42 protein-coding genes and 1 riboswitch (2 of these 43 running past the window's edge) are annotated in these 57,671 nt (G+C 36.8%); of the genes, 25 read left to right on the top strand and 17 right to left on the bottom strand.

Annotated features, from left to right (window positions below):
• The 8 genes from agaV to DK858_RS08050 all read left to right on the top strand — a co-directional run.
• Positions 1-333, top strand: the 3' portion of a protein-coding gene (gene agaV, locus DK858_RS08085) for a PTS N-acetylgalactosamine transporter subunit IIB (RefSeq protein ID WP_069367636.1). Its footprint begins 162 nt before the window's first position; the window shows 333 of its 495 coding nt (coding positions 163-495); its start codon lies beyond the left edge, outside the window; its stop codon occupies positions 331-333.
• A gap of 47 nt (positions 334-380) precedes the next feature.
• The gene (gene agaW, locus DK858_RS08080) at positions 381-1,148 is read left to right on the top strand and encodes a PTS N-acetylgalactosamine transporter subunit IIC (RefSeq protein WP_109396963.1); all 768 of its coding nucleotides are present in this window, start codon (positions 381-383) and stop codon (positions 1,146-1,148) included.
• Positions 1,138-2,028, top strand: a complete 891-nt coding sequence (locus DK858_RS08075) for a PTS system mannose/fructose/sorbose family transporter subunit IID (protein ID WP_023581442.1) — start codon at positions 1,138-1,140, stop codon at positions 2,026-2,028. Before agaW ends, DK858_RS08075 begins: the two co-directional genes overlap by 11 nt.
• A 99-nt stretch (positions 2,029-2,127) precedes the next feature.
• Positions 2,128-2,562 (top strand): PTS galactosamine/N-acetylgalactosamine transporter subunit IIA, encoded by a 435-nt coding sequence (gene agaF, locus DK858_RS08070; RefSeq protein ID WP_109396962.1) that lies wholly within the window; start codon positions 2,128-2,130, stop codon positions 2,560-2,562.
• Complete coding sequence (gene nagA, locus DK858_RS08065) at positions 2,559-3,728, top strand: N-acetylglucosamine-6-phosphate deacetylase (protein ID WP_109396961.1); 1,170 nt, start codon at positions 2,559-2,561, stop codon at positions 3,726-3,728. The genes agaF and nagA overlap by 4 nt, the downstream gene beginning before the upstream one ends.
• Before the next feature lie 44 nt (positions 3,729-3,772).
• Positions 3,773-4,603 (top strand): 5-dehydro-4-deoxy-D-glucuronate isomerase, encoded by an 831-nt coding sequence (gene kduI, locus DK858_RS08060; protein ID WP_109396960.1) that lies wholly within the window; start codon positions 3,773-3,775, stop codon positions 4,601-4,603.
• Between the two features lie 78 nt (positions 4,604-4,681).
• Complete coding sequence (gene kduD, locus DK858_RS08055; protein WP_109396959.1) at positions 4,682-5,437, top strand: 2-dehydro-3-deoxy-D-gluconate 5-dehydrogenase KduD; 756 nt, start codon at positions 4,682-4,684, stop codon at positions 5,435-5,437.
• A 17-nt stretch (positions 5,438-5,454) separates the two neighbouring features.
• Positions 5,455-6,516, top strand: coding sequence for a glycoside hydrolase family 88/105 protein (locus tag DK858_RS08050; RefSeq protein WP_109396958.1), 1,062 nt, complete (start codon positions 5,455-5,457; stop codon positions 6,514-6,516).
• Between the two features lie 1,209 nt (positions 6,517-7,725).
• Here DK858_RS08050 and DK858_RS08045 read toward each other — a convergent pair.
• From DK858_RS08045 to DK858_RS08010, 8 genes are all read right to left on the bottom strand, one after another.
• A complete protein-coding gene (locus tag DK858_RS08045; RefSeq protein ID WP_109396957.1) occupies positions 7,726-10,767 on the bottom strand; it encodes a chondroitinase family polysaccharide lyase in 3,042 nt (1,013 codons plus the stop codon).
• Positions 10,768-10,821: 54 nt separating this feature from the next.
• The gene (locus DK858_RS08040; RefSeq protein ID WP_109396956.1) at positions 10,822-13,887 is read right to left on the bottom strand and encodes a chondroitinase family polysaccharide lyase; all 3,066 of its coding nucleotides are present in this window, start codon (positions 13,885-13,887) and stop codon (positions 10,822-10,824) included.
• Positions 13,888-13,898: 11 nt separating this feature from the next.
• Positions 13,899-16,064, bottom strand: a complete 2,166-nt coding sequence (locus DK858_RS08035; protein ID WP_109396955.1) for an autotransporter family protein — start codon at positions 16,062-16,064, stop codon at positions 13,899-13,901.
• A 36-nt stretch (positions 16,065-16,100) separates the two neighbouring features.
• Complete coding sequence (locus DK858_RS08030; RefSeq protein ID WP_109396954.1) at positions 16,101-16,985, bottom strand: OmpG porin family protein; 885 nt, start codon at positions 16,983-16,985, stop codon at positions 16,101-16,103.
• A 146-nt stretch (positions 16,986-17,131) separates the two neighbouring features.
• Entirely contained in the window at positions 17,132-18,691 is a 1,560-nt protein-coding gene (locus DK858_RS08025; RefSeq protein ID WP_109396953.1) for a sulfatase-like hydrolase/transferase, read from the bottom strand.
• 325 nt (positions 18,692-19,016) lie between these two features.
• Complete coding sequence (locus DK858_RS08020; RefSeq protein WP_109396952.1) at positions 19,017-19,508, bottom strand: N-acetyltransferase; 492 nt, start codon at positions 19,506-19,508, stop codon at positions 19,017-19,019.
• A 241-nt stretch (positions 19,509-19,749) separates the two neighbouring features.
• The gene (locus tag DK858_RS08015) at positions 19,750-20,499 is read right to left on the bottom strand and encodes a YadA-like family protein (RefSeq protein ID WP_109396951.1); all 750 of its coding nucleotides are present in this window, start codon (positions 20,497-20,499) and stop codon (positions 19,750-19,752) included.
• Between the two features lie 227 nt (positions 20,500-20,726).
• Positions 20,727-21,554 (bottom strand): MurR/RpiR family transcriptional regulator, encoded by an 828-nt coding sequence (locus tag DK858_RS08010; protein WP_072063411.1) that lies wholly within the window; start codon positions 21,552-21,554, stop codon positions 20,727-20,729.
• Between the two features lie 1,001 nt (positions 21,555-22,555).
• Between DK858_RS08010 and DK858_RS08000 the strand changes: the two genes are divergently transcribed.
• The 5 genes from DK858_RS08000 (at position 22,556) to tehB (ending at position 27,172) form a co-directional block, all read left to right on the top strand.
• Positions 22,556-23,110, top strand: a complete 555-nt coding sequence (locus DK858_RS08000) for a cytochrome b (RefSeq protein ID WP_109396949.1) — start codon at positions 22,556-22,558, stop codon at positions 23,108-23,110.
• Positions 23,111-23,146: 36 nt separating this feature from the next.
• The gene (locus DK858_RS07995) at positions 23,147-23,725 is read left to right on the top strand and encodes a YceI family protein (RefSeq protein WP_109396948.1); all 579 of its coding nucleotides are present in this window, start codon (positions 23,147-23,149) and stop codon (positions 23,723-23,725) included.
• Between the two features lie 233 nt (positions 23,726-23,958).
• The gene (locus DK858_RS07990; protein ID WP_109396947.1) at positions 23,959-25,044 is read left to right on the top strand and encodes a linear amide C-N hydrolase; all 1,086 of its coding nucleotides are present in this window, start codon (positions 23,959-23,961) and stop codon (positions 25,042-25,044) included.
• A 79-nt stretch (positions 25,045-25,123) separates the two neighbouring features.
• Entirely contained in the window at positions 25,124-26,239 is a 1,116-nt protein-coding gene (locus DK858_RS07985; protein WP_228407234.1) for an NAD-binding protein, read from the top strand.
• A 78-nt stretch (positions 26,240-26,317) separates the two neighbouring features.
• Positions 26,318-27,172 (top strand): SAM-dependent methyltransferase TehB, encoded by an 855-nt coding sequence (gene tehB / locus DK858_RS07980; RefSeq protein ID WP_109396945.1) that lies wholly within the window; start codon positions 26,318-26,320, stop codon positions 27,170-27,172.
• Between the two features lie 67 nt (positions 27,173-27,239).
• Here the strand turns inward: tehB and clcA are convergent, their stop codons facing one another.
• Positions 27,240-28,661 carry a H(+)/Cl(-) exchange transporter ClcA gene (gene clcA, locus DK858_RS07975; RefSeq protein WP_109396944.1) on the bottom strand — a complete coding sequence of 474 codons (1,422 nt, stop codon included), beginning with the start codon at positions 28,659-28,661 and terminating at the stop codon, positions 27,240-27,242.
• Between the two features lie 195 nt (positions 28,662-28,856).
• On the opposite strand from clcA, the gene DK858_RS07970 reads away from it, so the two are divergent.
• Positions 28,857-30,257 (top strand): alanine/glycine:cation symporter family protein, encoded by a 1,401-nt coding sequence (locus DK858_RS07970; protein ID WP_109396943.1) that lies wholly within the window; start codon positions 28,857-28,859, stop codon positions 30,255-30,257.
• A gap of 187 nt (positions 30,258-30,444) precedes the next feature.
• On the opposite strand, the gene DK858_RS07965 is transcribed toward DK858_RS07970, so the two are convergent.
• Positions 30,445-31,926: an aldehyde dehydrogenase family protein gene (locus DK858_RS07965; RefSeq protein ID WP_109396942.1), complete on the bottom strand. Its 1,482-nt coding sequence runs from the start codon at positions 31,924-31,926 to the stop codon at positions 30,445-30,447.
• Between the two features lie 493 nt (positions 31,927-32,419).
• Between DK858_RS07965 and hcp the strand changes: the two genes are divergently transcribed.
• From hcp to mgtE, 4 genes are all read left to right on the top strand, one after another.
• Entirely contained in the window at positions 32,420-34,072 is a 1,653-nt protein-coding gene (gene hcp / locus DK858_RS07960; protein WP_109396941.1) for a hydroxylamine reductase, read from the top strand.
• Between the two features lie 58 nt (positions 34,073-34,130).
• The gene (gene hcr / locus DK858_RS07955) at positions 34,131-35,135 is read left to right on the top strand and encodes an NADH oxidoreductase (protein ID WP_109396940.1); all 1,005 of its coding nucleotides are present in this window, start codon (positions 34,131-34,133) and stop codon (positions 35,133-35,135) included.
• Positions 35,136-35,407: 272 nt separating this feature from the next.
• The gene (locus DK858_RS07950) at positions 35,408-35,743 is read left to right on the top strand and encodes a DUF6694 family lipoprotein (RefSeq protein WP_109396939.1); all 336 of its coding nucleotides are present in this window, start codon (positions 35,408-35,410) and stop codon (positions 35,741-35,743) included.
• Positions 35,744-35,959: 216 nt separating this feature from the next.
• Positions 35,960-36,131: riboswitch (M-box (ykoK) riboswitch) on the top strand.
• A 75-nt stretch (positions 36,132-36,206) separates the two neighbouring features.
• A complete protein-coding gene (mgtE, locus tag DK858_RS07945) occupies positions 36,207-37,280 on the top strand; it encodes a magnesium transporter (protein WP_109396938.1) in 1,074 nt (357 codons plus the stop codon).
• A gap of 79 nt (positions 37,281-37,359) precedes the next feature.
• Here the strand turns inward: mgtE and DK858_RS07940 are convergent, their stop codons facing one another.
• Positions 37,360-37,866, bottom strand: coding sequence for a SprT family zinc-dependent metalloprotease (locus DK858_RS07940; RefSeq protein ID WP_162556665.1), 507 nt, complete (start codon positions 37,864-37,866; stop codon positions 37,360-37,362).
• Positions 37,867-37,971: 105 nt separating this feature from the next.
• Between DK858_RS07940 and DK858_RS07935 the strand changes: the two genes are divergently transcribed.
• Genes DK858_RS07935 through DK858_RS07925 form a run of 3 tightly spaced genes read left to right on the top strand, consistent with a single transcriptional unit; the run spans position 37,972 to position 39,148 of the window.
• On the top strand, positions 37,972-38,295 hold the full coding sequence (locus DK858_RS07935) for an ArsR/SmtB family transcription factor (protein WP_109396936.1): 324 nt from the start codon (positions 37,972-37,974) through the stop codon (positions 38,293-38,295).
• 3 nt (positions 38,296-38,298) lie between these two features.
• A complete protein-coding gene (locus DK858_RS07930) occupies positions 38,299-38,733 on the top strand; it encodes a YeeE/YedE family protein (RefSeq protein WP_109396935.1) in 435 nt (144 codons plus the stop codon).
• A 4-nt stretch (positions 38,734-38,737) separates the two neighbouring features.
• Complete coding sequence (locus tag DK858_RS07925; RefSeq protein ID WP_109396934.1) at positions 38,738-39,148, top strand: DUF6691 family protein; 411 nt, start codon at positions 38,738-38,740, stop codon at positions 39,146-39,148.
• An 85-nt stretch (positions 39,149-39,233) separates the two neighbouring features.
• Here the strand turns inward: DK858_RS07925 and bcsC are convergent, their stop codons facing one another.
• From bcsC to bcsR, 5 genes are read right to left on the bottom strand one after another with little or no spacing between them, the layout of a single operon-like run.
• Complete coding sequence (gene bcsC, locus DK858_RS07920) at positions 39,234-42,560, bottom strand: cellulose synthase complex outer membrane protein BcsC (RefSeq protein ID WP_109396933.1); 3,327 nt, start codon at positions 42,558-42,560, stop codon at positions 39,234-39,236.
• Between the two features lie 3 nt (positions 42,561-42,563).
• Positions 42,564-44,885: a cellulose biosynthesis cyclic di-GMP-binding regulatory protein BcsB gene (gene bcsB / locus DK858_RS07915; protein ID WP_109396932.1), complete on the bottom strand. Its 2,322-nt coding sequence runs from the start codon at positions 44,883-44,885 to the stop codon at positions 42,564-42,566.
• A 58-nt stretch (positions 44,886-44,943) separates the two neighbouring features.
• Entirely contained in the window at positions 44,944-47,529 is a 2,586-nt protein-coding gene (gene bcsA / locus DK858_RS07910) for a UDP-forming cellulose synthase catalytic subunit (protein ID WP_109396931.1), read from the bottom strand.
• Complete coding sequence (locus DK858_RS07905) at positions 47,529-48,266, bottom strand: cellulose synthase operon protein YhjQ/BcsQ (RefSeq protein ID WP_109396930.1); 738 nt, start codon at positions 48,264-48,266, stop codon at positions 47,529-47,531. The genes bcsA and DK858_RS07905 overlap by 1 nt, the downstream gene beginning before the upstream one ends.
• Positions 48,267-48,274: 8 nt before the next feature.
• Entirely contained in the window at positions 48,275-48,466 is a 192-nt protein-coding gene (gene bcsR / locus DK858_RS07900) for a cellulose biosynthesis protein BcsR (RefSeq protein ID WP_109396929.1), read from the bottom strand.
• A gap of 841 nt (positions 48,467-49,307) precedes the next feature.
• On the opposite strand from bcsR, the gene bcsG reads away from it, so the two are divergent.
• The gene (gene bcsG / locus DK858_RS07895) at positions 49,308-51,053 is read left to right on the top strand and encodes a cellulose biosynthesis protein BcsG (RefSeq protein WP_109396928.1); all 1,746 of its coding nucleotides are present in this window, start codon (positions 49,308-49,310) and stop codon (positions 51,051-51,053) included.
• Between the two features lie 174 nt (positions 51,054-51,227).
• On the opposite strand, the gene metK is transcribed toward bcsG, so the two are convergent.
• Positions 51,228-52,382 carry a methionine adenosyltransferase gene (gene metK, locus DK858_RS07890; protein WP_109396927.1) on the bottom strand — a complete coding sequence of 385 codons (1,155 nt, stop codon included), beginning with the start codon at positions 52,380-52,382 and terminating at the stop codon, positions 51,228-51,230.
• A gap of 689 nt (positions 52,383-53,071) precedes the next feature.
• Between metK and speA the strand changes: the two genes are divergently transcribed.
• The 3 genes from speA to DK858_RS07875 form a co-directional block, all read left to right on the top strand.
• Positions 53,072-54,979, top strand: coding sequence for a biosynthetic arginine decarboxylase (gene speA, locus DK858_RS07885; RefSeq protein ID WP_109396926.1), 1,908 nt, complete (start codon positions 53,072-53,074; stop codon positions 54,977-54,979).
• A gap of 101 nt (positions 54,980-55,080) precedes the next feature.
• Entirely contained in the window at positions 55,081-56,001 is a 921-nt protein-coding gene (gene speB, locus DK858_RS07880) for an agmatinase (RefSeq protein WP_109396925.1), read from the top strand.
• Between the two features lie 254 nt (positions 56,002-56,255).
• A protein-coding gene (locus tag DK858_RS07875; protein ID WP_109396924.1) for an anthrax toxin-like adenylyl cyclase domain-containing protein crosses the window boundary here: on the top strand, positions 56,256-57,671 show its 5' portion. The gene runs 5,682 nt beyond the window's last position; only the first 1,416 of its 7,098 coding nucleotides appear in the window; it begins with the start codon at positions 56,256-56,258; its stop codon lies off the right edge, out of view.

Here is a 57,671-nt window from a genome sequence, read left to right as displayed (position 1 = left end):
GCGTCAGCAGGTGGTGAATACGCTGTTCGCTTCTTCTCTATTCAAAAAACGATTGATGTTATTAGTAAAGCATCTCCTCGTCAGAAAATTTTTGTTTTGTGTAATAACCCGAAAGATGTTGCCCGTTTAGTGGAAGGTGGTGTGCCTATTACTCACTGTAATGTTGGCAATATGCACTTTCATGAAGGGAAACGCCAAATTGCGAAAACTGTATCAGTCAATGATGCTGATATTGATGCATTTAAAAGCCTTGTCGCAAATGGTGTGACTTGCACAATTCAAAACACTCCCGATCAGACACCTGTTGATGTGTTAGCGCTCGCATCAGCCTGATAAATTCCTGAACAAAAAACCTGCGTTAGCAGGTTTGAGGATTATTTATGATTTTTGAAGCTTCTTTAGTGGCTTTATGGGCCTTCTTTTGCGGTATAGATAAGTATGACGTTGCATTAAATATTCACAGACCATTAATTACAGGGCCTGTTGTTGGCCTGATTATGGGGGATATGCAAATTGGATTGATTGCAGGTGCAACATTAGAACTCGCTTGGTTAGGACTTGTACCTAATGCTGGCGCTCAGCCACCCGATGTAACACTTGGCACTATTGCTGCTGTTGCTTTTGCTGTAATGACAAATCAATCACCTGAAGTTGCTATGGGGATTGGTATGCCAATTGCTGTGTTAATGCAAATGTTGGTGATTGGTTTCTTTGCTATGACAGCTTTCACTATGGGAAAAGCCGATAGATATGCAGAAAGAGCCGATGCAGCAGGTGTTTCACGACTTCTGATCATTACGATTACGGTGCGTTCATTACTTTATGCTTTGGTTGCTTTTGTTACGGTTTATTTCGGTGAACATGCCGCTCAGTGGATTGATGAAAATACCCCCAAAGTCTTGCTGGAAGGCCTAGGTATTGGCGCGAAAATGGTTCCTGCAATTGGTTTCGCCATGTTGCTAAAAATTATGTGGTCGAAAGAAGTGGCGGGTGTGTTCTTTATTGGCTTCGTGATGACGACTTATCTCAAACTTCCAATTATGGCGGTCGCTATTTTAGGTGCGTCAGCCGCAGCACTTTACTTCTTCTTTAGTGGTAATAACAAAAATTCAAGTCAGCAGAATGAGGATTTCGAAGATGGTATCTGATAACAGCACCGCATTGAAAACGCAGGATAAACCAGAAACGGGTTCTTTGATTGATGGCATTGACGAGTATCAAGATACCACAGTCAGAAAAGTGATCACTAAAGGTGATCTCTGGAAGTGTGCGTTCCGTGGCTTGTTTATGGAAGGTAACTTCAACTTTGAGCGTATGCAAGGTGGCGGGTTTGCGTTCTCAATTATTCCAGCATTGAAAAAAATCCACGGAAATAACAAACGTGACTATGCAACATCATTAAAAAACCATCTACAGTTTTTTAATGCAAGTCCAAAGCTGTTTACCTTCCTATTAGGAACAGCCGTTGCAATGGAAGAAAATAAAGAGAAACCTTCTACTGTTAATGTGATGAAAGTTGCAGGCATGGGGCCAACTGGGGGTATTGGTGACGCGATTGACCATATGACCTTAATGCCACTGACATTAGCATTAGGTGCTTCCATTGCAATGGAAGGGTCAATTGCAGGGCCTTTTGTTTTCTTCTTTTTATACCAAATTGTGCACTTTTTAGTGTATTTCGGGCTGATGTTCATGGGCTATCGCGCAGGTACAGCGGCGATGGTCAATATGAGTGATGCTACTGAAAAACTGGCTAAAGCCGCCAATATTATGGGGATCTTTGTCATTGGTGCGCTCTCCGCGACCTTTATCAAGGTGCAAACCACCGCCTCGTTAGAGCTGGGAGGGAAGGTGGTTGAATTGCAAACCGCGCTCTTTGATAAAATTATGCCGAATTTACTGCCTCTGTGCTTAGTTTTCCTGATGTACAAAATGGTGAAAAGCACCGGTTTTTGGGGTAAGCCTCCGGTATTGATTTTCTCAACCTTAGCCTTTGGCGTTGTCGGTCACGTATTAGGATTCTTATAACAGAGAACCTTTATCGCCGTCATTATTGTTAATCGAAATACATTATTAACTTGCTATAAACGGGCAGGAGAGTGTTCTGTTGCCCGCAAGGAGTCACTCATGATAGGTCTTATTGTTTCAGGGCATCTTAATTTTGCTTCTGGTATGGCATCAGCTGTAAAAGCGATTGCTGGAGAACAGGAAGATATTGCGTTTATCGATTTTGTTGAGTCAATTTCCCCCGATGAATTAGAAGAAAAAATGCGTGAAGCGATTGACTCAATGTCATGCCAGCAATACCTCTTTTTAACAGATTTACCCGGTGGAACCCCTTGTAATCGTGCGATGGCAATTATGATGCAAAACCCAGCTGTTGAAGTGTTAGCGGGTGTGAATCTACCGATGATAGTTAATGCAACTTTTGAACGAGAAGGGTGTTCAACGGCAGAGTTAGTACAAACGTTACGCGAAATAGGTCAAGAAAGTATTCAAGATATTCGCGAGCAATTGGCTCAAATCAACAGCAATGATGTTGAAGAAGAAGACGGTTTATGAGTCAGCGATATGCCATTTTGGCAGATAGAACCTTTACACCAGAAGGTATTCGTTATCTTTGCTATGTCCGTGTTAAAGGTGATGTTATTGAATCGATCACCACACAAGCGCCAACAGATTGCCCCATCATTCGCCTAAAAGGGAAATCGTTATTACCTGGTTTTGTGGATATTCATATTCATGGTCGTGAAGGTGCGGATGTAATGGATGCGACTCAGCAAGGATTACAAACCATTGCTGATGCGCTTGTGAAAACAGGTGTGGTTGCTTGGGTTGGTACAACAGTAACAGCACCGATGGACGATATTCGCCAAGCATTGTCACAAGTACGTGAATTTTTATCAAAACCACAAACGTCTGGTGCGCTATTACTCGGTAGCTTTTTAGAAGGACCTTATTTTACGGAGCGCCATAGAGGTTCGCATCCGGTGAAATATCTAAAAGCACCAACCATATCAGAGCTAGAAACACTGCTTGAAAGTGCGGGTGACACATTATTGCGTGTTGCTGTTGCACCCGAAGCTCAAGGCTCGATGGAGGCGATTGATTGGCTGGTCAAAAGAAGTATTAAGCCAAGTGTGGCGCATACCGCGGCAACTTATGAACAAACATTAGATGCATTTTTGCATGGCGCAGATTGTGGCGTGCACTTGTATAACGGTATGACGGGACTTCATCATCGCGAGCCGGGATGTTGTGGTGCGGTGTTATATCACGATGCATTGGCGGAATTGATCGCAGATGGCATTCATGTTCATCCCGTTATGATGCAACTAGCGTATCGCATGAAAGGCTACCAACAACTCGCTTTAATTACAGATTGCATGCGTGCGGGGGGATTACCTGATGGCGATTATACGCTAGGTGCCCAAACAGTTAACGTCACCCAAGGTCAAGCCAAAACCGCCGATGGCTCTTTGGCGGGAAGTACTTGTAGCTTAGATAGTGCATTAAGAAACATGGTGCAACTCGCTCATGTCCCTGAGTGGGAAGCGGTGCAAATGGCAAGTGCGATCCCTGCTGAGTATCTCGGTATCGGCGATAAATTGGGTTATATCAAAGCGGGGCGACAAGCCAGTTTTGCTGTGGTGGATGAGTGTTTTCATCTCACCGATACATTCATCAGAGGAAATCATATTTACTCTGTATCCGGGGAAAATGCATAGCTTTTTTTAGTTATGCACCCATCTGTAAAAATGAGGTATTTATAATGGAAATTCGTCAGCCAATTCATAGTGAACATGCTAAAAGGCTTGATACAGAAGGACTTCGCAAGGAGTTCCTGATTGAAAACCTATTCTGTGAAGGGGAAATGAATCTCACTTATAGCCATATAGATCGCATTATTGTTGGCGGTATTGTTCCTACAACACAGCCTTTAGCGTTAATGGCAGGTAAAGCATTAGGCGTTGATTTCTTTTTAGAAAGACGTGAGTTAGGTGCCATTAATATTGGCGGTGCCGGCAAAGTGATCGTCGATGGTGAAGTGTTTGATATTGGTGCTCGTGAAGCGATTTATATCGGAATGGGCGCTAAAAGTGTTGAATTTACTAGTGACAGTGTAGAAACACCTGCGCGTTTTTATATGAATTGCGCGCCAGCCCATCATACTTATCCAACGCGAAAAATAACACAACAGCAAGCATCACCAGAAAAAATTGGTAGTGCAGAAAACTGTAATGTTCGTACTATTTATAAATTCTTACACCCTTCAGTTCTGCCAACATGCCAATTATCCATGGGGATGACGGTTCTTGAGCCCGGTAGCTTATGGAATACCATGCCTTGTCATACCCATGAGCGTCGTATGGAAGTGTATCTCTATTTTGATATGAAAGATGACAATGTGGTTTTTCATTATATGGGGGAACCAACGGAAACTCGTCATTTAGTTGTTCGTAATGAGCAAGCAGTGATAAGCCCTAGCTGGTCAATTCATTCTGGCGTGGGCTCTGCATCTTATACCTTTATTTGGGGAATGGTTGGTGAAAATCAGGTATTCCACGATATGGATCATGTGGCAATGAAAGATCTGAAATAACCACAAATAGTCATATTTTCTTTTTACCCTACATATAAAAAGGTGTGGCAGTAATTGCTACACCTTAGAGGTTTCGTCATGAATTTATTCGATTTAAATGGCAAAGTTGCCATTGTTACAGGTTGCAATACAGGTTTAGGACAAGGCATGGCGATCGGCTTAGCACAAGCGGGTGCCGATATCGTTGGAGTGGGTATTCAAGATGCGCCTGAAACTCGCCAACAAGTCGAGGCATTGGGGCGTCGTTTTCATTACATTACACAAAATTTAATGAAACAAGATGGATTACAAACGCTGGTGGATGAAGCCGTTTCTGTTATGGGGCGCATTGATATTTTAGTGAATAATGCTGGAATTATTCGTCGTGAAGATCTCTTGGAATTTGGTGAAAAAGATTGGGATGATGTGATTGATATTAATCAGAAAACACTGTTCTTTTTATCTCAAAAAGTCGCTCGCCAATTTGTGAAACAAGGTGAGGGTGGCAAGATAATTAATATTGCTTCTATGCTCTCTTATCAAGGTGGTATTCGTGTTCCTTCTTACACCGCAAGTAAATCTGCAGTAATGGGATTAACTCGCGCATTAGCGACTGAACTCGCTCAATATAATATCAATGTAAATGCGATTGCCCCGGGCTATATGGCAACAGATAACACTGCTGCTCTGCGTGCTGATGATGTTCGTAATGCAGCTATTGTAGAGCGAATTCCTGCGGGACGTTGGGGAACACCTGAAGATGTTGCTGGCCCTGCGATTTTTTTAGCTTCTAAAGCCAGTGATTATGTTAATGGATACACCATTGCGGTTGATGGTGGTTGGTTAGCTCGTTAATTTCATGGAGAGGTAGGATGGAATACGCTAATACAGAGACTTTGCAAAGAGAGTTTGTATTGCAAAACATGAAGCGAGTGTATCGTTATCAATCGGCTAATCAAGTTCGCAGTGTTCGCCGTCGCAGTGGTAAAACCCGTTTTATTAAAGATACTGATTGGGAACGTGGTGTTTTATGGAGTTGCGTAAGTGCCGCATGGCAAGCAACACAAGACGAAGAGTATCTTAATGGTGTATTAAATTACACATTGCATACAGGATTTAGAACGGGGCCTAATGCACGTTTTGCGGATGATCATGTTTGTGTACAAGCTTACCTTGCCGTAAGCCCACTTTTTGAACAATCTGAAATTCTTGAGTCAACCATTAAAGCATTCGACATTATGCTTGATGATCCTAAACCGGGTCGTGAAGATTGGTGGTGGTGTGATGCGCTTTTTATGGCACCTCCAGGATTTTCAGCATTAGCTGAAATCACCAATGAGCGACGTTATTTAGATTATATGCACACAGCTTATTGGGATGCGATTGACCATTTACGTGATCCTGAAACAGGGCTTATCTTCCGTGATTATCGCTATATTCCTGATAATCAAGGTAATGAATTGCGCGAAGCTAACGGTGAAAAAGTATTTTGGAGCCGTGGTATCGGTTGGGTTTTAGCTTCGATACCTCGTATCTTAAAATATATGCCGGATGATTATCATGGGCGTGAACGTTATATTGCACTGTTTAAAGAATTAGCGATATCCATCCTTGATTATCAACATGAAGATGGTTTTTGGCGAACCAGTTTACTCGATCCTAATAATTTTCCTGCACCAGAAAGTTCAGCAACAGCGCTATTTTGTTATGGGCTAGCATGGGGAATTAATCAGGGAATATTAGAGAAAGAGGTGTATTTTCCTGCATTAAATAGAGCATGGTCAGCATTACAAACCTGTATTCATGACAATGGCATGATAGGTTGGGTTCAACTTCCGGCATTTAACCCTCGTGAAGTGAAGTTCGAACATAATATGGATTATGGTGCTGGTGCTTATTTATTAGCAGGAAGTGAAGTTTTAAATCTTTTATAAAATTGCGAGCGCTTTGATATTGACGCTTTGTTTTTTTGCTCTTTATATGCCTTCCGCACAATATATTCCTATTTAGGATGCCGACCCTATTTGGGGTCGGCTTTTTTATGTTTAATATAATAAGAGGTAACGTGAATCTGTTACCTCTTATTTTAATTTTGAGTGCTTAGATAAACACGCAATAATTGAAAAAAGGAAACTGTGGTGGAAATTCCTCCCCCACAAGATTAATATAATATAAAAAATATATTAATCTGAATCATTAAATATCCATTAGTTGGTATGAATAAATAAAAAGTGTATTCTCTAATAATACGTTACTTGATATTATCATAGTGACGATCATTAGCCCGATTAAAGAATATTTCTTCATTTCCTCTTGCACTCCGATAAAAATGGAGGCAGAATCAAATTGTTAGGGTTTGAGTCCGCCTCGGTTAATATATAATATATTTTCCGGGGCTTTTCTCTTTCTGGCTTTGGCAAAATGCTTGAACCAGATTGATCCAAGCACCCGCGCAGAGCATAGCAAACTATTAAAATGAGACAACACATTTATTCTCAATAATAAACCATTCGATTTGTTTTTATTATTTTAAATAAATAATTGATTCGCTAACTGCGTGAGTAAATAAAATAAGAGGTAACATAAATCTGTTACCTCTTATTATAAATTAGGGTGCTTAGATTCAACCGTAATCACTTAATGAGAAAACTGTGGGGGATTGCTCCCCCACAAGGTTAGTGTTTATTACTGATAAACTTAACCTGAACATTTATATATTCACTATTAATGGTGAAATTCTCGATTGGATTATTATAGAATAAAGTTATCAGTAATACAGTGATATTTATACTAATAACAATCACACTAATCAGAGAATATTTGTTCATTTTCTTGACAGCTCCTTTATAAGGAGGCAGAATCAAGTTCTCAGGTTTGAGTCCGCCTCGGTTAATATATAATATATTTTCCGGGGCTTTTCTCTTTCTGGTATTTGGCAAAATGCTTGAACCAGATTGATCCAAGCACCCGCGCAGAGCATAGCAAACTATTAAAATGAGACAACACATTTATTCTCAATAATAAACCATTCGATTTGTTTTTATTATTTTAAATAAATAATTGATTCGTTAATTTTAGTTCTTAATAAAAGAAGAGTCTCGATATCAACATATCGAGACTCTTTAATTTAAAAGTTAGGGATACTACTTAACTAAATTAACAACTATTGGTGTTGCTTGTGTGGTTGTTGTCGTAATCAGCGTATTATTATTTTGATGTTTAATATTAATATCGGATTGAGATGTTGCTAATTTCCATATTCCTTTTATGGTGACAGTACTGCTTATTGGTTGAGATTCTGCCGTAAGCCAATTTCGGGAATAAACACTGACTTCAATTTGATTATCCTTATGATCAATTTGGTCTTTTTCTATACCTTGATATAAATTTAAATCAGGATTAACAATACTTAGTGTTAATTGTTGTTTCTGTATTTTAGCCATAACCATCGTTGGTGAGTCACTCGACAATAATAAAGCTTGAGGAGAATTAATTTCGGTAGCTTCAAAGAAAGCGTATCCCTCTTCTTGGGTTATTTTATCTTTTACAGCATGAAGTTGATTATTATGTTGCAATACCGTGTATTCAGGTGCTTTCTTATCCTGTGATTCGATCGCTATCGCATACTCATAAGTTGCATTACTCGGTGCATTACCATGAGATATCACAGCTGTTGCAAATAGTTGTTCTGTTGGTTTCGAATTTCTATCATCCAGAGAATGTTGTTTTTGATAACTAAATTCTACTGTTTGTCCTTTACTTAACTTATATAAATTGCCAGCAGGATCAATTAAGGTATCAGCATTATTTAAAGTTAATTGAGTACCTAATTGATTCACTTTTTTACCATTAATTATCACTGATTGTAATTTAGGAACAGCAAACTGGAATAGTGTCGTTTCTGTTGTATGTTGTTTATCATCATTTTCAATACCAGATCCTAACGCAATGACTCTATTATCAAATAAGAAATAGGATTTATTAGCCCTTAAGCTTTGTTGTTGATATTTACTGTGGCCATGTAATTTCATAGCAAACATACTGTTATTATTAAGTGTATTAGCACCAGAATAGCTTTCTGTTGAAAGTAACATTTCTTCAATACCAGCTGCAGGTAATTGATTAAGTTTTGCCTCAAGTTCGTGATAGGGAAGATGGATTGTTGTTGTTCCTGGGTATCGATTCCAATCCCATCCAGCATGGCTAAATCCTGATTGAGCTAAATCAGCAGGAATAATTTCCAATTGACCATACTGTAAATAACGTCCATAACGATTGTTATTTTCATAACTTTCATTACCAACAAGATAACGACTAAAACCGCGAGCAATCGCAAGCCAGCTTTGCTGTGGTGCTTGAATAGAGGTTCTACGTTGTATCGCCATTGAAGCATAGTTCATTGCCCATGCACCAGTGGGTTCATTTTCAGCGTTAATTCCTTCAAAACTCTCTTTGTGATCTAGTTTTGCATAGGCCGCAGCCAATGTCGCATCTACTTTTTGTTTTCCATCAGGTGTACCGGCTAATGCCATCCATTTAAATGGAGCAATTCCTATTTTATGTAATCCAGTAGGATGACGACCACTTAGTACCACAGGGATTTGTGTTTCTTTAGTGTAGATGCGCATTTTTAATAACACATCTTTTAAGCGTTCATGAGCAGCAGGTGAAAGCCGGAAAGGGGAGTCACTTAGCGCATAAACACTCGGTGCTAAACCACCAAATGCGTCTTTAGCGTAAGCAGGATAATGTTGTGAATGGTGAAAAATAGAACCATCAGGTTTGAAACCACCGGCAACACCTTTTGAACTTAGGATGGTTTTATTTAGCCAGTTTTGTAGTTGTGCTAAGGCTTGTTGGCGTTGTTGATAATCTGGCAACATCAGTAAGCTTTTTATCATCCACTGTAATTGAGTATTGAGAATATCGACATTTGCATCAACGATTTCATTATCTTTTTCAAAAATTCGCCCTGTGGCGTTGTACCACATCATGGCTTGTTGAGTAGGCGCTAAAAGGTTATTTTTTGCAAGAATATGACGACCAATAAACCATGCATCAAAAAGCTCTCTGGTTTGATATCCAACATGAGTAATAATTTGATAACCACTACCTCGTGCAAAACCTTGTTCAAGGACGTAACGAGTGCCTAATAAATAAAGCGCTTCTAATTTTTTTCTATCGGCTACTGATAAGGAGTTACTACGCAAGTAAATAGCAGTTTGAAGCAGCGTTTTACCTACATCTCTTAGCATATTGGCATCAAGTAACGCTTTTTTTGTCTCTTCACTAAATACACCTTCAACTTTCATAAAGTTTTGTCGGTTAGGATGATCGAGTGCTTTTCCTGTTATTGAACTATCCGCGTGTTGTGTTAATTCTAATTTTTCCCAGAGTGCTAAATTTTTATTAAGCATGTCTGAGGTGATTTTTTTATCAGCATTAATTCCCTGATAATATTCAAAACGCTGATAAATTGATGCCATTTCAGCTTGATCATCATGAAACTCAGTATTGAAATTTAGAGTTGGATAATGAGCTTTAAACATCTGATCATACATCAGTAAAGCACTCCAGTTTTTACTGACCATGGTGTTTACTGCATTATTGACATACGGTGTTTGATAGTCAGGAACGGCCCACCGATTGTCTAAAGGTACACTCATAATAATTTGATCAAAAAAGAGCGTTCCAGCCTGATCTGGAGCTGTTATCACTAATTGATCCAATTTCCCTGTTGCGGAACCTTGCATATCACGAAAAGGAACAGCAATACCTCGCCATCCTGTAAAATTAAGCTGAGTATCAAAGCTTAATGCTATTTTGTTATTTTGCTTAAATTGCAATGTTAATGGGGAAGTTTGAGGCTTTTCATTATAAATCCACATCATAAAAGTGAGAGGTGTCGCTGTGTTTTTATCATCTTGATAATTAACTACATTATTTAATATCAAGGTTGAGTTGGGTTGATATTGCCACTTGAGCGATTGTTCACCATCTTTAGCGTGCTGTTTACTCAGTGATAATAGGTTATTGTCTGAAGTGGTGAGGGTATTGGGCATTTCACTTTCAAAGAGATAAATATCACCGAAAGTTTCATTAGAAAGAGAGAGGGAGGCCTGTGTGGGTAATGATAAACATAAGCTTAATGCCATCGCATGTGCTAAAGGGTTTTTTATTAGCATAATCAGATTTCCTGCAAATAAAAAAGGAACGCAGATGCGTTCCTTTTAGTGATATCAAGAGAGAGGTGAAAGTTTGATTTCTTGTGGAATACCAAAGTAACTGGTAAATGTGAGTTCAGTGCTATTACCTGAAAGGTTATATTTTACTTTGCTATTTTTGTCAGTAGGTTGCCATTTTCCGTTGACGATGACATTGATAGTAACCGCCGTTGCTGCTTTTTGGCGTGTCATATTTAAATCAGGTGTAACAGCACTGATAGTGAGCGTATTTCCTTGGTGATGAGTCATCACAATCGCGGGTTTATCAACCTTTTTGATCCATTTATCATCAACAGAAGCCGATTGATAAAAAGCATATCCCGTTACATTGCTGAGTTTATCGTAAATAATATGAACATCTTTATCTTTACGAAGAACCTGATATAACCCATTATTTTCACGGAATTTCTCTGCCATCTCCCTCATTTTTTCAGGAGTCGCATCTAAAAAGACCATATACTCATAACTGGAATCTTTAGGTTGAGCGCTGTGATCAATCCACGCTGAACTGAAGTTTCCTTCCGTTGGCTGGCGATTTTTATTTTCAGCTGAAGTCTGGTGTTGGCGACTGACATTCACTTTTTCAGCTTGAGTAATTAAATAACCATTACTGTTGCTATCAATTAACCAATCACCTTGTTTAAGTGTTGCTTGATAAGGAAAAGCTTCAACTTTTTGCCCATTAATCCAAATAGCGTTTAATTCAGGTGTAATAGCATGCTGGAATAGGGTGGTTTCAACATTTTTATTTTTATCACTACTATTTATATTGCTACCAATAAAAATTAAGTGATTATCCGCCGCTAATATGCTCTTTTTCGCGGTGAAATTAGGATCAAAACGCTCAAGATTGGCTGGATAAAGAAGATCGAATGCCATCATGCCATATTTACCACCAAGGGCTGATGTTCCACTAAATCCACGCTCTCCACGTTGCATTAACGTATGAGGTTTAGGGCTGTCTAACTCTTTAAGAGGAAGATGAATAGTGGTAGCTCCAGGCATTCTATTCCAATCCCAACCTTCTTGTTGATAGCCTTGTGAAAGTTGCGAGCCATTACTGACTATCTGGGCTACACCATGGCTTTGATAACGGCCATAGCGGTTATCTTTGTTATAAATTTCAGATGACCAAACATTGGTGTTATAAGCTTTCAGTGTCACCATTTTATCTTGCCAGCGATGAATACCAAAAGCACCGCCATTAAAGGCATAGAAGCCTTGAGGCAAGGCTGCGGGAGCAATAGTTTCTCCAAAAATAGCACTCGATTCATTTTGTGTTTTATCACTAATTGCAAGATAAATAGATGCGAGTTTTTTATCAGGAGATGGTTTTGCAGACATTGCAAGCCAATAGTAGCCTTGAGCGATGGATTTTAACGAAGGTGAGTTAAAAGGGTGTCGCCCAGCAAGCGGTAATCCGACTTCAGGATTACTGTAAATCCATGCTGATACCATCGCTTTTTTCAGGTTATTCCAACCACTTTCACCAACAGCAAAGGGGGTGGCACGTAATAGATAAATAAGCTGAGAAGCATTTTTAAAGGCAGGGAAAGAATAACCCGGATAGTTACCTTCATGTCGCCACGCTGTACCATCGGGACGTAAACCATCTTTACCACCTGGAGGGACTTGAGTTAATGCACCAGTAATATAATGACTGAAGGTATTAACTAAGTTGATGCGTTTTTGATCATCAGGCTCTAACAGTAATAAAGCTAAGTGTTGACGCGATAAGGTGTTGAAATAGTCTAAATCTGAACTATCAGCCCCTACCTTCATATCAAAACTACTTTTAAATTCCCGTGAATACCACAGCAATGAATCATAAACTTGAGTTTGTAGATTTGCTTCTTTTAAGGCATCAGACATTAATAGCGTAGAAATATACCACCAACGAGAACTGTATCCCCAGTGATGGGTTGTGACTAATGCACTCCCTTTAACAAAGCCTTGATCTAATAAATGCTTTGTCATTAATAAGTACATCTGTTTTAACTGGGCTTTTTGTATCGGATCTTTTTCAAGAATGTAAGCACGGCTGATATTGAACATTAATGTTGTGTAGTTACCAAGAATGACATAATTATCAAAAAGCGATTTATCTTGATAATTAAGGTGTTCTGGCTGATAAATAATAGTTTGTTTATCCGTGATCAGATGTCGCCCTTGCATTCCTCCATCCGCTAAAGTGCGAATATTGAGTGCATCAAAATCACTTTTTAATTTACTAATATTTTCTTCTAGTGCGAGATTGGTCTCTTTTTCGCCGCCAACAAATTCATTAATCAGGCGCTGACGAATAAGATCAATCGCGGCTAAGTTTTCGGGCGTCACTGGCAACTGAGGTTGTACGTTATTAAATTGGATCTCAGGCTCTGATAAACGTGTTTTCACTTGATAATCAGACCATTGATAACGAGCATCATCGATAGAGAACATAATACGATCGATATAGATTTCACCTTGGCCTACATTAGATGGAGCTTTAAATCGGATACTATCAACATTAGCGCCTAAAGATCGACCAATACTGTCTTGAGTTCCATCAGAAGAGGTATTCATTGCATTTAAGAGCATCTCTCGATTTTCAAGATCGTTATTTAAAGAGATCCCAACAGCACGCCAACCAGTGAAATTCAATTTTACTTTAAAACCTGCTTGCGCTTCACTCGTTGACTTGAGTTTCTCTCCAAAGTCGATAGTGAGATAACCATCAATAGGTTTTTCGTTATAAAGCCAAAATGATAAAACGGGTGTAGATGCGCGTCCCCATGCTTTAGACGCTTCTTTATCTGTTGGTACAATGATTTTTTTATGCAAAGTAAAGCTACTTCCACCTTTCCATTTCCACAAAAGGGATTGGTTTCCCATAATGCTGCGCTTATCAGATAATGTCAGTGTTGAATTTTTATCTGATGAAAAGTCTGCTAATGGGTTACTTTGCGCAAAATGATAAATTTCTGATTGCATCAAATTTTTAGGATCGAATGCAGGATTGCTGGTAGCCGCAGTTGCATTATAAGGAGTTGATAATAGTCCTAATGTTATAGCGAGTGCAGTAAAACGAAATATCGGCATTACTTTTCTCCTTAGAAACGTTGGCTAAAGGTGAAGCCAATACGTCCTTCATTGAATTTGTCATAACGCTGATATCCCATTGTTGTACCTAAATTCAACGACTGGGTAATATCGAGATTAGCACCTAATTCAGCACTAATAATGTCACCACCAACACGATTGCCTTTAATATCAAAGGTACTTCCCCCTGTATTAAAATAGGTGAGGCTATGGCGTTGATTGATATTATTATCACCTGCAATATCTTTGAAATAACGCAGATTAAGAGAGGGGGTTAACTTTCCATAAGAGGTTTGATAACTATTCCATAAGGAAACTGAACCACCTAATTGATTAACAGCGTAACGTTGGCCATTAGTTCTCATGGATAATGCAGAACCTGTTTCTTCCCATGAATCAATATTGAGCCATTGATACTGGTAAGTCAGCATCGGTTTTATATGGATGAAATCAAAATCAAAATAGGTTCCAGCATTAATTTGATAACCTAATTGCACACCAGAATAATCACCGGTTGCTTTGGTATTTCCTTGCCATCCGGTATTGCCACCGATATCTCGCTCACTATCGACAGTGTAATAACCAATATTTAAATTACCGTTTAGGAATAATGTGTCACTATACCAACCGGTGTAAGGCATAAATTCAAAATGGTTAATTTCTTTACTTGCGTTACGTTGTTTCGCATCAGCCTTGGCGTAGTTATAAGCAAAAGAAACACCAATAAGTGCATCTTGATTGATTTCGTAATCAGTACCTATTTGAATACCTGTACGGTAAGTGTTGTAACCGTTAATACCGCCTTGATTACTTTGTGTGCCGTAACCGTACAGTATGTTAGCCCAACTATTCCAACCGGCTTCTCTCTCTTCAATCGGTAATTGATTATCATAGCGTAAATAGCGATGAGCAATATTATTGCGCATATCTTCAACCATGATTAATCCCGCTTGAATATCACTACCATCAGCGATAGGTGCTAAATCATTTGATAATGCAGCAATATTATTATCGTCATTTCCAGCCGCAACTAATAGACTCAGTGCTTCATCTGAAACTTGGCTACGTGTATTATTAAATTCATTTAAAACAGTCGGAATAACAAAATTAGCTGCTGCTAATCCATTGTCATTGACACCACCACGTTCAGCCGCACTAATAAAATTATTGCCACCTTCATAGCTAATACCATAACGCGCAACTAACTGATTGCCACTAACACCACCGCTAATATTAGGCGGTGTCGTTTCTAACCATGAATCTGTTTTTTCTAATAAAGGTGAAACATCGGGAGCAATAGCATTGGCGTCAGTAACTGTAATTCCTGCTTCATCTTTAATTGCTGAATTGGAAGATATGAGAATTATATCTTTATTTATAATGTTATCGACGCTAGTGCCTTTAAAATCCAATTTGGCTTGACTACCTTTTTTAAAGGTAACATCACCGTCAACATGAAGAATAGTTTCATCGGTATTGGTATTGTCATCAAGGCGGAAAATGAGCTGGCTATTTTCCTTATTCATGAAATTACCGTCCCAGTTAATCGTTCTGTCTTTTCCTTGGATAGTCAAGTTGCCGTGGTTTTCAATTAGCGGAACACCAGTAATTTTATATCCATCAAATAGAGCATTTTGAGCACCACCTTGATAAGCAAAATTTATTTTAGTATCAGCATGCCCATTTCCTAAAATATCACCGTGGATCTCACCATTTACATCACTTCTAAAACCTGTTTTCAGTGTACTAAAATCAATAGCTGCAGTTTTTCCTTGAATAATGGCACCGTCTCTTACATAAACACCAGTACCTCGTTTAGGAAAATCACCTTCAACCAATATGGCTGTGCCATTTTCACTGGTCACATTAGCACCATTCAAGTTGATATTACTGCTAAAAGAAGCCCCCTGATTTATCTTGATGGCACTTGCTCCATCACCAGTAACAGTAATATTTTTTGTAATTGCTTGAGCTTTGTACTCTGTTGATGAGCCATTAAAGACAATGCCATCACCTTGAGAAACCGTGATATCTTTATTTATTTGAACAGTATTACCATCATTAACATTAACTGTTTCACAGATATTTATAGTGGGATCACATTCTGCCGCCCATGCTGAACCATAAATAGCTGATAAAATAGCGGTGCTCAAAAATAACAATTTTTTATTTTTCACAATATAACTCCATGAACAATTATATGATTTTAATTATTAGAATGTTGCTCGGAATGAAACTTTGAAATAATCTTGAGTTGATTTGCTACCATCATTTTTATTTTCAACACGTTCATTATAATATTCCGTCATAACTCGCCATTGAGGAGATATTTGATAAGCCATTTGTAGGGTATAACGTGTCATATCTTTTTCGATATAAACGCCTTTATTTGTTCTATCTTCTATTTTTCCAAAAATAGATTTGCGCATTGAAGGAGAAACAATTAATCCTATTGGTGTTGTCCAGTTTACATACATACGTAATTGTTGATTATGGTTTGTTTCTTTTGTGTCGTACTCTTCATGTCGTATTGCTTGCTTGCCACCATCAAAATAAGCAACAGTTGTATTAATATTAGGCGTGACAAAATAACGTAGACCGGGTTCAATTTCCCAGCCTAAATAATCCGTGTTTGTGACACCATTACTACGTTTGTCTTCTTTCTTTTGTAATCCAAATAAAACGCTACCCGTTAAAACCCAGTCTTTATTAATCGGAAATTGGTAGTTGGTTTTTGATTCATAAAAATCAATCGTTAATCGGCTACCATTATCATAGTTAGTGAGATCTTGACGTACTTTTAAACCAGGTTGGATCCAACCATTATTTAATTTAAAACGATAACTACCTTGTAGATCATAGCGCTGATAACGATTTTTATTGTCATGTTCACGTTGACGAAAGCCAACATCGAAATACCAGTTAGATTTATCTGGATTAATATTAAAATCTACACGATAACCAGCATAGTTATTTGGTGTATCGTAATCTGCTGTTTCCCAAGAAAACATTGCGTTAACATTAGCTGCCTGAGAATGAAAAGAAGTTAAACCTAAGCCAAGAAGAGGTAAAAAAAGAGCAATACGAAATTTGTTCATGGTATATATCCAATTCTTTATTCGCTTTTATTGGTGTCAATTTTTAGGTGTAGGACATCTTTCCCTTTATTTAATTAAAAGGATTTTTTATATCAGCGAATTGGGTTTATATATAGCGCCATAAAATTATGGCGCAGATATTTTTATTATTTTTCTTTACATGTTGATATTGTTTTATTTAATTTGTTGGTTGTTGCCGTAATGAATTCTGTTGCGCGCCAAGAATCTCCTGTTTTTTCCAACCAAGGGGTTAATTCTTCTTTAATTAATCTCTCAATAAAAGGCATATTATCTTTGGCAATATTTTTCATTTGATATGGATCGTTCACATTGTCATATAAAGTATATTTTAATGGTTGTCCATCCTGTCTATCTATCACCAAAGTATGAGTTTTAGTTCTTACACCTCGTTTACCGAATGAAGGTTCACCATAAGGAATAAAAAGATAAAGTTGAGAGTTTGCTGTGTCGCCTTTGCCTGTGATTACTCTATCAGCAAGATCAGTACCTTCTACAGAATCAGGGATCCATTCAGATAAACCAAGTAGCCCTAAGATAGTTGGGTAAATATCAGGTGCCGACATTAATGCATCGTCAGAGCCTGGTTTAATTTTGCCCGGTAAACGAAACATCATAGGAACACGCATGGATTCTTCATAAGGATTATTTTTTGTTGCTTGTCCATTGGCACCTAAGCAACTGCCATGATCAGAGAAGAAAACGACGAGAGTATTATCTGCAAGACCTTGTTTCTCTAATTCATCGATGATGCGACCAAATTGCTCATCAACACCGTTGACCATTGCCATATATTCTTTGAAATATTGAGGCCCATAGTCTTCCTGATATTCAGTATCCCACTGTACATTAGGACGTGTGTTTAGTTCTTTTGATGTCTTATTTTGATAAACATCGAGGTATTTTTTCGGTACTTGATCATAAGGAGAATGAGGTGGGTTCATTGAAACCACTAATGCAAATGGTTTTGAATTATCTCTAAATTGATTGTTTTCATTTTTTAGGAACTTGATTGCCATATCAGCTTCATGCTCAGGTCCCCATTGATCAATGTAAATTGGCTTATTACGAGGAGTATCATTTGCCCAATACATTGGTTTCAAATGTAAATCATAAGTGCCATAAGAGTACCAAAAATCAAAACCATGGCGTCTATCTGGAGCTGCCCATTCATTCCAATAACGACCTTCCATTGGATTATTGTAACTTTCAATAAAAGGTTCATAAGGTGCGTCAAGGTGCCATTTACCGATATAGCCTGTGCTGTAATCAAGAGATTTTAAAACATCTGACCAACATTTTGCATAAGGCGATAAATCAATACCTACTTTGCCACCATAGTCATGCGCATTTCCTGTAATACCATTACGAACAGGGTATTGACCAGTCATAAACATGCCTCGAAATGGAGAACAAAGAGGGTAGTTTGAAGCCATTTGGGTCATTACTTTGGCTTGCTTCGCAAATTTATTCAAATTAGGTGTAATTGAAGGATCTTCCCCCATAAACTGTAATGCATGGGCGCGCATTTCATCAGGGAAAACAATTAATAAGTTAGGAGCATTCTCTGGTCGTGATCGCGTGTTAGCAGTCGAATTTCCTGAATTAGCAATAACAGGGGTAGAAACAGTCATTGCTGCACCGCTGGCTGCGAGTCCTTTGATAAAAGTTCTGCGGGAAACAGTCATTGCTTCCTCCTATTTTACGTTTACTTTCGAATTGGTGTCTTTTATCTTATTTATACTTTTATATAAGATCAAAAAGTAAGTTAACGAAAGTTCAATAATTGAAAGGGAGATCACAGAATGATGTCAAATTGTAAGCAATTTGACAGCTAAAATAGGAGTTTGAATATTGTTAAGAATAGATTAATTTTTTATTGTTTTATGTATTTTATTGATTTTTATTGATATTGTTTGTTTTGTGATGACGCTAGCAAAAATACCTGAAAGTTTCCATTTTTAGCCAGAAAGTTGGATAACAGAAGTGTAAATACTTTTCTTTCGTTTGTTTTCATTGTCCTTTGATGATCCACCAAGATATACCTTTAAACTTAAAGTTTTTAACGATCTCCATACCTAATTTTTGATGGGCTTTTAGTGACCGAATATTTTCGCTATTAACAAATGCGATGGGGTGTCCACCATGTAAAGAACAGATCTGTTGGTATAGATCTTTTAAGAGTGATTTTCCTCGGTGTGATTTATCAATACAAACAGGGCCGTAAAACCAATTATTTTGTGTTATTTCTGGAAAGTATTGGTTAATAGCCTGAGCAATTGGAGGGATCGAAAAAGAAGTAACCGGAAAGCTAAAGACAACAGCAACAACATTTTTTTGGTAAAGTGCAACAATGGCATTGGTGCTATTTTGATACATCGCTTCAACTTTGTTTAGAGGGTATTCACCATATAATCCACCTTGTTGAGATTCAGAATTTTTCTGTAATAAGAGTGCTACTGAACTAATATCTTTAGCAGTCATTTTTTGAAATATATAATTCATTTTTTATTCCTTTTAGCGCTAGCTTATAATCTTAGTATATAAAAAAGAATGTATATTACAAAAATTATTTTAGAAATACTAAAGTTAAATTTATTAGTTCTTCAAAGGATTTATTATTTATTATTTATTATTTATTATTTATTAATATTCTTTTTTATAAATAAGCAGTAATGTTACTTAATTTATTACTGCTTTTATTATAAAACTATTTTTTATAATTTTATTCTAGAAAATAAATTGTTTACCAACCATAAGCTAATCCCCCACCAATAATAATTTCTTTTTCACTATTAATGGATGAGTTTAATCGAAATGCAATATCATTATTGGGTTTATATTGCATACCTCCAGCAAATGCTGTGCCTGTTCGATAATTACTAATACCAATTCCGCCACTTAAAGTGTGATGAGTAAGATAAGGAATGCTAGTCATTGCAACAGATGAAGCAATACTGGCAAATACTTTTTTTTCTAATGCGATAATTTCTTTGTCTAAATTTGCAATTGAATCTGTGATTTCAGCCTGTCTTTTCTTATAATAATGATCAAAATCATTAACATAGGTTTTGATATTATTGATATCTGTACTGACACTTCTCTTTAGTTGATTGACGATATTATTTGTTGTTATTCTGCTTTTATCTACCATTTTTTTAGTCTGAATAAGATTGACGGCATCTGTGTTATTTTTACCTTCACTAATATTAACTAATCGAGATGTGTGTTTATTTTCAATATTTCCAAACGATACTGTATTTTCTTCAGTTGCTAATGAATTAGTACCAATAGCAACTGAGTGTGTATTTTTAGCTTGGCTATTTGTTCCTATTGCAATTGAGCCGTTACCAGATGCGTTACTGTTATCACCTAATGAAATATTAGAAATATTAACGACTATTGGATCTTCTTTATTTTCCTTTATTAAATGTGTGTTCGAATAGGAGAAGTTTGGAAATAAGAAAACAATTAAAAATAGTTTTTTAAATAACATTTAATTTAATCCTTTAATGATCTTAGGTGGTATAAATTAATGCTAAATGATTAATTTTTTCATCACAAACAAAAAAATCTGTATTTATTCCTAAAAATAGTTCCAAATAAAATACTAAGCTATTTAATATGTGTTTAATAGTTATTGTTCATTAATAGTACTTAACAAATATTTATTTTATAAAAAACTGCATCTTAATTAAGATACAGTTTAGGATAAAAAAGTTATTAATGTTTTTTTCTAAAAGCAAAAGCGACAGAGATTGCTTGTAGTAAACACATGGTTGACGTTTGAGAACGAAAGGTTTTTATTTGAGCTTCTTTAACAGTTAAACAAACATCGCTTAAACTCGCCAATGGGCTAATTGGACTATCAGTAACAATAATCTGTTTTGCTTCTTTGTAAGTTGCCATTTCACACATTTTTTGCATTTCATCTGAATACGGGTGGAAGTGAATACCAAAGAGTACATCACGATGCGTAATGTTTCTTAATTGCTCTTTGTACATTCCACCTAGACTGTTGACAAAAACAGTCTCACAAGAGATATGCGAGAGAGCATGAAAAAAATAACTTGCAGCACTAAATGAGTGATGAAAGCCACAAATATAAATTGTGTCAGCGTGTTCGAGCAATTGTAATGTCTTATTTAACATTTCTCTGTGAGTCTGATTTGCCAATTGTTGCAATGAATGGCTATTTGCTTGTGCAAATTCTTGCAAAATATAGGCAGGCTCATTCAGATTAGGAGGCTCCTCTTTATATTTTTGTTTATAAGTTAAATTTTCATTTTCATTTACCATTTCATTCATCAAGTGATTTTGAAATAACTGTTTCATTTCATTAAAGCCATTGAAATGAAATGCGTTGGCAAAACGAATTAATGTCGATGGAGGAACATTTGCTTTATCTGCAAGGATTGCAATTGTATCAAATGCCACACTGTTTTTATTATCAAGTAGATAATGTGCAACCTGCTGTAGCCTTTTACTTAATCCATTATAGCGGGAGCGAACTTGTTCCTGTAGTTCATTCAGATTTGTTGCAGTAGACATAGTGCCCTCAATAAAAATACTATTGTAATTGTAGTGTTTTTTGCATGGTATTTGAATGTTTTTAGCTAATAGTAATTAAAATGAAATATAGAGTTAATTCCAAATAAATGAATAACCTAAAGGTAATTATTTGATGTTTAAAACTCTATTTTATTTATTGTTTATTAATTTTATAATAACTCAATGAAATTAATCTTCTTTATTTTGGTTTAAATGAAATTATTATTTCATTTGACTAAGGTGATATTAATAATAATATTGCTTTTATTGTGGCGTTTTGTTTTATTTTACCTTACTTGTTTTATATTATTGTAAGTTTCACTTAAATTATTATTTTTATTTGCTAGAGCTATCTCTATTTGAAATGTGAAGTGTTTTAATATCTTTGTGCGCGATGATTGATATTTATAATACAACGCTTGTTTTATTTATTAATGATAGTAATTTATCTCTATCTTAATTAAAATTTATTTTTATTGGTTGAAATTTTCATATGCAAAACGATCACCCGTGGATTAATTTATTAATGCACTATTGTCATGATCATTACTCAGAAATGATGCCAGTTATATTTTTTGTTTGTATTGTTGGTATTATTTTTGGCGTTATACGTGAAATGCGCTGGTTATCCGTTTTTTTTACGATCCCTCTAATTATTATTGTATTTTGCTTAATAAGTTCTAATTTAGGATAAGTGAGGTGAACAATTGTTTTTATAGTTAGGCAAATGTTGTATTAATCTTATTTCAATTATTATTTTATCCCTATATTTATTATGTATATAAATACCCATCAATATAGCTATCTTATTTTGAAAAAAAATTTCAACTATGTCACTGATTAGATAATCAACAGAGTGACTAATAAGAGCTCATTACTTATTGATTATTATTGATAATGATAAGCAAATTATTTGTTGAACTATGGACTAACAATTTACTCTCAATATACTAGACTATACAACATTATTTTAATGAATTAGAAACTATTGGATTTTTATTATGCAATGGCGAAATAATGCGTCTCGCTATGGACACTTGTCACTCCTTTTACACTGGGGGATGGCGCTTGCTGTCTATGGTATGTTTGCTTTAGGGCTTTGGATGGTGACGTTAGGGTATTATGATAGTTGGTACCATTCCGCACCTGAAATACATAAGAGCATTGGTATTCTTTTATTTATTGTTTTGATAGTGCGAGTGATATGGCGTTGGATCTCTCCACCTCCAAAAGCTTTATCAAGTTACAGCAAACTGACACGTATTAGTGCTCATATTGTACATATGCTTTTATATTTAATCTTATTTTCTATTCTGATTAGCGGTTATTTAATTTCGACCGCTGATGGACAAGCTATATCTGTATTTGATTGGTTTTCTGTACCTGCCATTTTTACTGGGGAAGCTGAACAAGCAGATATAGCTGGTGATATTCATCTTTATTTAGCCTGGGCAGTGGTTTTATTATCGCTATTACATGCTGCTGGTGCTTTAAAACATCATTTTATTGATAAAGATGTTACGTTAAAACGCATGCTAGGAATGCGGACTAAATAATTATTAAACTTATAAAACTAAATTATGGAGATAACAATGTTTAAGAAAGCTTTATTAGGTTTAACAGCAGGTGTGTTGTTATTTAATGCAAGTACTGCTTTAGCAGCAGATTATGCTATTGATAAACAAGGCCAGCATGCATTTGTACAGTTTCGTATTCAACATTTAGGCTATAGCTGGTTATATGGCACTTTTAAAGATTTTGATGGTACATTTAGCTACGATAAAGAAGATCCATCAAAAGACAAAGTTGATGTCGTGATTAAAACCGGAAGTTTAGATACTAATCACGCAGAACGCGATAAGCACTTACGTAGTGCTGATTTCTTTAATACAAGTAAATATCCTGAAGCACGATTTGTTTCAACCAAAGTTACTCGTGATGGCGAAAACTATGTTGTTACAGGTGATTTAACATTAAATGGTGTGACGAAGCCTGTTTCATTAAATGCAAAATTAATTGGTGAAGGTACTGATCCTTGGAAAGGTTACCGTGCTGGTTTTGAAGCAACGGGGAAAGTGAATCTGAAAGAGTTTAATTTTAAATCAGACTTAGGACCAAAATCACAAGAAGCAGAGTTAATTATCTCTGTTGAAGGTGTAAAGAAGGCGTAATTAAATGCTTTTTGTAAGGTAATAAACCCTCTTATTGCCTAGACCATTTATAAACCGATACCTTAACGTATCGGTTTTTTTATGCACAATTATGATGAATGACCTTATACTTAAGTAATAATTTTTATTTTTTGATAGGACTAATATTTATTCTGAGGCTTTATCGATTTTTTAGTTAGTGTAAAGATAGGCCATGATAAAGAAACCATCTATTTATTTAACGGGAAAGAGTCATAATGAAAAAATTACGTCATACTTTTTTGGGTACTCTACTTGTATCTGGTCTTTTCACTGTAGGCATTACAGATGCTGATGCATGTACTCGACTTGTTTATTTAGGAGACAATAATCAAATTATTACGGCTCGCTCAATGGACTGGAAATATGACATAGGAACAAATTTATGGATATTTCCACAGGGAATGCAGCGTTCAGGAGAAGCCGGTGATAACTCGATAAAATGGACATCTAAATATGGAAGTGTAATTGCATCTGGCTATGATATTTCTACGACAGATGGTATGAATGAAAAAGGTTTAGTGGCTAATTTATTGTGGTTGGCGGAGTCCAATTATCCAGCATATACCAAAGAGAAACCGGCTATTTCAATTTCTGCATGGGCACAGTACGTGCTAGATAATTTTGCTTCGGTCGAAGAAGCCGTGAATGCATTAGAGAGCGAGCCTTTTATTGTATTGACGGATAAAGTTCCTGGGCAAGATAGAATGGCTACACTACATCTTTCGCTTTCAGATGCAACGGGAGATAGCGCTATTATTGAATATATAGATGGAAAGCAAGTTATTCATCACAGTAAAGAGTATCAAGTGATGACAAATTCCCCTATTTTTTCAGAACAGTTAGCGTTGAATAGTTATTGGCAACAAATTGGTGGAACCGTGATGTTACCGGGGACTAATCGTGCTTCAGATCGTTTTACCCGAGCTTCTTTTTATGTGAATTCCATTCCTAAAGCGCAATCGAGTAAAAAATCACTCGCTAGCGTATTTGGTGTGATCAGAAATGTATCTGTGCCTTATGGATTAAGTACGGCTGAATCACCTGAAATTTCATCCACACGCTGGAGAACGGTGGCTGACCACAAAAACCAATTATATTTTTTCGAATCAGCATTATCGCCGAATACCTTTTGGGTTAATTTAAAGGAAATTGATTTTTCAAAAGAGAGTGGGAAAGTAATGACATTAGCATTAGGTGAAGAGCAATCGATAATTTATTCAGCAGATGCTACGAGTCATTTTAAACCTGCAGAGCCTTTTAAGTTTCAAGGATTAGATAATATACCTTTAAATAACTAGCCGAGTATTCACAATATCTCATATGAAATTATCCGCAATATTAAATGTGATAGAGACATCTAAAGTGACAAGAAAAATGATGTCTTTATTACTTACCTTAAATGGTATTTTTATTATTTACTCCATTTTGCTCTCTCGTGGTATTTATCTGGATTGGGAAATCCATGGTTTTTCAGCGTGGCTAAAATCCTTAGGTGTATTAAAACTACTCGATATACCAAAGGTAATGTTAGGTTGTGCATTAATTTTGCTTTCAATATTTATGTATCTTGGTGCCAGAATTGCATGGTGTGTCTCTTTGATTTTATTAGCCACCATTGTTTTTCTAGATGTCGCTGTTTATCAGCAAATGGACTTTCAATCCTATTTTTCTTTTATTTTAGCGATTGGGTTGTTAATAAGCTGGCGTGCATTTCCACATCATAGTTTAACTAGTGCAGGCTTTGTTGCTTTTATTTGCACTCTTTCTTTACTGTTATTCTCAATGCTGGGAAGTCTTTATATTGGCGATGAATTTAAGCCACATATTACAACATTAATGGATGCATTCTATTTTTCTATTGTTTGTATGACGACACTAGGATTTGGCGATATTGTGCCAATTAGTACGAATGCACGTATTTTTACTCTCACCGTCGTTATCTTGGGAATAACTGTTTTTACTACTTCCATAGTGTATGTCATGGGGTTTCTTGCGCGTGGTACTCGCGATATTGTTAAGAAAAGGATCGCTAAAATGCATAATCATTTTATTATTATTGGTTCATCAGCATTGGCTTCTCAATTAGAAAAAGGGCTAAGAGAACAAGGGAAACCTGTGATTGCAATTTGTGCCGATAAAAGTAGAACCTCTTATGATGCACAAGCCAATATTATTGAAGGTGATCCTACTAATCTTAAAACATTGCTATCTGCTAATATTGCGAAAGCGAGTTGGGTTGTGACTTTATCTGAAAGTGATGCAGAAAATACCTTTATTTTATTGACTATCCAAGAATGTTCTAATGTTAATGCCAAATTAATCACTATTATTAATCAAGATGAAAATAGAGATAAAATCAGCCGGTTACGCCCAGATATGTTGTTTTCTTTAGCATCATTAGGTAAAGAAATTATGATGAAAGTTTTGTGTGGTGAATCTATTTCTTCCTCAGATGTGACTAATTTGCTGTTAAACAAATATTTAAAATCATGATCTTGATAAAACCTTCTTTACGAAAGATCGTGATTGCAATAAGATGTATTTAAAATACATCTTAAGTGAGGTTGAATGATGGAACTTGTCAATTATAAAACAATGCCAGAGTGGACTCGCACATCCATTCCTTTAGCGTTATTAGAACGTCACAATACAAAAGAAGGCACTTACGCCCAAATGAGGGTACTGCAAGGTAATATGACATTTGTTGTTTTTAATGATGATGGGTCTCAAATTTCAGTTGAGTGTGATACTAAAAATCAGCCACCTTTAATTCAACCTCAACAGTGGCATAAAATAGATAAAACAAGTGATGATATCCGTTGTCAGCTCTCTTTTTTATGTGCCCCAGAAGATAAGCTGTTTAAAGAAAATGACTTATCATTACCACATTCTGAAGTACGCTATATGGCAACGTTTACCCAGCCTTGTAAGGTGTTAGATTTAGGTGCCGGTCGTGGTCGAAACAGCTTCTATTTAGCGTCTCTGGGTTATGATGTGACAGCATTAGATATTAATCCTTCACATATTGATGCGATTGAAACAGTTAAAACCAAAACAGGATTGTCAGTAAAAAGTGGCTTATATGATATTAATGACGCTTCACTTACTGAGAAATACGATATTATTCTTTCAACCGTTGTATTGATGTTCTGCCAACGGGAACGAATTGAAAGTATTATTAAAAATATGCAGGAATGTACCAATTCTAATGGTATTAATGTGATTGTTTGCCCTGTTGAAACGCCGAATAGTGATCCAACTGAGATCCCATTTAAAACTTTTTTACGTCCAAATGAATTAGCTGATCATTATAAAGACTGGGAATTGATTAAATATAATGAAGATCCTGGGCATTTACATAAAACAGATGCAAATGGTAATCGTATCGCCTTAAATTTTGCTACTTTAATCGCACGTAAAAAATAGTTAAAAACTATCGTCTCTTCTAAATACCCCAAATAATTGGGGTATTTTTTATCTGACCTAGTGAGCTTTATTGTTGTGGTGATTTATCACTTTTAAGGTCAGAGACTTGGCCTGATTGCTCTTTTTCCTCAGATTTTTGCAATATCCGCTCTAATAAAACCGTATAGATAGGGCGACCACCCAATAGTTGCGCCAACATAGTTGCACCTAAACAGGTGATAATCATCGGCAGGATCAGCTGATAATTATCCGTCATTTCTAATACGAGGACGATCCCCGTTAGAGGCGCTCTTACCGTTGCGGCAAATAAAGCGCCCATTCCTGCGATAGCAAACGTACCAATTTGAATTTGATAATCAGGAAAAAGCAAGGTTGCAGTTAATCCGAATGCACTACCAAATAGTGTACCTAATGCTAGAGTGGGGGCGAATATGCCGCCAGGAGCACCAGAGGCAAAACTGATAATAGATGTGATGGTTCGTAAAATAAAGAAAAGTAATAACGCAATAAGGGAATATTGCCCCGTACTGAGTGCAGGAATAATACTAAATCCACCGCCTGTTATTTCAGGAATAATTAATGCTAATAAGCCACAAATCCCTCCGATGATGCCACCGGTTAAAACAAAGCGTGATGTTTTATCTTGATAGAAATGTTGAAATTGGGTTTGGACATAGAAAAGTAATTTACTGAAGAGTACGCCAATAATACCAAATAACATACCTAACACTAAATACAACCAGAGTGTATTTAGTGGTGCGGATGAAAATTTACCAATATGAATAACACCGCCTTCACCATTAAATAGGCGAAAAACAATGCAAGACATAATAACGCCAATAAAAACCGCTTTAATTGAAATAAGACTGTATTTAAACTGAGGCCGCATTTCCTCAATAATAAATAAAATACCAGCCAGAGGTGCATTAAAAGCTGCGGTTAATCCTGCTGCAGCTCCCGTAGCTAATAGTGTATGACTCGACTCTTTATCTTTTACTCGAGAAATATCATTTACTAGCTGACCGATATTGGCGCCTAATTGAACTGTTGGACCTTCTCGTCCTAGTACCATACCAGAACCTAAAGTTCCAATACTGGCAATAAATTTTATAGGTAATACTCGCCACCAACGAACAGGGCGAATATCTATCATGGCACCTTCAATTTCAGGTATTCCTGATCCCCCTGATTCAGGCGAGAATTTCTTAACTAAATAATATCCCAACATTGCCAAAACAGAGGAAAAAAGAAAGGTACAGATTGCTAGAATATAAGGATTAGTCAAGGTTTTAATAAATTCTTCTTGTCGAAAATGAATCACCCAACTAACGCTTTTTTCAAATAAAACACCCACTAATCCAGCTAGAGAGCCGACTACAGCGGATAATAGTAGGATCTTGAGTGGAGCAAGATTAGTTTCTTGCGTTTTTCTGAACAGATTAAAACGTCGTTCATTTTGGGCACTTTGTGCTGATTTATGATTATGCATAACTTTGATTGAAGTATTGTAACGATGAACCTAATGATAGCGTAATTTAATAATGAAGTGATATTTCTCACATAACTAAGCCAATTTTAGAATTAGTCGTTTTTTTTTCTAGCATATTTTCTCTTTTTCATCTTTAGTGTATTTGATAACAAAAAATACATATTTAGATAACATTTGGACGAGAAAGGGTAAATTATGGATTTCATCACAAATATATTAAGCGCTATAAATGGCGTGGTATGGGGAGTTCCGATGCTTGTCGGTATTCTCGGTATCGGCCTTTTTATGCAGCTTCGACTTGGCTTTTTACCGATTAGAAAATTGGGTACAGGGTTTAAGCTTTTATTTGAAAAAAATGATAAAAGAGGTGAAGGACAAATATCGCCATTTAATGCATTGATGACTGCATTATCTGCCACTATCGGAACCGGTAATATTGCTGGTGTTGCAACGGCTGTTGTCTTGGGGGGGCCAGGTGCATTGTTCTGGATGTGGATGACCGCATTAGTGGGAATGGCAACCAAATATTCAGAAGCCGTGCTTGCTGTACGTTTCCGTGAAGTTGATAAATATGGAAACTATGTTGGTGGGCCAATGTATTATATCAAAAATGGCTTAGGCAAAAATTGGGTTTGGCTAGGCACTGTTTTTGCTGTTTTTGGTAGTTTTGCGGGGTTTGGTATAGGTAATACAGTACAAGCAAACTCTGTGGCTGATGTGCTGGAAAGTAACTTTGGTATTTCGACGACCATCACCGCTATTGTGCTCGTTGTTTTGGTGGGTGCCGTACTTATTGGAGGCATTAAGCGTATTGCTGATGTTGCTGGTAAATTAGTCCCTATTATGACCGTTGGCTATTTTGGTGCGGGTATTGTTGTTTTAGCAATGAATGTAACAGCGATACCTGATGCTATTGTCCTTATTGTTAAATCTGCGTTTACACCTGTTGCTGCTCAAGGTGGTTTTGCTGGTGCAGCTGTTTGGGCTGCGATCCGTTTTGGTGTCGCGCGTGGTGTTTTCTCAAATGAAGCGGGATTGGGTAGTGCGCCTATAGCCCATGCGACAGCAAAAACACAAAACCCTGTTCGCCAAGGTTTGATTGCGATGTTGGGGACATTTATTGATACCATCATCGTCTGCTCTGTTACAGGATTAACTATTGTTATTACAGGACAATGGCTAACAGGACAAAGTGGAGCAACATTAACCGCTGCATCATTCTCTATCGCTATTCCTGGAGGCAACTATATTGTGGCAATTGCATTGGCTATTTTTGCATTTACCACGATTTTAGGCTGGAGTTTTTACGGTGAAAAATGTGTGCAATATCTTTTTGGACCCAAAGCGATTACACCATTTCGGATTGCATGGTTAATTGCGTTACCAGTTGGTGCCACACAATCGTTAGAGTTTGTGTGGCTGTTAGCCGATACTCTCAATGCAATGATGGCTATTCCTAACTTAATCGCATTAGCTTTATTAAGCCCTGTTGTTTATCGCTTAACAAGAGATCATATAAAAGATGTTAACGCTGATAATATTGAATTGGATAAAGAAATTCACTCAGTGAGTAAAAAAGAAGCCGAAGCAGAGTAACTGGTTCTTACTTATTGGATAACAATATAATATAAAACCGCATGCTTTATAGTGATAAGTATGCGGTTTTTTTATGGCAATAACTTGAGGTGTGAGAAATTACAGACAATAAAAAGCCTTCTGGGGAGAAGGCGAAGAGATGAGTATAGATATTATATTTATAAGAATTTAGAAAAGAGAGAAAATGTTATTCTTTCATACTGATGAAGATATTTTTCACTTGGCTATAAGCATCTAACATCATTTTATGTGTTTCACGCCCTAAACCTGACTTCTTGTAACCCCCAAATGGTGCATGTGCAGGGAGTTCGTGATAAGTATTAACCCACATACGACCGGTTCTTACTGCTTTTGCAACACGTAAGGCTCGGTTAATATCTTGAGTCCAAACACCACCACCAAGGCCATATTCAGAGTCATTTGCCATTTCGATCACTTCATCTTCATTATCGAATGGAATAACACACAATACAGGTCCAAAAATTTCTTCTCGGGCTACACGCATTTGGTTTGTTGCGTTGATGATGATAGTAGGACGAACAAAGAATCCGTCATCATAACCTTCACCAGTAATACGCTCACCACCGGTTAAAACAGTTGCGCCTTCTTTTTTCGCGAGTTCAACGTAGCCTAGGATGGTATCCATTTGATCTTGACTAACTTGTGTACCCATTTGCGTATTTGGATCAAGTGGGTCACCGACACGAATACTCTCAAATTCAGTTTTTAATGCTTTCAAAAATTCATCATGAATATCTTTATGTAAGAACAAACGTGAACCTGATTCACAAGCTTGTCCTTGGTTCATCAATATTGCTAATGCTGAATATTTGACTGCTTTTTTCATGTTTGCATCAGGGAACACGATATTGGCTGATTTGCCGCCTAATTCCAATGTTGCAGGAACCATTTTTTTCGCAGCAGCTTCGGCTACGGTATAACCGACATTGGTAGAACCTGTAAACGCAAGTTTATCAATATCTTCGTGTTCTAAAATAGCTTGTCCGACAACAGATCCGCGCCCCGTAACAATATTAACCACACCAGCTGGTAATATTTCATTTAAAATACGACCTAGCTCTAATAATGAAAGGGAAGTCAAGGTTGCTGGATTAATAACCACAGTATCACCAGCTGCAATCGCAGGAGCCAATTTCCATGCTGCCATTAACAAAGGGAAGTTCCATGGAATAATTTGACCAACAACACCAATAGGTTCGCGAATAACAAGGCTAATGGTATTTTCGTCTAGGACGGCACTTTCATCGGTATGAGAGCGTATCACGCCTGCAAAATATCGAAAATGGTCAATAGAGGCGGGTAAATCTATGTTTTTCGACTCATTGAGTGGTTTTCCGTTATCGAGCGATTCAATCCAAGCGAAGCGTTCTTGTTCTTGTTCTAAGCGATCTGCAATTTTTAATAAAAGGGTTTGGCGCTCAGCAGGTGACGTTTTACTCCATGTTTTGAATGCATTACGTGCAGCACTCACTGCGCGTTCAACATCTTCAGCACTACCAGATTGGTATTCACTTAATAATTCACCAGTAGCTGGGCTATAGGTTTTCGTTGTTTTTTGAGATGTGCTAGATACCCATTCTCCTCCAATTAGCATTTTGTAGCTTTCTAGAGGGCGAAATTCTGATGGAACATTATTTAATTTAATCATTTTTAATCTCCAATGTAGGGGTGAGTATCATTCGGATTTATAGTTTCATTTCGTAATACTCTTGCTAATAACATATATCAATTGAAGTAATTTGATTAGCTATTGGTGCAATAGGTGATATTAACTATAAAAAATAGTAATGAGTATTACTGATTTAATAGAAATGAATAAACTTAATCGCTTCATCTCTCACTCTTTATATGATTAAACAAAAAACACGCATTAATTACCCTTAAATATTTTTTCTGATTTAGTCATCATCAGCGTAATGAAATAACGTTTTCTTTTTTAGAAAATTTTTGAGGCTTAAAGCAAAATCAAAGGATAAAAAAGGAGATATGAAAAGATTGGCTAGGAAATTGCGTTAGATCAAATAACATTTAAATTGTTCAATATTGCACTTTCTCTCTTATATAAATAGCGTATTCTTATGTTGCATATAGAATGCAACTTATAAAAATAAAGCGTTATCTCTTATTAGAAGGAATACGATATGTATTGTGTGCAATGTGAACAAACAATGAAAACACCTGTAGGTAATGGCTGTGCCTATGCGCAAGGTATGTGTGGTAAAACAGCAGAAACTTCTGATCTTCAAGATTTACTCGTTGCAGTATTAGAAGGGCTTTCAGCGTGGGCTCTAGCAGCGCGTAGCGTTGGTATTATTGATCATGATGTAGATAGCTTTGCTCCTCGTGCTTTTTTCTCTACGTTAACTAATGTCAATTTTGATTCTGAGCGTATTGTTGGCTATGCGAAAGAAGCTATCTATTTCCGTGAAAGTTTGAAATCTCGTACTTTAGCGAAAAATGCAGCAATTCAAGTCACTAATCCAAGAGCTGAAATCCAATTAGCGGGTAACGATTTAGACAGCTTACAAAAACAAGCTCAACTTTTTGCTTTAAATGCAGATAAAGCACAAATTGGTGACGATCTTCATGGATTACGTATGCTGTGCCTGTATGGCTTAAAAGGGGCTGCTGCATATATGGAGCACGCGCATGTTTTAGGTCAGTATGACAATGAAATTTATGCAGAATATCACCGTTATATGGCGTGGTTAGGGACGGATCCTTCTGATATGAATGAGTTGCTAGAAAATGCGATGGGTATTGGTCAAATGAATTTCCGCATTATGGCTATTCTTGATAAAGGTGAAACTCAAGCTTACGGCAATCCTATACCAGTGAGTGTTAACGTGCGTCCTGTTGCAGGTAAAGCTATTTTAATTTCAGGTCATGACCTGAAAGATCTGCAAATGTTACTTGAGCAAACAGAAGGCAAAGGGATCAACGTTTATACTCATGGCGAAATGTTACCGGCTCATGGTTATCCAGAACTGAAAAAATACAAACATTTAGTGGGTAATTATGGAAGTGGTTGGCAGAATCAGCAAATTGAGTTTGCAAAATTTCCTGGCCCTGTATTAATGACTTCAAACTGTATTATTGATCCGAATGTAGGCAATTATGGTGATCGTATTTGGACGCGTAGTATTGTTGGTTGGCCGGGTGTAAAACATATTACGGGTGATGATTTCTCTGAAATGATTGAACAAGCACAATCATTAGAAGGTTTCCCATACAACGAAATTGAGCATTTAATTACCGTTGGTTTCGGTCGTGAAACACTACTAAATGCTGCTGATACTGTGATTGATTTAGTTTCACAAAAAAAATTGCGTCATGTTTTCTTAGTGGGAGGTTGTGATGGTAGCCGTGGTGAACGTAGTTACTACACCGACCTTGCAAGAGAAATTCCACAAGACTGTTTAATTATGACCTTAGCGTGTGGAAAATACCGTTTCAATAAACTGGATTTCGGTACTTTAGAAGGCTTACCACGCTTACTTGATGTGGGTCAGTGTAACGATGCTTATTCAGCGATTATGCTAGCGGTTAACCTTGCTGAGAAATTAGGTTGTGGGGTTAATGACTTACCATTGTCTTTAATTCTCTCTTGGTTCGAGCAAAAAGCGATTGTTATCTTATTGACTCTGCTTTCATTAGGCGTGAAAAACATTTATACCGGCCCAACAGCACCAGCGTTCTTAACTGATAATTTGCTGGCGGTGCTAAATGAGAAATTTGGTATGCGCTCTATTACTACACCAGAACAAGATCTTAAAGATATTCTTTCTGCTTAATGTTTTAAATTCATTATCATTACCGAAGCCTAAGGGCTTCGGTGAGGGTTCAATATCCATGACGATGCCTACTTCTCTTTGTCCTAATCGTATGCAAGTCCACTCTATTAATCAGGAAACACCTGAAGTGTGGACATTAAACTTAATTAATCATGACTTTTATTCTTATAAACCGGGTCAATTTGCACTGGTTAGTATCAATAATAGTGATGAAATAATGCGTGCTTATACTATTTCATCTTCTCCAGGATTAAGCCCATTTATTACTTTAACCGTTCGCCGTTTAGAAAATGGTGTCGGTTCAAATTGGTTAACTTCACAAGTAAAACCGGGTGATTATCTGTGGTTATCTGATGCTCAGGGGGAATTTACTTGCGCGGGTAAAGAGGGCGAGCGCTATTTAATGTTAGCAGCTGGATGTGGTGTGACACCTGTTATGTCGATGACTCGCTGGTTGTTAAATAATCAATCTAAAGCAGATATTACGGTTATTTTTAATATTCGTGAGAAAAGCCAGTTTATTTTTGAGAAAGAGTGGATTGAATTAGCAAATGCATATCCATACAACCTTAATTTTATCATGATGCCTAAGTTACCTGATAATAAAGGGATATTTAGTGGACGTATTTCTCAAGAAAAATTAGCAGCATTAGTACCTGATATTGCGAGTCGTACAGTTATGTGCTGTGGTCCAAATAGTTATATGGAAGACACTAGACGTTTTGCAAGAAATCTTGGGGTACCTGCTGAGAATATCTTTATGGAACGTTTTGGCGATGAGCCTGTTTGTGTCGATGAAAACGAACAATTAACCATGACTATTCGCCATCCATTATCAAAAATTAAAGTTCCTGTTGGGGTGACTTTATTATCAGCTATGGAAGAAAATAAAGTTCCTGTCTTTGCTGCTTGTCGTTCAGGGGTTTGCGGTAGTTGTAAAACTCGTATTGTGAGTGGTGATTATGATGTTAGCAGTACCAGTACATTAACAGCTGAAGAGATAGCTCAAGGTTATGTCTTAGCATGTAGCTGTCGTTTAAAAGGCGATGTTGAGCTCGCTTAACCTCTTTTTTCTATTAAGTATTTCCTGCTAATTTCCTGTTTTTTTACCCTGTTAATTTATTAACAGGGTTTTTTATGTCTATTCTTCCCATTAAAAAAACGAATAATCTGGAAAATACTTCTCTTTATTTTAAATTAAAGACGGTTTTTATTTATTCAGAATAATAAAAATATTGGCAACGATGACTAATTAAAAATATATTTTAGTTAGTGGGAGTTTCCTTATAAACATTCTGCTATTATTTAAACTATTGATTGGGTAAGGGGGGATATATGAAAAAATTGTTAGTTATTTGTTTATTTAGTGTCATGTTATCTGGTTGTGAAAAACCTCAACAAACCCTTGATGGCTCTAATGTAGAGTCGCTACGTATCTCAATTGTTGAAATGCGCAATTCACTTCCCCTTGATGAACAAGCGCGTTTTGATGAAGCAATAGAGTTAGCTATCCTTAATGATATTAATTTTAATGATTTAGTGAGCGCGGGGCGTCATAAAAATTCGGATATTATTACTCGTAAAATGTGCCAATCATTAGATGGTAAAACGGTAAAAGAGATATTTTTGCAAGCAGAAGAAATAAGAGGTCAAAAATTAGCATTTAAATAATCAATTAATATACAGATTATCTTTTACTATACGATTTTAGCTTTTGTAGGAAAGCATCATCTCTTTTTTATATATTAGTTTTGAATGAAATTATATTATTTAATTTGTGTGATAAATATTGCGAGCTATTTTTCAATAGAACTTAAACAAAATCGTTATCGTGCTTTTCATTATATTGTGAGTGGTTATAATGCGCGCCGCATTCGCAAGAAAAGTGCAGTATCTCGTTAGGCGAGGCTCCTATACAAACATAGGTTACTGATCTGACGACGTCGAGAGACGCCCAAGATTAGGACAGGATATATCGACCGAAGGTATATCCCCATGTAACTTCCTGTATTCATCGGATACGTTGTATAGTGCTAAAACCGAGACGTGTAGATAGCTTTTGCATTCTCGCTTCTGGTTTCGCCCCTATGGAGAACTGATTTGCTAAACACAAACAGTAATAGGGAACCACAAAATGAAATTCAATACTCAAAACAAAATGGATGCTGTATTAGTTGCAGATGCATCCTTAAACACACCACAAAACAACTCAACGCAAGACCAATACAATCGTTTAAAAGATGATGCAACTGTTAGTGCTTATATGAGTCAATCTTATATTGCGGTTTCTATCGCTGATTCTATTGAATATGTAAAAGCTCAATTGGTTAATGATTTAAAAGATGAATTAATTCCAACCTATTTATATGTTGTGGATAAAGATAATTATCTAAATGGGATTTTGCCCGTTAAATCATTATTAACCGCTGCTAATGAGCTGTTTGTGTCAGATGTGATGCGTCAAACTTTTTTCTCTGTCTCACCAGAACAGAATCGACATGATGTGTATCAACTGATTAGCCATAGCGGTTTAGACAGTGTACCCGTGATGCATTTTGGAAAATTAGTCGGTGTTTTACGTCCTCAAGATATTGCTGAATTAATTGAAGATGAGAATACACTTGATGCACAAATGCAAGGGGCAACTTCACCTTTAGAGCAACCCTATTTAGAAACCAGCCCAGTAACATTATGGCGCAAGCGTGTTGTGTGGTTGTTGATGCTGTTTGTGGCAGAAGCGTATACCAGTACCGTATTGCATGCCTTTGAAGATAGGCTAGAAGCTGCAATTTCATTAGCCTTCTTTATTCCATTGTTGATTGGTACAGGCGGAAATAGTGGAACACAGATCACTTCAACATTAGTACGTGCGATGGCATTAGGGGAAGTCAGTCTGCGTAATATTTGGTCTGTATTAAGAAAAGAGATAACCACATCCATAATGGTTGCACTGACTATGGGTATTGCCGGTTTTGTGCGTGCTTGGTTTTTAGGTGTGGGTATGGAAGTGATGATTGTTGTGGGCTTAACGCTTATTTCAATTACAGTTTGGAGTGCGATTGTTTCGTCTGTTATTCCAATGGTATTAAAACGTTTAGGTATTGATCCTGCGGTTGTTTCAGCTCCGTTTATCGCGACGTTAATTGATGGTACTGGTCTTATTATTTACTTTGAAATCGCATCTCATGTGATGAGTGAGTTTGCTTAAGACAATCTCATATATTTATTCTTAAGATAAAGCCGATGCGAGTAAACCTACGTATCGGCTTTATTTTTATCTATTTGTTTTAATTTTCTATAAATTTCAATATCGCCTGACAATGCCGGCAACGGTATTGTGTTTCTCCGCGTAATACTTTGTTATGACGACGAATAGTGAGCTGATGTTTCTCTTCACATTGGCAAGCATAAGGATACGTTTTAGCTTTAACCGTGCTGATATCAAAATGATGGGTTCGTTTAGCTGAAACTTGTAAGACTGTTTCCATCATCCATTTCCACTCTTTTCCATGAGGGGCTACACGACCAAAATGGCGATTAACTAATAAATGCGCTAATTCATGAGGAATAACTTCTTCAATAAAATTCTTTTTATTTTCAATCAATAATGTAGGATTAATACGGATTTCCCAATTTGCATAATAGGCACTGCCTGCAATCGTTCCTCTCTGATTATAATGTAGACTAGGTTCTGGGTAATTTGTATTTAGATAAAGATTAGCCTGCTGCAATTTTTCACGCAGTGTTTGCATAACGCTTTGCACTAAGGCTATGGGGACTCTTACCGTTTTCATGTTACAGAGCATATAGTGCCTTATACAAACACGCAATAAAAAGAAAACTTGCACAATATATAAATTAACATATTATTAAAAAGTATATTGATTATGGAGTTTACCATGACACAACGAGTTCAACCTGATTTATTAGATGCAATGAAATTGGCGGCTCATGAAGCGTCCAGTATGCTTAAGACGCTAGGAAATGGCGATCGCCTTTTATTATTGTGTCAACTAAGTCAGGGCGAAAAAAGTGTGAGTGAATTAGAAGAGAGTTTAGGTATTCGTCAACCTACTCTTTCTCAACAACTAACCGTTTTGCGTAATGAAGGGTTAGTGAATACTCGTCGTGATGGAAAACGTATCTTTTATTCTATTGCTGATGAAAAAGTTCTCGTGCTACTCAATACGCTTTATCAGCTTTATTGCCCTATAGCAGGTTAATTTATGAATATAGATTGGGTTCACTTTACGCCTTTAAGTGCGGCAATTGGTGGACTTATGATAGGTGCCGCGGCCGCCATTTTACTGTTATTTAATGGCCGTATTGCAGGAATAAGCGGTATTTTAGGGGGTGTTTTATCAAAGAAACAGCAGGGAAATGGTTGGCGTTGGGCTTTTTTACTTGGCATGTTAATCGCCCCCACACTGTTTTATTTTTTTGATAAACCTTTATCACCTGTGATTGAAGCCTCACCTTGGATGTTAATTATTGCTGGAGTACTAGTGGGTGCCGGCACACGTTTAGGCAATGGTTGCACTAGCGGGCATGGTATTTGTGGATTAGCGAGATTATCGCGTCGCTCGATGGTAGCCGTTTTAGTCTTTATGGTGACTGCATTTATTACTGTTTATATTCAGCGCCATGTGATAGGAGGCTAAGAGAATGACTAAGTTTGTTGCTTTTCTTTGTGGTCTTCTATTCAGTGCAGGATTGATTGTTGGTGGAATGAGCAATCCACAAAAAATTCTAGGTTTTCTGGATATTACCGGAAACTGGGATCCCTCTTTATTGATAATTATGGGAGCAGGGCTGACTGTCAGTGTGATAGGTTACCAATTAACGCACCGTAGGCAGCAAAGTGTATTAGCATGTCCTTTAAATATCCCGACCAATAAAGTGATTGATAAACCCTTAGTGCTAGGTAGTGTATTATTCGGTCTTGGCTGGGGATTAGCTGGAATTTGTCCTGGTCCGGGTTTGGTATTAGCAGGTGCGGGGTTTTATCAAGGCATTTTATTTGTCCTTGCCATGATTGTCGGTTGGTTGCTTGTTGGATTTTTTCGTAAAGCGTAATAATGGCAACTTGTTATCACTATTTCAGCGAAAATGTTAAACGGGAAGCTAGTGCTTCCCGTTTGTGTATTTAATGCATTGAATATTATTTAAAATCAGCATAAGGAATAAGAGGATTTGGTGGTAAATCTAAATCACCATTCCAGCCATCAAATGAATAACGTAAGTACATTAATGCATGGCTTGGGGTATAGTTTTTTGCTTGTTGAATATCGATAGCTGCACCAATAAACCAATGTGGTGTTATGCGATGTTCAACTAATGCTCTTGCGGTATAACCAAAACCATTGCTGGAACCTCCTTCATCAATAGCATCATGCTCTTGATAATAAAGCCTCATCATATCTTCTCGATCTTCAGGGCTAAGTCCATTCATATAGCGATTAAATTTATCGGGAGAAATGAGATATTGTAAAGGATAGCGTTTTCTGTCATCTGTTTGAGAGTAAGACCAAGACACGGAACCTGATAATTCCCAAGACCAATTTTCAGTACGTTCACGATAATTAATGGGGAGCCCTAAAGAGACATATTTTTGAGGACTATAATAACCACCTTGACCTAAAGTGTATCCACTTAAGTCCTTATCATAATGCCAAAGCATAGTATTTAATCCGATAGATACGCGACGGTTATTTTCATTGATAAGTTTATAATAATAGCCTCCCATACCTCGAACACTGCTATTATCTTCCACATTCTTACCCGTCAATTTATCAATAGAAATTTCGCCCCAATAACCGTCTTTTCCACCTAAGTCATAGCTTCCGCTTAAACGAACGCCAGTTCTTCTAACACCGCCCCATATTTGATTTGTCCAAATATCTCGTTGACCACCAAAAGCCAGCAAAGAGCTATTAACCGGGCGGCGGTGAGCATCAAGTGTCCAGCCCACATTAAAAAGATCATGGCTATAGGCGATTTTACCAACCCAATCAGTTACTTCAAAACCCAGTGGAGTTGTACCAAGATCCCATTGCCATTGACCATTTTCCCAGCCAATTGCAGGGCTAACACCAAAGGATTTTTGTTCTAGCGGAAAACATCCTGTGCGATAACAAGTCCCAAATTTAGCATCATAAGGTGATGTACCCAGCTTGCCACTATTAAGATTAACTAAGTCTGCTCGCCAGAAGAAACGGCCATTATAAACAGGGTGATCGAGTTGTAACATCGTCGTGTGGGCGCGTAGTTTGGAATAGCCTTCGCTACCATTAGAACCCCAATAATCATGTTCAAGAGTAAAACGCCACTCTTGTTGACGATAGAGAGAGTGAGCATCAGCTCGTAGACTTCGAGATAGCCAATTGTCGTTCTCGTTATTGCGCATTAATCTGGTGTATTCAATATTATCTTTTGGCAACCTATCTGCTATTCCATCCTTGAGCATAGCGTGTTGGTAATAATAGTGTGCTTGTTGACGATGTTGTTCATCACGATGAAAACGAGCAATATCGCGTAATATTAAAGGATCAGCACTGTCTGGCTCTGTTTCAATTTGTTGTGTCAAATAAGCAAAATAGTGTTGTGCTTTTTCTGTATTGCCGACCTCTTTTTCCGCATTGGCGACGCGTCTAATAGCGTTGTTATTAAACTGGCTAGGTGAAAGTGTTGCTATTTTTGCAAGATAATATTTTGCCTGTGCTTTTTGTCCTTGTGCTAAGGCAATTTCTGTTGCACCTAGTAATGCCGTTTCATTATTAGATTCCAGATTTAGAGCGGTATGATAATAACTGAGGGCTTGTTCAAGGTTATTTCGCTCCTGCGCCCAGTTTGCTAATAGCAAATAAATCTGCATTTTTTGTTCTGGTGGAATATGGGAAAAAAGATAATCAACAGCGTGTTGCTCTTGTCCTTTGGCGCGTAGAGACTCTGCATGCGCGACTATTTCACCAAAACGTAATCGACTATCTAACGCTTTCATGCTTTCACTGCGTTGAGATAAAGGGATCGTTTTTAATGTATCAAGAGCTTGAGTTTCTCGTTCTGTTTTATTGAGATATAGCGCGTAGGCATAAAGACGAGATGGATCATTAGGGAGCCGACGATTAAGTTGATTAAAATACGCTTCAGCCACAGAGCCTTGTTGGGTGATTAGTAAATCATCCGTAAGGTGATAAATATTCCAAACATCATCAGGATAATCTTTAGCAATCGCTTTACGTTTTTCAATAGCACTAAGATATCGCTCTTTATGTTCATCATCTGCAGCTAAATCTTGTCTTATACCTGAGATAATATAGCCATAATCTTCAGCCAAATTTTTATATTGTCTTGGCGTTAAACCATCAATAAACTGTTGCGCTTTATCATGTGACTGTTGTCGATAAAGTTTTGCGAGACTATGTAATGTCGCAGAGTGGTTGGAGTGATATTTTAAGGCCTGCAAATAATAGCTTTCAGCAAGCGCTAATTGATGCTGTGCAACTGCAATATTACCTAAACCAATATAAGGCTCGCTTTCATAAGGGGCTAACTTATTGAGTTGGCGAAAATAATGTTCAGCTAATGGGTAATCTTGTTTTAATAGTGCTTCATCGCCTTTTGAAAGGAGATGCCAATATTGGTTTGCTTGCAACATGGCTTGCCATTGACCACTATTATCATGACTGGGTGATAATTTTAGTGCTTGAGACAGATAGAAAATAGCAGCACCACGTTGATTTTCACGAGAATAACGTACACCCAAAGCCCCTACAACATCAGCATTATCAGGTTGTTGTCGTACTTTTTGTTTTAAGGTTGCAATAGGTAATGAAGCAACATCTGTTTTAGGTTTTGCCGTGGAAACCGTACTGACTGTGCTTGTTGTCACTGCTGATTTTATTGTGGATTGTTGCTGGTAGAGACTTGCTATTTTCTCATTCTGAGGATATTGGTGATAAATATGATTAAGTCTATCTATCTTATCATCATGAGAAGAGTGCATCAGTACTTGGATATATTCTAATGCTAAAGTCTCATCTGGGGGTACTCCGCGATAAATTTCATCGTATAAATTTAACGCCTCATCATAGCGCCCAGCTGTACGATAAAGTTGAGCTCGCTGTAATTTTTGCCGATTAACATCTGTTGTCAGTGATAAGGTTTTTATTGCACGCTGATATTGCTCTGATTGTGGAAATTGAGCGCCTAACTGGCTAAATAATTGTTGTGCTTTTGTATTGTCTTTCTGTTTTGTGGCAAGCTGAATTTGCATTAATAAAATATTAGGATCATTAGGTTTAATTAACGCTAAACGATGTAATGATTGAGCCACTAAAGCTTTATTTCCCGTTGATGTTCCTAATCTTATTTGCTCTTGTAAAAAAGCTTCCGCAGTCTCTTCACTGGCTTGCGTGACAGGCAGAAAGCCTGTCAGCAAGAAGAGAGCAATAACAGAGTGGCGATGTGTGTGACCAAATTGCCACATAGCTTAGTCCTTAGTCGCTAAACGACGTTGGCTTCTTATTTTCATTGCTCGCCAAATAAGAAGAGAGACAACAAGAATGCCGATAATTGCCGCTAAACCAAGCCATATAGGGTGAGAGGCAAACACATACCAAACTTCTTCCCACCAAGGTAAATAACCGACGAAATAAGTATCACCCACACGTAAGCTATTTACGCCAGATCCTCTAATTAATACCACTGAACCATACATCGCATCACGTTTACCGCTGTCACTAATTGCCTCATTTAACAGTTTATAACCTTGTGTACTATCGGCTAATAATGCGACAACGCTACGTTGTGAAAAGAATGGAGATTGGAAACCAATAATTGCCCCCATTGATCCCTTTGAGATCAGAGAGACTCGGCTATCAGGGCGTTTATCATTTGGTTGATAACTTGTGTGGCTAAAGATACTGATTTCACGAGAAGGTAGAGTAATTTCACTACGTGCTTTATCAATCAGTACGTTCATCTGTTTATCATTATTGAATGCAGGCGGAATTGTTCCAATAAGTAGTAGATCTACATCCCTTTTTTGCACTTCATCCAATGAATCTGTTAATGAAACATTTAGCGCAGGATAACCTGTTTGAGCACCTATATTTCCTGTTGAAATTAATAGGGTAGATAATTGTGTTGGAGACGGTTGTGGATTAACAAAAATCAAGGTTTCTGATAGATCCGCATAACGACTAAATGGAAAGCCTGCATGGCTATAAACTCGCAGATCAGGTAGTGCAATATAGTGTCGATAATCACCAGTAAAATTAAAACTAGATAAATCATCAATGGCGACAGCATTTGGAACAGGTTGATAAGTAATACAATGATCTACTGAGCCGCCCGGAATTGGGTTAGTGTAATCAAAGGCAAATGTAATTTGATTTCTTTCTCCTAGTTTTACTGCGGGAATATTCAATAAATTCTTATGCTCAATCCAGCCTTGAATAAGTGGTAAATAAGCGATGACGAGATTATCTTTTTTATCTTTCTCAAGAGGATAAGCTTTAATGAAGTGGTCGTTTACTGAGATAGACATACGAGAGTCATCTTGAAATGCAGGGGCAGTATAGCGATAACGCAATTGCATTTGTAATCCCGTATTATTAAACATAAATAGATCAGGCGGTAATGTCATATTTAATGTAATAGGAGCGGGTCTTAATCCGCGAGATTGCAACTGACCTTCATAGTCTTGCAGTGTATTAAAGTAGATAGGTTTATTTAACTGTACCCATTTTGGCGCATCATAAGGTTCACGCGGGATCAATTTCTCTACTTCATTAATCGTGACGATATTTCCTCTGAAGATAACTTGTCCACGAGCTATTCCGTTTACAGCGGTGATCAAATCATTATCATCACGCCCCATAATGAGAAGTAACTTAATATAAGGATTAGTTGGATGTGTCAGCATTTCGATGGTTGGCTCTTTCACATCGGGATGCTGTTTTAAAAAGGCGGGCTTTTGTTTATTGGTTGCAAAAATAATGCTGTGTTGATTTGGCAAAATATCATAAAAAACCGGATAATTTTGCTTACGCCAATCAACTTGAGTTCCAAACCAAGAAGAGAGGATCGCCGCTGCTTTTTGTTGAACTAAATTCGGTGACTGGCTGAAGACCATTGGCAGTGTTAATTCACCAAAATCGCGACTATCAAAAAATGGTTCTGGGAAGTACGCTAACTCATTACCTAAACGAAGTGATTGAAAGGTCAGATTGAGTTGACTGTTTTTACTTACATCAAACCAAAGTGTTGTGTTTGCTTGGTTTTCACAAATTTCACGATAATGGCCAATAAAAGAGAGTTTTATATGGTTAAAATCTTGAATAAATAAAGGATCAATCGGTATCGTAATTTGGTTTTTTTTACCTAAATCTTCCTGTTTTAAGGTAATCACTCCCATTAACTCATCATTTAAATAGACATTAAGGTGAGATTCCACAGGAAGTAGTGATGGAGATGGCGTAAATTCTAAATCGAGAGTTGCTTTTGAAACATATTCATCACTGCGTACGCCAAATTCTAGATAGCCATCAGGATTAACACCAGTCAAATGGAGCGCGCCATAACTAGGTGCTGTCTCTGCAAATTTTAATATCTTCTGACGAGCCGAATAGGTGACATCTGTAGTAGGTAATTGCGTATTTCTAGGCGCTACTTTAGACATAACTTCGGGAAGCGCTTCAGTTATTGTAACGGATGGCTCTGAAATATTGGTTTGCGTTTCTTGCGTTTCATCTCCATGAACAGAAGAAGTAAGCATAAATAAGGCAAATATGAGAAAACGTTTTTTCATTATTGTTACCCATGATCTTATTGTTTATTAATAAATTCCCAAAAACGGAGTTTTTCCTTCAAGACTGATGAAATATTTGTGAAACATTAACGCGTTGAGGGAGTAACGATGAAAGCCACAGTAAAAAAAGACCGAGTAAGTGAAAAGTGGTGTAAATAAAGTAAGGAGCGCGCTTTAACAAGGTGTTATAACCTTGCATGCTGATAAAAATAATGTTCTTGAGACTATTTAAAGGTCTGTCGGTTGGCAGTTCATTTTGCCAATCTGCCCACGTATCAGCTCGCTCAAAAGTACATGCAGTAAATTCGATAGCTTTTTGCGTTGTCATTTCAAGGAGTTGTAATCCAATAATTTGTCCATCGATACGAGAGATATTGGCTTTAAAGGCATGTTCACGCTGATTTTGACTGAGTAATAGTGTGATGCTTTCATTTTGAGAGAGTGAAAGCGTGACATTATCAGGTAATAAGATTGCACAGCTATTATCAGAAAAATCATAGAGATAACAGCGATATAGCGAGCCATTATTTAACAGCAACATGGCAGGGATTTTAACGCGAACGCGAGGAAAACGGCGTTGTTGCTTTGTCTCGACAGAAACTGCAACCGCAACACCCAGTAAGATAAGGTTATAGCAAACCCATAATAGACACATCACAACAGCCCATGCTTCATCGGGATCGCCCGTTGTAATGCGCCAAAAAGCAAACAAAATGCCTAGCAAGTTTAAGTTGAGAAAGAGTAAATAAGGGCGATTAATTCTCCAATCAACAAAACCTTCTTCCATCACGCCACCTTTACCAGTCACATTGAAAGTCCCTTTGTGAGGAGAGAAAAGGGTGCTTAACACGGGACGAGTGGTGTACCACGCTAAAATCGTTTCATAAACCTCCCCCCAAAATGAGTGGCGATAGGGGCCTTGTAACTTCGCACTGGCGAGTGAAATATGGATCAAATACGGCACAACATAGAGAGCGATCGCCATCGCTGGTGCATAAATGATATAGGCATGGAAAATAAGAAATGTTAATGGTGCGAGTAAGAAAATCATCCGTGGAATGCCAGAAAAAAAGTGTAGCATGGCATTTAAGTAACAAAGGCGTTGCGGTACGCTCAAACCTTTACCAAAGAGTGGATTATCAAGTCGGAATATTTGCACCATCCCTCTCGCCCAGCGAATACGTTGACCTATATGTGCGGATAATGATTCTGTCGCTAACCCCGCAGCTTGTGGAATGCGAATATAAGCGGAGCTCCAGCCATGACGGTGTAACCGTAATGAGGTATGTGCATCTTCTGTAACCGTTTCAACGGCAATGCCACCAATTTCATCCAATGCCGTACGACGTAAAATGGCACACGAACCACAGAAAAATGTTGCATTCCAAGTGTCATTACCGTCTTGAACCAACCCATAGAAGAGTGTGCCTTCATTGGGCGTTTCACGAAAATTACCTAAATTACGTTCAAAAGGATCGGGTGAGAAAAAATGGTGAGGTGTTTGCACCAAAGCTATTTTTTCATCTTTTAAAAACCATCCCATTGTAAATTGTAGAAATGAACGTGTTGGAATATGGTCACAGTCAAAGATAGCGACAAATTCACCCGAAGCGAGTGTTAAGGCATGATTGATATTACCTGCCTTAGCAAATTCATGCTTTTCTCGTGCAATGTAACGAATGCCTACTTCTTGAGCAAACGCCTTAAATTCAGGGCGGGAGCCATCATCAAGCAGATAAATAGTGAGTTTATCTTTAGGCCAATTTAAATTTAAGCTGGCATAGATTGTGGGTTTAACAACTTGTAGATCTTCGTTATAGGTAGGGATAAAAATATCTACGCTTTGCCATTGTGTAATGTCTTTAGGCATAGAAACAGGTTTGCGATGCAGTGGCCAAATACATTGCATAAAACTAAGGAATAATACACACCATGCGTAAGTTTCAGCCAGTAAAAGCAGTAAACCACAAATTAGGCTGAAATTATCAATCCAATAAAGGGTTGACTGATAACGCCACCAAATGTATCGACATGCAATTGTCAGTGCCAACATAATCATTGTGATTGAAGAGTAACGCCCTGGAATATCGCGGATAGCTAAAGCAACTAACCAAAGAACAATCACAAAAACAAACTGGAATGTAAGATCAAATGGTTGAGTGATACTGAGTAAAATAAAGAAAATGGCAAAAATAGCGATGACAGAATAGAGAATATATTGCCAAAAAGGTGTGGTTTTTTTCTTATGTTCAATCAGTTCAATCGCGATAGGAGAGACATGAACAACGAGTTTTTTGTATGATTTTCGAATATAGAAAATAAGTTGAGTCGGTTTTTTAATCAGTAAATAGGCTACATAATGGCAAGCTAGCCAAATACTTTGTAACAAATAGCGTAGAGGGTCGAAAACTTTAGGGCAGCGAGGATTAATATGAGGATATAGCTCTCGTTGTTTTCTGGCAATTTTCCGCCAAAAAGGAGATTCCATCCGTAAAAAAAACCACATAATCCCCAGAAATAGCTCGCTAACAATAGCTGCGCTACGAGATGCACCGTTATGGCGATAAAACTTGTAGTAACGAATAAGAATATGTTGTGTCATATTCTTTTCGGCTTTATTCGTAGCATCGTAAGGTGATGGCATTATGGCTGTCCTTCTTTCCTCTCAAATAACGAAAAACACCATTGAGTAAGTTGCGATATTTCTTCTACTAACATGCAATTAGCTCTGTAATCATATAAAGGTAAACGTGAGGCACAGGCTTCTAGTGAGGCTTCATCTTGATGAAGGATGACTGGGCATAATGGAAATGGTGTCGCTTGCCAAAATTGATAAAAATCTTGATGAATTTGGCTAGTGGCACGAAATTGGTTTATCAGAACATATTCATTTTCGATAAATGTGTGTTGGTTAAGGCGAATATGACAGTTACTTTCTGCCATTACTATGGTGAAAAAAATATCAGCTTTTTCTATCCAAGGTGCGAAAAGAGAGTCTTGTGTATGCTGTAAATCCATTAAAATAATGGTATTAGGATGTAGCTGAATAAATGTCGTTAAAAAATGGCTAAGAGATTGTTTTGCTGAAAATGACAATTGTAAGAGCAAATTATCTTTCATATTAACCAAGCCAAAAGGTAATACTTGGTAGTGTGGTCTATAGTAAAAAATACTCTCTTCTATTGGTGTTTCTTTTAATAATGCCTGACTTAATGGGAGCGTTTTTTGTTGTTCTGGAAAATAAAAAGACAAAATATTTTCAGTGCAATTATCAATAATAAGCACTTCTTTATTTTGTTGATTAAATTGCCGAGCAAGTGCAATTGTTGTGGACGTTGTACCCACTCCACCACGGAGCCCTTTTAATACAATAAGTGGCATAGTTAGCCTCATTTAGTTATGTAATGAAATGCATTAAGCAATGGCCAGCGATAAATAAGCACACTATTTCCTTCTTCTTTATTAATATCCTGATAGTGATAGTTATTTAATGAAAATAATTTTTTTAGTTTATTAACATCCTTATTTAGATTATTTTTTTCTATTTTTATATTTGAGTTAATAAAAATTTCATTTTTCATTTTAATAACCTCTGGATAAATTAAGAATAAATTTCTATCGAAATTAAAATATTGATAAAAACAGTGGTTAATTAATGGTGTGTTCTGTTTAATTAAATTATTTATTTTAGAATATGCTTTAAAATACATTATTTCAATTACGTAAAAACACATAAAATATGTATTTTTATCTTATTTTTATAAATGATAGTAATTGGTTTTATTTTTACTTTTATAGTTTTATTTTTATTTTTTTAATATTTGCTAAAAGGTTATCATCAGCAAAATCAAGAAATAAAAAATAAATGTAAATTAGTTGTTTATGACAATATATTAAAATATTCAAATTCGATGATCGTTATTGTATATTGATATATATCATTTTTATATAAAAATTATTATATTTTAGTCTTTTATGGATTGGTTGTGTTTTTATTTTTATGTATTTATTTTCTTGTTGTTAACTATGTTTTTTAGTTGTTATTTAATGTTGTTAACGTGTGTTTTGTATTGTGTTTATTTCGCAATGTAAAAATAAGATAACTCTGTCTTTTATTATTTAATGTAAATAATTCATCATTTTTAAAAATAGACGCTATTCTATAAATAGAATGTTGAGTTTTTATTTTTAAACTCAGTTTAAATAAGTTGTCTAGTATATTTTTTATATAAGGGAACTATTTTTTGATGATGTTTTATTTTTTCACCTTTTGTTTAAGTATTTTCACTTGGTTTTAAATAAATATTCTCTTATATGGTTTTTGAGTGGTTAATTAAATATCAGAGGTAATAAGAAGACAGATATGAGTAATCATATAACTGTCGAATTGGCTTTATTTATACTAAAGAGTAGGAAATAAAAATGAACAAAACTAAAACAACCCAGTTCGATTTTTTACATTACTGGCATGGGTTGGGAGCATGGAATTTCTATTTTTTACTAAAGTTTGTTTTGCTTTGGTATGGTTATTTAAATTTTGATGCTTTTAGCAATTTACTTTTTCTGGCTTTTTTATTGTTCCCATTACCAAAAAATAGTTGGCATAAAATACGTAATTGGGCCGCTATCCCAATAGGGATAATTCTATTTTATCATGATACTTGGTTACCCAGCTTTTCAACGGTAATTTCTCAAGGTGGGCAACTTAAACAGTTTTCTTTTGATTATCTTATTGAATTAACTGTTAACTTTATTAATATCAAAATGATCGGTGTCGCCTTTATTTTGTTAGTAGGTTACCTTTTTATTGAACAGTGGGTAAGGGTATCAGTTTTTATTATTGCAGGTGTATTGTGGTTAAATATGGGAGGGTTTACTCATTTTTCTCAAGGTGTGTTGCCTTCTGTTTCAGCGAATACTTTTATGCAACAAAGTAACATTAATACTGAAAAAAGCACCGTAGCCGCCAATGAGCCCGAAGCGTTACCAGCATCAGTCGAACCGCAAGTATCCCCTGAAGTTGTACCGATTAAAGAGGTACAAACGGCATCAACTAATACAGTTTATCCACCACAAAAACAGAAGGTCAATAATAAGGTATTGGATGATTGGCTTACTCAATTTTATGATTATGAGAAAAAACGGACGACACCATTTCCTACACAGTTAGCAGCTAATGCTCAGCCTTTTGATATCTTAATTATTAATATTTGCTCGCTTTCTACCGCTGATGTGGCTGCTGTTGGGCTACAAGAACACCCAATTTGGGGTAATTTTGATGTGCTATTTAGCCACTTTAATACCGTATCTTCTTATAGTGGCCCAGCATCGTTAAGATTATTACGTGCGAGTTGTGGGCAGACTCACCACTCTGCTTTATACGATCCTGCTGATACACAATGCTTGCTGATGGATAATTTATCATCGTTAGGATTTACCAAGAAATTGGTGCTCGACCATAACGGGAAGTTTGGTCATTACCTCAAAGAAATTCAGCAACTCGGTAATCTTAATATCGCCTTACAAGATCAAGAAAATCTTTCTCATCAAATTACTGCATTTGATGGCACCAAAATTTACAACGATAAGGAAACATTGCAACGTTGGTTGAAAGCGCGTGAGCTGTCTAATGAGAACCGCACGGTGACCTTTGTGAACTTGGTATCACTACATGATGGTAACCGTTATGTAGGCAAAAATAGCACTGCTGATTATGGTAAACGTGCCTCTACATTACTTGATAATTTGGATAGCTTTATGAATGAGCTAGATAAAAAAGGAAGAAAAGTGATGGTGGTGATTGTGCCTGAGCATGGTGCCGCTTTACAAGGTGATAAGACGCAAATGTCAGGCTTAAGAGATATTCCAAGCCAAAGCATTACTACTGTACCTGCCGGTATTCGTTTCACTGGAATAAAAGATCGAGCACAATTTTATCCTCCTGTGATTGTTGATGAACCAAGCAGCTATTTAGCTATTTCTGAGTTTATTTCTCGTAATGTAAATGGGGATGTCTTTAACCAATCGGTTATTGATTGGGATGCATTAGCTAGTGAGCTTCCTCAAACTGCTAATGTTGCGGAAAACCAAGCTACGGTTGTGGTTGATTATCAAGGTAAGTCTTATATCAAGTTAAATGAAGGGGAGTGGATTAATTATCCTAACTAACTTTTTATAGGAAACCGTTTCATCATAAATTAATTTTCTCGTTTTCTCTTCTTGAGATCCCCGTATGATTGCGGGGCTTTTTTTATGGGTTTTATAAATAGAAGTTATAAAAAAACCACATCAATAAAGATGTGGTCTGATTAAAATTATAACGTGATGTTATTGGCAAAAGACTTATTTTAAGCCTGCAGCTTCACGTAAGATTTCAGCTTTATCTGTTGCTTCCCAAGGGAATTCAGAACGACCAAAGTGACCGTAAGCAGCTGTTTTTTGATAGATGGGGTGCAGTAAATCTAACATTTGAATTAATCCATAAGGACGTAAGTCAAAAAATTCACGCACTAACAAAATCAGTTGTGCTGTTGGGACTTTTTCAGTACCAAATGTTTCAACCATAATTGATGTTGGCTCTGCCACACCGATTGCGTAAGAAACTTGGATTTCACAACGATCTGCTAAACCTGCTGCCACGATATTTTTAGCAACGTAACGTGCTGCATAAGCGGCTGAACGGTCAACTTTCGATGGATCTTTACCAGAGAAAGCCCCACCGCCGTGACGAGCCATACCGCCATAAGTATCGACAATGATTTTACGACCAGTTAAGCCACAGTCACCCATTGGTCCACCGATAACAAAACGACCTGTTGGGTTGATGAAATATTTAGTTTGTTCATTTAACCATTCTACGGGTAGAACTGGTTTAATGATCTCTTCCATCACGGCTTCATGCAGATCTTTTTGTGAAATATCTTCAGAATGTTGAGTTGATAATACAACTGCATCAATACCGACAACTTTGTTGTTGTCATATTGGAAGGTAATTTGACTTTTCGCGTCAGGGCGTAACCAAGGTAAAGCACCACTTTTACGGACTTGTGCTTGGCGTTGAACTAAGCGATGAGCATAAGTAATTGGAGCAGGCATTAATACGTCAGTTTCGTTGGTTGCATAACCAAACATTAAACCTTGGTCGCCAGCACCTTGTTCTAATGGATTTGCACGGTCAACACCTTGGTTGATATCAGGAGATTGTTTACCAATCGCACTGATAACTGCGCAGGAATTAGCATCAAAGCCCATGTCGGAACTGGTGTAGCCGATTTCACGAACAGTGTTACGTGTAATTTCTTCGATATCGACCCAAGCTTTGGTGGTAATTTCTCCGCCTACCATAACCATACCTGTCTTGACGTAAGTTTCACAGGCAACGCGTGCTTTTGGATCTTGCTCTAAGATTGCATCCAGAACAGCATCAGAAATCTGATCTGCAATTTTATCTGGATGGCCTTCTGAAACTGATTCAGAAGTAAAAAGGTGTGTAGTCATTATATCTCGTTACCTTAATACAAGCGGTTTAAGGATGGATGTTTTAACATCTAGACGTCTATTTTACGACTCTTCTCTCCTTAATTCCAGCTTTTTTTAATCAAATATAGGGAGAAAGTAGAATCAAACAGTTGATCTTATTTTTTGTTGCCCGCTATTTTTGTATTGAGAAAATAGGTGATAGAGAAAAAAAAGTTTTTTGTACTTTTTGCTTTGCATTTTTAACTAACTAAAGGTATAAACTCGCGGTTACTGTGAAATCTGAACACAGTGTAAACCGCAGGATTTCTGATCCTGTTTCTCTGTTAGGGAAATGGCTTATAGGTTTAAGTCATGTGTGGAGTGAATGGGTAATGATCCATTGTCTACAGGTTAGTCTTTTCAAAAACCAAAACAGTACTCGCCAATACTACACGCGTAGTATATCTAGAGTAATCTCCTCTTTGAGCTCTTTCTCTTTGGAGCGAAGTTGTCTGTTACTTGCCAATAGGTAATTGTGTTAATTCATTATGGGTTAACTCAAGAACTTTCTACTATTATGTCCTGCGTATAGCTGGATAATCATATAAAAATATATAGTGAGTCATTACTTCCAACTGTTATTTATCAGTCGTTTCAGATTTTTGTCAGATAATTGACTACTATAGTGACAGGCAAGGTATAAACTCATACTCCCTAAGGAGAATGTCATGAATGATAACATCGCTCGCAAGATGCAACAGACCTATAACATCACATATTGGGGTGGTGGGTACTATTTAGCGAATAATCGAGGAAATATCAGTGTTTGCCCTAATCCTGATGTACCCGAGGCAACTTTGGACTTAACAGAATTAGTTAAGCAAGTGCAAGACGAGTATTCACATTTGCGCCTCCCTGCGCTTTTTTGTTTTCCTCAGATTTTACAACATCGCTTACGTTCTATTAATGCTGCGTTTCATCGTGCGCGTGAAGCTTATGGTTATAAAGGTGACTATTTTTTAGTCTATCCAATTAAAGTTAACCAGCAACGTCGTGTTATTGAGTCATTAGTTAATGCAGGTGAGCCTTTAGGCTTAGAAGCGGGTTCAAAAGCAGAACTGATGGCTGTGCTTGCTCATGCCAATATGACAAGTTCAGTGATTGTGTGTAATGGTTATAAAGACCGTGAATATATTCGTTTAGCGCTTACCGGTGAAAAACTTGGACATAAAGTTTTCTTAGTGATTGAGAAAATGTCTGAGATAAAAATGGTATTAGAAGAAGCTGAGCGTTTAGAAGTTATTCCTCGTTTAGGTGTTCGTGCCCGTCTAGCCTCTCAAGGTTCAGGTAAGTGGCAAGCAAGTGGTGGCGAAAAATCAAAATTTGGTTTGGCAGCAACACAAGTATTGCAACTCATTGATACCTTACGCCAAGCTGGTCGTATAGATAGCTTACAGTTATTGCATTTCCATCTGGGATCTCAGATGGCAAATATTCGTGATATTGCAACCGGTGTTCGCGAATCTGCACGCTTCTATGTTGAACTGCACAAATTGGGCGTAAATATTCAGTATTTCGATGTGGGCGGTGGTTTAGGTGTGGACTATGAAGGGACACGCTCACAATCTGATTGCTCCGTTAACTATGGCCTCAATGAATATGCGAATAATGTTATTTGGGCGATTGGTGACGCATGTGATGAAAATGATTTACCTCATCCAACGGTAATTACGGAATCAGGACGCGCATTAACAGCACATCATACTGTACTGATTTCTAATGTAATTGGTGTTGAGCGTAATGAATTTACAGCGATTACACCACCAGAGGAAGATGCTGCAAGACCTATTGCAAGCCTTTGGGAAACATGGGAAGAGATGCAAACTAAAGGGCATAGCCGTTCATTACGTGAATGGTTACATGATAGCCAATTAGATCTTCATGATGTGCATACTCAATATGTTCACGGCATGTTAAGCCTGACAGAGCGTGCTTGGGCTGAAGAACTATATTTGAATATCTGTCGTCGTATTCAATACGATCTTGATCCAAGTAATCGAGCTCATCGTCCTATTATCGATGAATTACAAGAACGTATGTCAGATAAGTTCTATGTTAACTTCTCACTTTTCCAATCTTTACCTGATGCATGGGGAATTGATCAGCTCTTCCCTGTTTTGCCAATAGAGGGTTTAGATAAACCATTAGATCGTCGTGCAGTATTGTTGGATATCACCTGTGACTCTGACGGTATTATTGATCACTATGTTGATGGTGATGGTGTTGAAACAACCATGCCAATGCCAGCTTATGATCCTGAATATCCACCGATGATTGGCTTCTTTATGGTGGGGGCTTATCAAGAAATTTTAGGTAATATGCACAACTTATTTGGTGATACAGCAGCTGTAGACGTTTATCTTGATGAAAAAGGAAATCTGACTTATCAACTCAGTGAAGAGGGTGACACGGTTGCTGATATGCTTCAATACGTTAAGTTAAATCCAGCCGTGCTACTAGAACGTTTCCGCATTCAAGTAAAAAATGCACAGTTAGACGAAGCGTTACAAGAGCAATTTCTGACTGAATTTGAAAGTGGTTTATACGGTTATACGTATCTGGAAGAAGAAGAGTAATTCTTCACTTCCCAATGCAAGAGTGATGTTTTAAACATCACTCTTTATCTATCATATTGATTGTATGTTGCTTATTTTAAATAGGTAACAGAGGTAATAGCATGAAAAATAGTACGTTAGGTAATGAGACTGATAATTCATTGATCTCTAATGCATTTGGTTTTTTACGTTTTCCACTGAATTTTCAGCCTTACAGCAGTGATGCAGATTGGGTTATTACGGGTGTACCTTTTGATATGGCAACATCAGGTCGCGCAGGAACGCGTCATGGACCTGGCGCAATTCGCCAAATTTCAACAAATTTAGCGTGGGAAGGTAACCGCTGGCCGTGGAATTTCGATATGCGTGAACGTTTAAGCGTTGTCGATTGCGGTGACTTAGTTTTTAACTTCGGTGATGCACAGGATATGAGCGATAAATTACAAGCTCATACAGAGAAGTTATTAGCGGCAGGTAAAAAATGTTTAACATTTGGTGGTGACCATTTTGTCACATTACCTTTATTACGTGCTCATGCAAAACACTTTGGTAAAATGGCATTAGTTCATTTTGATGCACATACCGATACTTATGGTAATGGTAGTAAATTTGACCACGGTACAATGTTCTTCCATGCTCCAAATGAAGGATTAATCGATCCTAACCACTCAGTACAAATTGGTATTCGTACTGATCATGACAGTGACAATGGTTTTACTGTATTGGATGCAGCGCAAGTTAACGATCGTGGTGTGACTGATATTGTTGATCAGATCAAAGGTATTGTTGGCGATCTACCTGTTTACCTGACTTTTGATATTGATTGTCTTGATCCTGCGTTTGCACCAGGAACAGGAACACCCGTTGTCGGTGGATTAACAACTGATAAAGCACTGAAGATCTTACGTGCATTACAACCGTTAAATATTGTAGGTATGGATTTAGTTGAAGTTTCTCCGGCTTATGATCAATCAGACATTACGGCGCTTGCTGGGGCAACAATTGCACTTGATATGCTCTATTTGCAGGCGGCTAAAAAGTAACGTTGTTTGATGCGAATAAACTAGTTAAGCACCAAGACGCTTTTATTCAAGAACGCAATATCACTAATATTAACAAATAATTTAGATTCAACTAAAAAAAGCAGCTTCATAATATGAAGCTGCTTTTTTAATAAAACCGTTATTTTATTATAATTATGAATTTTACTTTAATGTGTGTTGTTTTTTATATTTATATTAATAAAAGAATGTAATTATTTTCCAGATAAATAAATTATTTAAATGGAAAATATAAAATGAAAAAAAATAAATCATTAATAATTAATGACGAATCATATAGCTTTACACTTATAAATATAGAGGGAAATGTCTTAAAAAAAGTAAGTAATGATAAAATTAATGCATATTATGCATTAAGTAATAAAAGAAAGAGCATTAAAAAAAATGATAATGTCATTATTCTTCTGAGTGAAACGGATGAAATAGAAAAGAACTACCTTAGATATGTAGATGAATATCATGCGGCTGGATATGATCTATTTATTGTAGATGTGTCAAAAAATAAAAATGCAGGGTTAGATTTATTAGAACATCTTTGGTTACAGTATAGAGAACAATTACCTCAAAATATTTTTATTCATGGAAATAACGATCAAAGAGAAAATGCACTTTTATTATATAAAAATAACATTGCTAATAATAATGAAATAAAAGGTATTATATTAAGTAGTTATTTACCCAAAAATGAATTTATTTTTCCATCAGATTTGGAAATAAATACAACTATTTATTTTTCTTATGAAAATCCTAACGAGGATTATAACAATAATGCCATCTACAATGAATTATTAAATAAAAATAAAAAAGTAAAAAAATTTAGCTTCACGAATAGGAAAGAATATAATAGTTTTTCAGAATTAAATAAAATAGAAAAAAAGAAAACACTAAAATCATTAGGTAATAATAAGAAAAATGAGATAAATAAAGTAAAAGTAGGTATGCCAAGTAAAGATCAAAAAATATTTTCTCAAATAGCAGAAGAAAAAGGACTTATTATTGGCGTAAGACCTATAGATACTAATTCAACTTCATTAATTTCATCGGGAGAATATAGCAGTAAGAATTTAGCTATTAAGGCAAAAAGTTCTGATTGGGGGCCTATGGCTGGTTTTATTCCAGTCAATCAATCACTGGCTAAAGCATCGGCACAAAAAGATCTATTGAAATACAATGAAGCAGTAGCAGATGCAATAAAGAATGGAGTTGCCTCTATGAGAGAGCTTTATCTTTCAGCCGAAAGAGTGAACGAATTGATAGAGAGTAAAGTGATTAATTGTCTTTATGATAAAAATACATCATTAAAATTTGAAGTCATACATAATAATAAAATATATGAATTTTTTTTAGAATTAACAATTATAGATAATAAGCAGTATTATTTAGTTCAATATAATAATCAATTTGGGATAGAGCCTGTATTGGTGATGGCTGATCCTATATCAAATAAACCAATGATTGCAGATTATGATCTATTTACGGTGATTTATCCTTATAGTCATTTAGGAACGAATACTCGCGTTAATATACCTGTATCTTGGGAGGAATGGAAACAAAGTGTGAATTATGCTGAATTAACTGATAAGCAAAAAATGCTGTACAATGATAAATTGTTATACGAAAAAAATGAAGGAAATCAATTAGGATTTATTAGT

Origin of the sequence: Proteus faecis, assembly GCF_003144395.1 — a bacterium.
Classification (GTDB): Bacteria; Pseudomonadota; Gammaproteobacteria; order Enterobacterales; family Enterobacteriaceae; genus Proteus; species Proteus faecis.
This window is presented reverse-complemented; position numbering and strand designations above follow the sequence as displayed.

Coding starts and splice junctions, on each gene's coding strand:
- agaW (WP_109396963.1), top strand. CDS start 381: ATGATTTTTGAAGCTTCTTTAGTGGCTTTATGGGCCTTCTTTTGCGGT.
- DK858_RS08075 (WP_023581442.1), top strand. CDS start 1,138: ATGGTATCTGATAACAGCACCGCATTGAAAACGCAGGATAAACCAGAA.
- agaF (WP_109396962.1), top strand. CDS start 2,128: ATGATAGGTCTTATTGTTTCAGGGCATCTTAATTTTGCTTCTGGTATG.
- nagA (WP_109396961.1), top strand. CDS start 2,559: ATGAGTCAGCGATATGCCATTTTGGCAGATAGAACCTTTACACCAGAA.
- kduI (WP_109396960.1), top strand. CDS start 3,773: ATGGAAATTCGTCAGCCAATTCATAGTGAACATGCTAAAAGGCTTGAT.
- kduD (WP_109396959.1), top strand. CDS start 4,682: ATGAATTTATTCGATTTAAATGGCAAAGTTGCCATTGTTACAGGTTGC.
- DK858_RS08050 (WP_109396958.1), top strand. CDS start 5,455: ATGGAATACGCTAATACAGAGACTTTGCAAAGAGAGTTTGTATTGCAA.
- DK858_RS08045 (WP_109396957.1), bottom strand. CDS start 10,767: ATGCTAATAAAAAACCCTTTAGCACATGCGATGGCATTAAGCTTATGT.
- DK858_RS08040 (WP_109396956.1), bottom strand. CDS start 13,887: ATGCCGATATTTCGTTTTACTGCACTCGCTATAACATTAGGACTATTA.
- DK858_RS08030 (WP_109396954.1), bottom strand. CDS start 16,985: ATGAACAAATTTCGTATTGCTCTTTTTTTACCTCTTCTTGGCTTAGGT.
- DK858_RS08025 (WP_109396953.1), bottom strand. CDS start 18,691: ATGACTGTTTCCCGCAGAACTTTTATCAAAGGACTCGCAGCCAGCGGT.
- DK858_RS08020 (WP_109396952.1), bottom strand. CDS start 19,508: ATGAATTATATATTTCAAAAAATGACTGCTAAAGATATTAGTTCAGTA.
- DK858_RS08015 (WP_109396951.1), bottom strand. CDS start 20,499: ATGTTATTTAAAAAACTATTTTTAATTGTTTTCTTATTTCCAAACTTC.
- DK858_RS08010 (WP_072063411.1), bottom strand. CDS start 21,554: ATGTCTACTGCAACAAATCTGAATGAACTACAGGAACAAGTTCGCTCC.
- DK858_RS08000 (WP_109396949.1), top strand. CDS start 22,556: ATGCAATGGCGAAATAATGCGTCTCGCTATGGACACTTGTCACTCCTT.
- DK858_RS07995 (WP_109396948.1), top strand. CDS start 23,147: ATGTTTAAGAAAGCTTTATTAGGTTTAACAGCAGGTGTGTTGTTATTT.
- DK858_RS07985 (WP_228407234.1), top strand. CDS start 25,124: ATGTCTTTATTACTTACCTTAAATGGTATTTTTATTATTTACTCCATT.
- tehB (WP_109396945.1), top strand. CDS start 26,318: ATGGAACTTGTCAATTATAAAACAATGCCAGAGTGGACTCGCACATCC.
- clcA (WP_109396944.1), bottom strand. CDS start 28,661: ATGCATAATCATAAATCAGCACAAAGTGCCCAAAATGAACGACGTTTT.
- DK858_RS07970 (WP_109396943.1), top strand. CDS start 28,857: ATGGATTTCATCACAAATATATTAAGCGCTATAAATGGCGTGGTATGG.
- DK858_RS07965 (WP_109396942.1), bottom strand. CDS start 31,926: ATGATTAAATTAAATAATGTTCCATCAGAATTTCGCCCTCTAGAAAGC.
- hcp (WP_109396941.1), top strand. CDS start 32,420: ATGTATTGTGTGCAATGTGAACAAACAATGAAAACACCTGTAGGTAAT.
- hcr (WP_109396940.1), top strand. CDS start 34,131: ATGACGATGCCTACTTCTCTTTGTCCTAATCGTATGCAAGTCCACTCT.
- DK858_RS07950 (WP_109396939.1), top strand. CDS start 35,408: ATGAAAAAATTGTTAGTTATTTGTTTATTTAGTGTCATGTTATCTGGT.
- mgtE (WP_109396938.1), top strand. CDS start 36,207: ATGAAATTCAATACTCAAAACAAAATGGATGCTGTATTAGTTGCAGAT.
- DK858_RS07940 (WP_162556665.1), bottom strand. CDS start 37,866: ATGAAAACGGTAAGAGTCCCCATAGCCTTAGTGCAAAGCGTTATGCAA.
- DK858_RS07935 (WP_109396936.1), top strand. CDS start 37,972: ATGACACAACGAGTTCAACCTGATTTATTAGATGCAATGAAATTGGCG.
- DK858_RS07930 (WP_109396935.1), top strand. CDS start 38,299: ATGAATATAGATTGGGTTCACTTTACGCCTTTAAGTGCGGCAATTGGT.
- DK858_RS07925 (WP_109396934.1), top strand. CDS start 38,738: ATGACTAAGTTTGTTGCTTTTCTTTGTGGTCTTCTATTCAGTGCAGGA.
- bcsC (WP_109396933.1), bottom strand. CDS start 42,560: ATGTGGCAATTTGGTCACACACATCGCCACTCTGTTATTGCTCTCTTC.
- bcsB (WP_109396932.1), bottom strand. CDS start 44,885: ATGAAAAAACGTTTTCTCATATTTGCCTTATTTATGCTTACTTCTTCT.
- bcsA (WP_109396931.1), bottom strand. CDS start 47,529: ATGCCATCACCTTACGATGCTACGAATAAAGCCGAAAAGAATATGACA.
- DK858_RS07905 (WP_109396930.1), bottom strand. CDS start 48,266: ATGCCACTTATTGTATTAAAAGGGCTCCGTGGTGGAGTGGGTACAACG.
- bcsR (WP_109396929.1), bottom strand. CDS start 48,466: ATGAAAAATGAAATTTTTATTAACTCAAATATAAAAATAGAAAAAAAT.
- bcsG (WP_109396928.1), top strand. CDS start 49,308: ATGAACAAAACTAAAACAACCCAGTTCGATTTTTTACATTACTGGCAT.
- metK (WP_109396927.1), bottom strand. CDS start 52,382: ATGACTACACACCTTTTTACTTCTGAATCAGTTTCAGAAGGCCATCCA.
- speA (WP_109396926.1), top strand. CDS start 53,072: ATGAATGATAACATCGCTCGCAAGATGCAACAGACCTATAACATCACA.
- speB (WP_109396925.1), top strand. CDS start 55,081: ATGAAAAATAGTACGTTAGGTAATGAGACTGATAATTCATTGATCTCT.